This is a genomic window from Kribbella sp. NPDC050459, assembly GCF_040655315.1.
GTDB lineage: Bacteria > Actinomycetota > Actinomycetes > Propionibacteriales > Kribbellaceae > Kribbella.
The window spans coordinates 1-54,151 of record NZ_JBFAJQ010000009.1 but is presented as its reverse complement, the minus strand read 5'-3'; the positions used below and the strand labels follow the sequence as shown (position 1 = coordinate 54,151).

Sequence of the window (54,151 nt, the reverse complement as noted above, 5' to 3'; positions counted from 1 at the left end):
GCTCCAGCTTGTCTACCCGGTCGATGCGGACTCTCCACTGCCCGGGTCCTCACAACCCGGGCGGCGGTGTCCTCCGGGCCGTCCACATCGAAGGTGGCAGGCTCGGTCCGGCGGACAATCCGGGGTGGAGAACCGCGAACTGAGCCAACATTAGAACAGATGTTCGACGCGATGCAACGCATCCTGACAGGTCAGGAACCGGTCGGTCAGATCCGCTCGGCACTCAGCCGTGGCGCCACGCGAGCCAGCACGTAGAACGTCAGGCTCGCGACCAGTGCGAGCGCCGCCAGCACCACCCACGGCAGTTCGTGCTGCACCTCGAAGAGCTGCGCGAAGAACGCCGGCGCCAGCACGCTCGAGAACGTGAACGAGTATTGCCAGTACGACAGGTACTTGCCCCGACCGACGACCGGCGACACCGCGGCCGACAGGGCGTTGTTCGTCGCCGCGTGCAGTACGTCGGCGAACGCGTAGCAGGCCGTTGCGAGGACCAGCACCGGTACGACCCATCCGCCCGGGATGTGCACCTGCAGCGCCATCAGCAGCGCCCACGCGGCGTACGTGATCCCGGCGACCACCATGACGTTCGTACGACGCCGACGCTCGGTGTGCCGTACGACGAGCGTCTGCCCGGTCGCCAGCACGACCGCCGTCGCCGCGATCAGTACGCCGACCAGCCACTTCGGCACCGCCAGCGCCTCGGTGACGTACACGGGCACGCCTACTCCGAGCATCATCGTGCAGAGCGCCAGCAACGTGTTGGCCGCGATCAGCGCCAGGAACGTCTTGTCCTTGCGCAACTGCGGCGCCGGTCCGCTGTCCTGGTCTGCGCGCGCGTGGTGTGACGGGTGCAGCCGCAGGAGGAGCAGCCCGGCGACGTAGAACGTCACGGCGTTGAGAGCCATCGCGAACAGGAACGGTGCGTCACCGCCGATCGCCAGCAACCACCCAGCCACCAGCGCGCCCAGGGCGAGGCCGCCGGCCTGCATCATGCCGCCCAGGCCGAACCACTTGTCCCGCTCGCCCTTGTCGGCGACATCGTCGAGCAGGCTGAAGATCGCTGACCAGAAAACGCGCTGCCCGGTCGTCGTGACCAGCGCGCACAGGAACAGCAGCCACATCGACCGCCCGAAGAAGAAGCCGGTGAACGCCAGGCCCTGCGCGAACTGGGCGGCCACCACCAGGTTCCGCGGGCCGACCCGATCGATCACCACTCCGACCGCGGCCGGGGCCGCGATCGAGAACAGCGTCGCTACCGTCAGCATCACACCGGCGGTGCCGAGCGGGATGCCGGCGACCTTGTTGATGAACAGCAACAGCAGCGGTCCGGCGCAGCCGCCGCCGAACGAGTCGATCGCCAGACCGGCCAGCAACGGGACCCGGCCGCGAACGTTCGGCAGGCCGAGTGACGCGGCTGCGGGCATGGCGGAGCGCTCCCATCGGGTCGGTTTCGGCGGCTGGCGAACCGTAGCAAGCGCTCGCCAGCCCATTCCAACCCATTTCAGTCGGCCGCGGACACCTGTCGTACCGCAACGTTCCGTAGCGGGCGCCAAACCACCGCTGTCATCACCACCATCGCCACGAAAGCGAGCGCGAACGGTGCGGCCAGCCCGAACCGCTGCGCCAGTACGCCGCCCAGCGCGGAGCCGACCGCAGCACCGCCTACTGACGCCAGCAGGTACACGCTGTTCACCCGGCCCATCAGAGCGTCCGGTGTGGCGAGCTGACGCGTTGTGGTCGAGACGATGCCCCACACCACCGCGTGGACGCCGAACACAGCCATGGTCGCGCCGGCAACCCACGGGCTCCTGGTGAGCGCCAAGATGAGGTGGACCGTCGTCTCGATGACCAGCCCGGCGCGCAGCAGCGTCACAGAGCCCAGGCGCGGCTCCAGGAAGTGGTGCTCGGCATGCCGAGCACACCGCCCACTGCGCCGACTGACACGAGCAGGCCGAACTGTGTCTCGGTCAGACCGAGCCGCTCGCGCGCGAACAACACCCAGGTCGCGAACGCGGCGCAGAAGGTGATGTTCATGACCAGGATCGACAAGGCGAGCGTCCGTACGCCGGAGTGATGCCAGAGCCAGCGGACTCCCTCGCGGACCTCCTGCCAGATGGCTGTCCGCGCGGAGTCGTCCGGCAACGGCGGACGGACTGCGACGCGGGCGATCAGGGTCGCCGCGGCAGCGAAGGTGATCGCGTTGAACACCAGCGGGATACCGGCCCCCGCAGCGAACAGCAGCGCGCCCAGCGGCGGTCCGCCCAGTTGCTGGAGCACAGTGCCGCTGGCGAACAGCCGGGCGTTGGCCGTTCCGAGGTGATCCTTCGGTACGGCGCTGACCAGCAGCGCGCCGGATGCGTTGTCCGCAAGCGTTTCCGCCGTACCGAGGAGGAAGAGTGCGACGTACACCGCCCAGAGCGGAGCGGTGTCGAGCAGTACGGCGAGACCGAGCGCGGCCAGGACGATCGCACGAAAGGTGTCTGCGGCAACGATCATCAACCGGCGGTCGAGCCGGTCGACGAGGACGCCGCTGAACAACGCGAACAACAGCCAGGGCAGTTGCTGGACGAACGCGGCGGCACCGACCGCCGCGGGCTCACTGGTGATCGAGGCGACGAGCAACGGACCGGCGGCGATCAGCGCACCGTCGCCGAGGTTGGAGATGATCGCGGCCGGAAAGATCTTCCGGAAATCCGCTCCGAGCTCGGACGGAGCCAGGTAGGCACCGAGAGAACGCATATGAACTCCTGAGGGCATGACGAATCGATGGACCCCGGCCGAGCAGCCGGCCGGTCCCGCCCGGTCAGAACGTCAACGTGCCGACCGGCCGGTGTGTGCGATGCCCTCGAACGACCGAGACATTGCTCCCACCTCCGTCCATACCCACAGCGACGACCTCGCCGCTGCGCCGACCCTACCGGCCCCTCCCCACCCCCGCACTCCGTTTCCACCCGGTATCCTCAACCCTCGGCGGCAACGCCAGGAGGGTTCGCATAGCGGCCGAGTGCGCTGGTCTTGAAAACCGGTATGGCGGGTGACCGTCATCGTGGGTTCGAATCCCACACCCTCCGCTCCACACCCTCCGCTCAACCCACCCGAGAACCGGGCGCTGACCTGCAGAGACGCTCGCGGGCAGGTCGCGCAGGCCTGTCCGACTATTCCTCGTGCTGTCCGGCTGGCAAGAGCCGTATACGGCTCTCCGTGCCCGTATTGCGCCCGCATCGCAGCGGCGGCTACGCCCCGGTGTTCCAGCGGCTCAAGAAGCTGAAACACCTGGGCGGCTGCGCTACCGGCGTGGGATGACTGCCTGTGCTTGCCGACAGTCGGGCGCAATCTCCGGATTCACGTCCTTGCAGAACTCACCGAGGAAGGCGCGATAGCCGCGATCGAACCTGTCATAGTCCGCATCGGCCTCGAGCTTGACTTTTCCGTAGGCCGGTAGCAGCGAGGCAGACATGTCCACCTGCGCCGTCCAGGCCCGCTCGCTGCCGTACATCGCAAGCAACGTTCGCTGGTCTTGGTACGCCCGCCGAGCCTCCTCGAACGTCTTCAGCGCGGGGTAGAGGGACGCATAGGGTGCACCGGTCTGCCTTCGCAGTTCGACCGCTAACCACGTGCTGTGCATGGCATCGCGGTACGCTGCGGCAGCGTGCAGGTAGGCCGGATAGATCTGAGACCGCCTGTCACGGGCCTCTGCAGAGTGATCTTCCTGCACCGCCTGGGTCTGCTGCACCTTGTCGTCTCGATGCGTGACGAGAGTTCCCACCAGGACCACCGCGCCACCGATCAATGCCGCGCTCAGCGCCCCTCCGAGTGAAACCTTGGCCTCAAACCACCTGGCGTGGTCCCGCTTGCGCCTCTCCTGGCGCCCGAACAGACCCATCCTGCCCCCACGTACTAGCGACTCTCCGAATGCTCAGAGGACCGTATCGCCAACGCCGAGCTCAGGGCGAGGGCTTGATGTCGCTGGACGACGGAAGGCCGGAGATGAGCCTCGGGGGCCAGGTCGCCCGCAGTGCGCTCGTACCCGTTCATCAGGAAGGAGACGGCAATCGGTGTCGTAGGCTGCGGATGCGTCGGCGGCGTCAGCTGTCTAGCCACTCCGCCCCTGCCTCGTCTCGGTGGTAGCCCTGGTGGTGGCCGAGGATGCAGTTTCGGCCGGTCGTCGGGTTGTCGCCGTCGCGGTCGATGTCTTGAGCAGCCCGGAGGATCGGCCATCCTGCGGCGTCCCGCTCCGGTCCCCGCGTCGTTTCGGTCATGTCCGGATCATGGCCGATGCGTTGCGGCGGATCGATCGCTCCCGCGTATCCCTCGGCATCGGGAGACAGGGATACAGAGCGTGGGTGACACTGGGGTTATGTCGTTCGGGAGACGCCTTCGGGAGTACCGCGACCATCGTGGCTGGTCGCTGGCCGACCTGGCGCGGGCAACGCATTTCAGCCGGTCCTACCTGTCGAACGTGGAGAACGGCCGAAAGCCTGCGACGGAGGACATTGCACGGGCATGTGATGCGGCCCTGCGAGCGAAGGGGGAGCTGATCGCGGCGGCCCGTCAGGAGGCGACAGCAAAGCTCAATGACACGCCCTGGCAGACGGCCGAGCTTGTCTCACGCTTGCAGTCGTCGGATACGACGCCGAACACGATCGAGGCGCTTCACTCGACCGTTGAGGAGCTGTGCTGTCAGTACAACCGGAGGGACGCCCTGGAACTTCGTCAGGAGGCTCACGAGTGGCTTCAGTACGTCGGCACTCTGCTGCGCCGTCCTGTCGGGCTCAGGGCGCATACAGACCTGCTGGTGGCCGGCGGCTGGCTCGCACTGCTCGCCGGTTGCGTTGAGTACGACCTCGGGATGGGCACAGCCGCGGAGTCCACACGCGTTGCAGCGGCCCAGCTCGGTGCGGAGGCAGGGCACCCGGAGATCGTTGGGTGGGGGCACGAGATGACCGCTTGGTTCGCCTTGACACAAGGCCAGTTCCGTCGGGCTGTCGATGCATCACGACGCGGACAGGCAGTTGCGCAGGGCACCAGTGTTCAAGTCCAGCTCATCGCCCAGGAGGCGAAAGCGAGGGCGCGCCTCGGTGAGTCCGGGCTGACGACGGTGCTCGAGTCTGGTCGCCATCTACTCGCTGAGCTGCCGTATCCGGATCGGACGGACAACCACTTCAAGGTAGATCCGGCGAAGTGGGACTACTACGCGATGGACGTGCATCGCATGGCGCAAGACGACGCTCAGGCGAGCGAGTATGCGGCGTCAGTCATCAGCGACAACCTCGGGCCGGACGGCACTGAGCTGAGCCCGATGCGGATCGCTGAGTGCAGGCTGACACTCGCGTTCGTGGCTGGGCGAGACGGCGACCTGGAGCAAGCTGTCGGCCTTGGCGTTGAGGGACTGAAGGACGGGCGTCAGAGCAAGGTGCACTTGAGGATGATTGCGAGTGAGCTGGACCAGGAGCTGCGGCGTCGATTCCCAGGAGAGGGAACTGTGATCGGCCTGGCGGAGGCGCTCCGCGCGGTTTGAGATCACGACGGGTTGCCCGGCTGCTGGTCAGGCACCCCGAGCTTGATTCGCACTGCACTCCGCCAGGCCTCGCTGCCGGGGAAACTTGTCGTCCCTGCGCTCGTAGCTCTCGAGCGCATCACCCTGGTTCAGGACGCTACAAGGATCGCCATCGTCTCGGGGATGACGGTGTCGTACTTCATTGCTTCGGCGAGCTCGTCCGATGGGTTGGCCAGCACGGCGAAGAGGACGTCGAGGTCCGCGATGTCCATGACCAGTCCGACCTTGGTCCGGTCCTGAGGGTTCACGAACGTCCGGAGATTGCTGGCGCCCAACGAGGGCAGGAGCTCTTCACGCTTCGGTGATGTGAGCCAGTGGTCGGTGTCAGTGACATCGTGGGTCACGATGATCGTGGGCATAACTCCTCCTTGCGTGGTGTGTTCGGGACACCCGGCGGTGAGAGCCGGGTTGTGCTACGCCGGAGCGGCTGTGGGGACGACGCCGAGCTGTTGCATGAGCGACAGCATGTCCGCCACGCCCCAGTGCTCGCAGAGCAGGCCGGCGCCGTCGAATCGCATGATGTCGATGAGGTCCACTTCGACGCTCTTGCCGGATGGCGGCACACCCATGAAGTCGCCCTGGTGGGTCCCGGTGACTCTGACTCGGGCCACGGCTTTGTCGCCGTCGATGATCAGATCCTCGACGTTCATCCGAAAGTCGGGAAAGGAGGTCAGCAGCGCCCGGAAGAAGTCGAGCGTGCCCTCCTTCGTGGTCGGAAAGCCCGGCCCGCCCTGGTGCTCGACGAAGTCGTCCGCGACCAGGTCGCCGAACCCTGCGAGGTCTCCCGCGTTGATCAGCTCGTAGGTGGTCCGCATCGTCGTAGCGTGGTCCATCGTGGCACCCCCCTTTGTCTGTGGTTGCAGCGTGCGTTGCTGCCTGCGATCGATTCTTTGAGCCGCGAGCGGCGAAGACATCACTCGATCGTGTGATGTACGGCGGTGGCGAGCGCGACGCGGTTGGAGACGCCCAGCTTGGCGAACACGTGCCGGAGGTGGGTGTTGACGGTGTGCGGCGAGATGTAGAGCCGCCTGGCCACGGCACCGTTCGTGAGTCCTTCTGCCACCAGCCGCGAGACTGCCTGCTCCGTCGTGGTGAGGCTCTCCCAGCCGCCGGCCGGGCGGTGCCTCGACCCACGGGGGCCAGGCCGGATGCCGAGTTCGCGCAACCGCGCCCGGACGCGGCCCGCCCAGGCATCGGCCCCCGCGTGCTCGTAGCGCTCCAGTGCCTCGGTCAGCAGCGTCGCTGCTTCGTCCCGCCGCCCACCGTGGGCCAGTAGCCTTGCCGCGTCCTCGCAGGCGCCGGCGTGCTCGACCAGGAGCGGGGCCTGGCGGGCGAGTGTGACGGCATGGAGCATCGGCTCGACGTCGCCGTCGACCATGCCCTGGCAGCGCAGCGCCAGGGACTGAACGGTCGGCACCTCCGGAGCCAGGGTCGCTCCCTCCGCTACGGCGCCGGCCACCTCGGCCGCGAGGTCACGATGGCCCAGTTTCAGGCCCAGACGCACGAGATCGGGCGCGAGACAGCGATGGTAGAAACGGCTCTCTCGTGCCGCGTCGAACCGCCAGCACCGCAGCAGCAGGTCATAGGCAGCCTGATGATCGCCCTGGGCCACCCTGAGTCCCGCCACCGCGAAGGCGAGGACTCCGGCGTTGTAGCTGAGCTGGTCGCCGTCCAGCGAGGCGCCGATTCCGGCGGTCAGCTCGCCGGCGGTCCGATGATCCCCCACGCCCGTCGCGATGATGGCCCGGTAAGCGAGCGACTGAGACACCAGGAGCGGGTTGCCCTTCTCCAGCGCGGTCCGGCCGCCGGCGATCAGGCCGGGTACGGCGTCGTCCCATTCCCCGAGCGCGAAGGACGCCTGGGCGTCGGCCATGAGCGTCTCGGAGAGCCACCATCCCGCGCCGAACTCGTCGTCGAGAGCAGCCCGGTACGCCGCTCGCGCCTCGCCGACGAGGTCACAGTCGAACAGCGCCAGGCCGAGAAAGAATTGCGGCCGCAGCGGCAGCGACCTCGTGTCGGGCGAGTCCTCAGCCAGCAGAGATGCGCGCCGGGCGTGGACCAGCGCTTCACCGAAGCGGCCCTGCCGTCCCACCGCGACCATCAATGCCGTCAGAGCCCACACCGTCATCGCCGGATCGCTCGCCTGCTCGGCGATGGCCAGTCCATGTCCGGCGGACGCTTCGCCCGCCCTCGGATCGCCCGTATAGGTCAGGGCCCAGCTCTGCTGGGCCAGCATCAGCACCCGGTCGGAGGGCTGAAGCCGGACAGGGTCGGCGAAGCTGGCCTGGACGACGGCGGACAGCTCCGCGGCGCGGTTCTGGAGAGCCAACGCACCGACCAGCGCCACGCGCAACGGTGTGTGCACCTCGACGGCGTGCGGCCGCGCGAGCACCGCCTGTGCGCGGTCAGACGCCTCGGCTGGCTGCCCGGCGCGCAGCAGCGCCTGGACCAACTCCGCCGACACCAGATCCGCCTCGCGATGACCTCGGGGCAGCAGCGCGTCGGCGCGGCGCGTGAGCTCGAGGGCGACCGACGGCGACCGAGCCGAGGCTTCACGGGCGGCGTCTCGCAACCAGGCAACCGCCTGCTCGTCACCCCGCTCCGCGCCGAGGATCAGATGATCCGCCACGTCCAGTCGATCTGCGCCCCCGGCCATGAGTACGACCGCTGCCTCGCGGTGCAGAAGACGGCGGGCCGCGGGCGGCACGTGCTGGTAGATCGCGTCGTGCACGAGCTGGTGCCGGAACACGACGCGTTCGTCGGCCTCGTCCAGCAGCTGAGCGTCGAACGCGTGGCTGAGATGCCGGACCACCTGGGCCGGCGGTTGGCGGGTTACGGCTGCGACGTCGCGAAGTGAAACGGAATCGCCCAGAACAGCCGTGACCTGCAGCAGTTCCAGCGCTGCCGGGGGCAGGTCGCGAAGGCGCCGAACCACAAGGTCGCTCAGCGAGGCCGGCAGCTCCGACGTCGTGACGTCGACGATGTCCCCGATGCGGCGCAGCCGGCCGTCATCGACCAGTGAGCGCACCATGGCTACGGCCCACAGTGGGTTCCCACCGGCCTTGGTCAGCATCGCGGTCAAAGTGGGACCAGGAGAGGCCCCCAGCGCGTCGCGGGCGAGCGCGGCCACCTCGCCGGGCGACAGCGGCTGGAGCTGCAGGGTGTGCGCGCCCCCGGCCGCTAGATCGGTGAGCAGCAGTTCCAGCTGAGCCGACCGCGGCGAGGACCGGGCTGTCACCACGACAAGCAACGCCGCCAGGGGAAGCTGCCGTGCCACCGACAGGATCGTCAAGAGACTTGCGCTGTCGGCCCAATGGATGTCCTCGGCCACCAGCAGTACCGGGCTCTCCGAGCACATGCTGTCGACCAGGTCCACGATCTCCTCGACGACCCTGTACTGGATGTCGCCGGCGGGGGGCGCAGACATCCCCGCGCCCCGGCCGTCCAGCAGCTCGCCGATCGCAGCCCTGCGCGGGTCGGGCGACCGCCGGCTCAGACTCAGGGCCTCAGCAACCACACCGAACGGGCGGGTGCGCTCGAAGGGATGCGCCTGGCCGCCGTAGACGGCAATCCCACGAGAACGCGCGTCATCGACGATGCAGTCCACCAGCCGGGTCTTGCCGATGCCGGCTTCCCCCTCGATCACCAGCGTCGACGCCCTGCCCTCGCTGAGATCGCGCACGGCAGCCGCAGCCAAGGCAAGCTCGGCTTCCCGTCCGACTAGACCCCCCGGGGAAGGCATGTTCAAAGGCTCTCCCCAGGCCAGTACCAGAGTCCAGCCGTCGAAGCGGGCCAGCATTCAGAGTGGCTGCGCGGACACTCTGGGTCCATTGGAGTGCAGCTCTCGGCGCACTGGCACCTGGCCGTCGACCCCAAGGCCGACGTGGCCGTGCTGAGTCGGCGGCGGTGGTCGCGCTCTGCAAGGATTGCGGCCATGGTGAGCTTTCACGCGCGGTACGTGTCCGGTGATCCCGACGTCGTATGGCGCGACCTGCGCGGTCTCGGCCTTCAGGTCTTCGACGCTCCGTATCGTGAGGACGCCGAGGCGGTAGCGCGGGAGTTCGCCGGCCGGGCCCGCAGGAACGTCGAGATGGTCGTCGAGCGGCTGCAGGCGCAGGGGTTCCGGGCGGAGGTGAACGACGACGAGGGGACGCCGTGTCGTGCCCATGTTCCGCCGTCGCCGGGCGCGGACGCGCTGGCCGACTGGCTGGAGGCGACGTTCGCGCCGTTCCCGATGACGGTGAGCGCGTGGATCCGGCAGGTGGGCGACGTGTGGCTCGTCGGGGACTTGCCGAGTTGGCCGTCCAGCGTGCTCGCGGATCCGCTGGTGGTCCAGCTGGAATGGGCAGAGCACGGCGGCTCGCGCTCCTACTTCGAGGCCGAGCACGCCGCGTACCTGAAGGACACTCAGCGCCAGGACGCCGGTATCGCGTTCCAGCTCGACTACGCGCCCGACGAGCTCCACAAGGCGAACATCAGCGGAGACGCGCCGTACGGCATCGACCTGCCGGCTGCGGGAATCGACGGGAAGGTGGGGCCGACGATCTGGTTCGTCGACGACCTCAACACGGCCTTCGCGGCCGGCGGCTTTCCCGGTGCGCTGTTGGAAGAGGGCTACCAGGAGCCGCCCGCCGGATTGCGTGAATCGCTCGCCGCGGGACTGCTGCGGCTCTGACAGCGGCCGATCAGCTCGCGGCGATGGTGTCGAGGTCGCGGGTGGCGAAACGGTAGTGCTCCCAGGCCTCCTCGAGGATCACGTGCAGGCAGGATCTCGTGGTTTTGGGGTTCGCGTTGTGCGGGTTCTTACGGGCTGTGTCGAGCTCGGCCGGTGTCACCGTGGCGATGAAGTCGCGGACCAGGCCGAAGCGGCTCGCGTGGACTTCGAGCACCTCGGCGTACGGCGGGTGGTCGGGCGAGCCTTCCACGCCGTACCGCAGGCCGAGCGGGTGGAAGTCCTCGCGCTCGAGAACCGATCGGCCGATCCACAGGTCGATGGCGTGCACCAGGTGCCGCAGGGTCTGCGCGAACGACCACTCGCCGTCCACGGAACCGTCGGCCGTGCCCGAGGGCATGGTCGCCACGCGGTCGATCGCCGTCGCCCAGGTCCGCTCGACCGCGGCCCACGCGGCGCGGAGGCCGTCCGGGTCCTTGGCCCGGCGCTCCGCCCGGCCCGGGAACCGGCGGTTCAGCTCGTCCTCGACATACCCCGAGACCTCGACGCCGTTCACCTTCAGGCTGCCGCCCGGCTCGACGATCCAGGGCGCGTCGATGTCCGCGCCCTGCAAGTCGATGCCGCGCATCACCACACCGGACAGATCGGACTCGACGAACCGGGCGCCGCGCAGATTCGCCCCGACGAACTCCGCACCTGCCAGGTCGTCGGACTCCCCGAACTTGGCCATTCCCAACTCCCTCAATAGACGTTTCGGCGAGCCTAGCCGTGACCTAGGACACAAAAGTCGTGCGCGAGACCGACGGCCCGTGGTGAGGTCGAGGGACGGACCCGAAGGTGGGAGGACACGACTGTGGACGTTCTGAGCGCGGCAGAACGAGTGGGCTTCACGAAGCAGGCATTGACACGGTTCGAGGGCCTTGAGGTCGGCCCCGACCCAGAGGTGCCTGAGGACGCCGAGGAGTTGCTGGCGGACTGCGGTGTGCACCCGGCTGATCGTGCTGCGATGCTGGCGGCGCGCCCGGATCCCGACCGCGAGCCCGAGTGGTGGGCGATCACGTGGGCTCTCGCAGGAGAGGTCGAACGGGACCTGGATCTGGCCCTGCCGTCCACAGGGTTCAGAGGCTGGCCCGCAGTACCGCGGGACGCGTCGCCGACGGGCCTGTTCGCGCCGGCGTGGGCGCTGCTGGCCAACCTGCCGAGGCTGCGTGACCTCCATGAGCAGCGCGGCGTACCGGAGTCCGTGACGGTCGCAACAGTCTCGGCGCTCGGTGGGGTGATGGGCACGCACCGGCACATCTTCGGCTGTGCCGGCGTCGGGCTGATGCCGCTCTGGGGCCCGCCACTGAGGTTCCGCGGAGCCGACTACGAGATCGGCCGGCACGACTTCACCCGCACGCACATGGGTCTGGGCGACGGTGTGTCCGGCCATGTGCTCTCCATCCACATCCCGCCGATCGGCCCGCTCGACGCGCAGGAGTCGGAGGAGTCGATCGCGACCGCGGTCGCGTCGTTCGAACGCTGGTACCCGGAGGAGCCGATCGCCGGGCTCGTTTGCCACTCCTGGCTGCTGGACCCGCAGCTGGCCGAGTACCTGCGCCCGGAGTCGAACATCATCCGTTTCCAGAGCCGCTTCGACCTGCTGCCGCTGCTGCCGCCCGAGGAGCCCACCGAGGGCGACCGCGAGCTGATGCGGCTCGGTTTGCACCTGCAGGTCCCAGAACACCAACTGACTGACGAAGACCTCGCCAAGATCCCGCAGGAGACCACGCTGCAAAGAGCTTTCGTCAAGCACCTGCGAGCTGGCGGGCATTGGTACGCACGGACGGGCATGCTGAAGAGATGGAACTGACGATCCCGGTCGGGCAAGACACAGTCTGGACCGAGCATCTGGCCGGCGAGGGAGTGCCGATCGTGCTGCTGCACCCAGGCATCGGGGACTCGCGGTCGTGGGACCTCGTGATGCCAGGGCTCGACGGCAGACGAGTTGTCCGGTACGACGTCCGCGGGTACGGGCGCTCACCGCAACCGACAACTGAGTTCTCGTTGCTCGGCGACCTCGAGACAGTCCTCGACCAGCTGAACCTGGAACGGGTCCTGCTGGTCGGCTGCTCGATGGGCGGCAGTACTGCGCTCAGCTTCGCGCTGGCGCATCCGGAGCGGGTCCATGGGCTGGTGCTGCTCTGTCCAGGCATCCCCGGTTTCCCGATGCCGGAGGAGCCGGAGCTGGACGCGCAGTACGACGTACTGGCCGCGGACCGAGACGTGGAGGGGCTCGTACAGTTCGGTCTGCGGCACTGGGCTGCAGCGGGTGCTGACGACGCTGTGGTCGCGCAGCTCCGCGCCGCTGTCCCGGCGTGGTTCGACCAGGACGAGTACCTGAAACCGGATCCGCCCGTCTACGACCGGCTGCACGAGATCCAGGCCCCGACGGTCGTCATGGTCGGCGATAAAGACCGCCCGATCCTCGCAGCCGTGGCCGGCGCCACCGCCGCACGCATCCCCGGCTGCCAGTTCGTCTGGCTCCCCGGCACCGACCACTTCCCGAGCCTCCGCGAACCACAGCTGGTGACCGACACGATCCTGCGGTTCGCAGCCGGCTAGGACGCCGGATACGACAGGTGCTGGTGAATCAGTTGCCAGCCGGTGGCGGTTCGGCGGAAGACGCGGGTGGCGCGTGAGGTGGTTTCGGTTCCGTCGGCGGTGACGTGGTCGACGGACCAGGCGACGGCCAGGTTGTCGGCGGATTCGATGGTCGGGTCGGGGACGGTGAAGGTGATCGGGTCCGGGCTCGAGGCCAGGCCCGCGGCGCAGACCTCGCGGACGGCTTGTTTTCCGGTGTAGTTGCCGTCGATCTCGTAGGAGACGACGTTCTCGGCGAGAGGCTCCATCAGGGCGTCCAGGTTGCCCGCGGTCGTGTCCGCGCTCCAGCGGTCCAGCACCTCCGTGATCGCGGGAGCCGCCGAGTCGTCGTGCGGGAACGAATGGTGCTCGTGCGTGACAGTCCACTGGCCGTCGATCTTGCGGAGGCCGATCGTCAGCCGCAGCAACTGTCGCGGATCGTCGTCCGCGTTGCGGCAGTGCAGCAACGCGAAGGCGAACGCGACGTCGGCGCCCGCGGTCACGTCCAGCGACTCCAGTTCGAAGGAGGCACCGGACTTCTGCCACTCGAAGAAGCCGGGCCAGGTGTCGCGGTACGCGTCCAGGCCGCGCACACCGTCGTACGGCGGGGGCACGTCGAACATCACCAGGTCGGGTGCGTGCTGCGCCAGCACCGTGTCCAGGTCGCCGGCGTGCACGGCCGCGACCCAGGTCTCGATCAGGGTGCGGATCGCTTGCTCGTCAGTCATGTCTCTCCTCGGAAAGGTCGTCTTCACCCCTTACAACCCGCGACGTCCGGCAAACTCATCGCGGCAGGTCGGCGGGCAGTCCGAAGGCCGGGAAGTCCGCTTCCAGGTACGACACCACTTCGACGATCGCCGACCCTCGCAGGACGACGACGTCCAGTCCGCCGGGTACGTAGCGATCGCCCTGAAGCAGGTACGTGCCGAAGGCGAGCTGACCGTTCGCGCGAGCCGGGAGGAAGCGCCATTCCTCCCGCAGCGGCCCGTCGAGCAGGAACGCGCGGATCGCGTCCCGCCCGAAGAACCAGTCGGGCAGCGGCGGCATCGAGTACTTCGCGTCCGCCGCCAGCATGGCCACGATCGCGTCGACGTCACGTGCCTCCCAGGCCGCCACGTACCGCCGTACCAGGTCGCGCTCGCCCGACTCGCCCAACGCACGCAATGTCTGCTGCTGACTCGGTACGTCGCTCACGACAGCCCGTGCTCGCTGCAGCGCGCTGTTGACCGCAGCAACCGTCGTCTCCAGCAACTCAGCCACCTCGCGAGCACTGAAAGCCAGTACGTCTCGCAGTAACAGGACGGCACGTTGCAGAGCGGACAGGTGCTGCAGTGACGCGACGAAGGCGAGTTCAACGGACTCCAGCGCCAGAAGCTCAGCCTCTGGTGTCAGCGTGGACGTCCACGCGAGCCTGCTCTCCGGATACGGGTCCAGCGTCTCCACCTCACGCCGACCGCGCCGCTCGATCAGGGTCAGGCAGCGGTTCGTCGCGATCTTGTAGAGCCACGGACGGATCGACCCGCGGTCCTCGTACCCGTGCAGGCCGCTCCACGCGCGCAGCAACGTCTCCTGGACAGCGTCCTCGGCGTCGGCATCGGAGCCGAGCATCCGGTAGCAGTGCGCGTGGAGCTCACCACGCCACGGATCGATTAAGCGTCCGAAGGCGTGCTCGTCACCCGCGCGTGCGGCGTCCAGCAGGTCTTGCATCACCCGCACGCTAACGAGTGGTTGGCCCAGCGGTCCAGGGTCTCGGCTGCTCGTCCACTGTCCACGGCGTCCTGGCAGCGTTCGAAGCAGTCAGCCAAGTGCTCCAGGCCGAACTCCAGTGACAGCGTCGCCAGTGCGGCCGAGGCGTTTAGCAGTACGACGTCCCGCACCGGTCCGCGTTCTCCGTCGACCAGCCGGCGCAGCAGCTGTGCGTTGAAGGCCGCATCGCCGCCACGAAGCTCTGCCAAGGACGACGGCCGCAGCCCCAGCGAGCGTGGGTCGAAGACGACCTCCGACGCGGACCCACCATGCACGACCCACAGCCGTGAGTAGCCGGTCGTGGTGAGCTTGTCGAGCCCGTCGTCCCCACGGGCGACCAGTGCGGACGTGCCCCGCTCGGCGAGCGCACCTGCGAGCACGGGCAGCATGCGTGGGTTGGCCACGCCAACGAGCTGGTGCTGAGGGCGGGCCGGATTCAGCAACGGCGCCAGCACGTTGAACGCAGTCGGCACTGCCAACTCACGCCGTACGACGGCAACTTGCCGCAGGGCCGGGTTGAAGCGTGGAGCGAACAGGAAGGTCAGTCCGACCTCCGCAGCCATCCGAGCCGCGTCAGAGGCCGACAGGTCGAGTGGAACTCCAAGCTGCTCGACCAGGTCCCCGCTACCAGCAGCAGATGAGGACGCGGCCCGCCCACCGTGCTTCACGACGGTGACACCGGCCGCTGCCGCAACCACGGCCGCCATCGTGGAGATGTTGGCCGCACCGGTACGGTCGCCGCCCGTTCCGACGATGTCGACGAACGGTCCGTCGATCCGCACCGGCGTCGCGTGCGAGCGCAGTACCTCGGCCAGCCCGTTGAGCTCGTCCGCGGTCTCTCCCTTTGCCCGCAACGCGATCAAGAACCCGGAGATCTGCGCCGGAGACACGTCGCCCAGCACCAGTTGGTCCATCGCCCAGCCGGTGTCCGCCGCCGACAGGTCGGAGCCGGCCAGGAGCGCGGAAATCAGACCGGACCACGTCCGGAGTGTTGTTGCCATCGGCATTCCTCAGGGTGCTGGGCCGCCCACGAGGAGAACATGACAACGGCCGCCTCGCAGGAGACGGCCGGGTGGGTACGCGCGGATTCAGGCCGTCTGGTCGACGGCCCACCACATACTCGCGCGCTGGAACATGCCACCGACCTTAGCGCACGCGGTGCCGGACGTGGTCGACGGTGAAGGTGGGGACGTGGTCCCGCCCGGACTGCTCCGGGAAGTCGAACACCGCCAGCATCAGCTGCATCGGGTACGTCGGTGCGCCCTGGCAGCTGCGGATCGCAGTGCCGTCGACCGAGAACGTCGCCGTACCGCCGGACCACTCCACGGCGTACGTGTGGAACTCCCGGACGTCGATCGGCAACCGCACCGCCTCGAAGTCCTGAGGTACGACGGGGTCGCGGATGGTCTTGAGGCCCATGCCGACCGCGGCGGACTCACCGGGGACGACAGCGTCGCCGAACACCTCCATGACACAGATCTCCCCACAGCGGTCCGGCTGGTCCTCCAGACCGACCATCCAGAGCGACACCATGGAGCCCGGAGCGATGTCGGCCCTGGCGCGCAGCTCGACGTACCCGCCGTCCGCGGTCCAGCCCCAGAACGGCTCCTGCTCCTCCTGCACGAGCAGACCGTCACGGTACGGCTGCTGGCCGACCGTGCTGCCCACAGGACCCGAGTAGTTACCCGACTGGATGCCGGAGACCCGCAGGTCCGGTTTGTGCGAGCCGGCGCACCAGATGCCCTGCTCGACGGGGATGCTGAGCGTCAGACACGAGTCGGCCAGGCCGTACGTCGCGGCGGACGCACTACGCGAGCTCCACTGCGGTAGGTAGTACGGCGACCACACGGACAGATCCAGGGCCGACGCGTCGAAGTCGTCCGCGAACACCGGCTGAGTCATGCCCCCATGATCGGCCGATCCGGCCCTGTGTCACATCATGGTGGGCTGATCCGTCAGGGCACTGAGGAGGCAGCGGTGAACGAGCATGAGCAGCTGGCGCGGCGGTTCGAGGAGAACCGCGGACACTTACGTGCGGTCGCGTACCGGATGCTCGGGTCGGTGGCCGAGGCCGAGGACGCCGTACAGGAGGCCTGGCTGCGGCTGAGCCGGTCCGACGTGAGCGACGTCGGCAACCTGGCGGGCTGGTTGACCACGGTGGTGTCGCGGGTCTGTCTGGACATGCTGCGCAGCCGTAAGTCGCGGCGGGAGGATTCGCTCGACACCTATGTGCCCGACCCGGTGATCGGCTCCCCGGGACCGGAGGACGAGGCGGTCCAGGCGGATGCGATCGGGCTGGCGCTGCTCGTCGTACTGGAGACGTTGTCGCCGGCTGAGCGACTGGCGTTCGTGCTGCACGACATGTTCGGTGTCGGGTTCGACGAGATCGCCACGATTGTGGACAAGTCGCCGGCCGCGACGCGTCAGCTGGCCAGTCGTGCGCGGCGCCGGGTCCAGGGCGCGCCGGCGAGTGACGGGGACACGGGCCGGCAGCGGGTGATCGTGGAGGCGTTCCTGGCGGCCTCCCGCGGCGGTGACTTCGAGGCGTTGCTGTCGCTGCTGGATCCGGACGTGCTGCTCCGCGCGGACGCGGGTACGGCGAGCGCGGAGTTCGCCGGTCCTGCGGTGTCGAAGCTCGTCCGCGGCGCGAAGGCGGTGGTCGAGCAGGCGCTGATGTTCAGCCGGATGGCGCCGTACACGGAGCCGGCGCTGATCAACGGGCTGCCCGGCGCGATCACCGTCGTCAACGGGCGGCTGATGGGCGTGATGGCGCTGACCGTCACCGACGGCCGGATCACCGAGATCGACATCCTCGCCGATCTCGACCGCCTCGAAGTCATCCCGCTGCCAGCCTGAGGATTCGCCGCGCCTGAGCCTCCGCGGTCCCGGGTAGGTCGGGCGGCTCGTTGTCCAGCCAGGTACGGGCGGCTTGGCCGATCACGCCTGTCGTGTCGGCGAGTGCGGTCAGGCCGGTGCGGGTGCGGTCGACGAGTGCTTGGAGATCGATCTGCTGCAGGCCGTCGTACGGGGCTGACCAGAGCGTCTCGAGGGCGTCGCCGACGGCTGTGGTCTGGGTGAGGGGCGACTGAAGAGGGTGGCCGGGGACGAGCGTCATCGTGATCCACGGGGTGCCGCCTATCGACAAGGCGAGGGGGATCGGGGTCAGGCCGGGAGCTGTTCGGGAGAGGAGGGTCAGGGCGGTCCACTCGCGGGTGGGTTCGTCGCGGGACCACGAGGTGTAGTGCTTGGTGAGGGTGGCGCCGGAGATCTCGACTGAGTGGGTCATCGGGGAAAGTTTGGCGGACCGTGTCGATTCCCGGCGGTCTCCTTCGACGTATGGGCAGGAAGCGGATACGGCGAAGGGGCGGGACCAGATGTCTACGCAGGCGGTTGCAGCGGTTGCCGGCGACGTGGTGGCGGGGCTGTTGGGGGCGGGGTTCAACGGTGTCGTCCGGCTGCCGGGCGAGCCGGAGTACGACGAGCAGCGGCGGTCGGTGATCCCTTCGGTGGACTCCCGCCCGCTGGTGATCGCCGAGGCGTACGCGCGGACCGACGTCCAGGCGGCGGTACGGACCGCTCGCGAGTACGGCCTACCGATCGCCGTGCAGGCGACGGGACACGGCACGCGGGTGCCGGCCGACGGCGGCGTCCTGCTGAAGACGACCCGGATGACCGGCGTACTGATCGACCCGGAGCGCCGGATCGCGAAGGTGGCCCCGGGCGCGCGCTGGGGCGCGGTGCTCGATGCCGCGCGGCAGTTCGGGCTCGCGCCGCTGTCCGGCTCGCACCGTGACGTCGGCGTCACCGGGTACACGCTGGGAGGCGGCGTCGGCTGGCTGGCCCGCAAGTACGGGTTCGCGGCCGACAGTGTGATCCGCGCCGAGGTCGTCACCGCCGACGGCCGGGTGGTCACCGCGAGCGCCGAGCAGCACCCGGACCTGTTCTGGGCGATCCGCGGCGGCACCGGCAACTTCGGCGTCGTGACCTCGCTGGAGTTCCGCCTGTACCCGGTCCGCGAGGTGCACGCCGGCATCGTGTACTACGGCATCGACCGCGCCGCCGCGATCCTGCGCCGGTACCGCGACTGGACCGCCGCCGTCCCCAACGAGCTGAGCACCGCGGTCGTCCTGACCCGCGTCCCCGGCACCGAGCAGCGCGCGGTCGCGATCAAGGTCCTGTACGCCGGTGCCGCCGACCTGGCGGAGCACCTGCTGAAGCCGCTGTTCGAGGTCGCCGGCCCGCGGCTGGCCGGTGAACTGCGGACAATCGAGTACGCCGACGCCGCGATGGGCGGCACGCCCGCTCGGCACCTCGACTTCCTGGACACGCTGACCGACGAGGTGATCGACGAGGTCGCCGGCCTAGAGGACGCGACCGTCGAGATCCGCCACTGGGGCGGCGCGATGGCTCACCCGGGGCCGGGCGCCGGACCGGTCGGGCACCGCGAGGCGCAGTACTCCCTGATCATCGACCGCGAGGTCTCCCTGCCCACCTCGGGCCGGACGTTCGTGAACTTCCTCGGCGACCCGGGCCGCGCGGACACCGCGTACGGCGCGAAGGACCTGCAGCGGCTGCGGGAGGTCAAGCGAGCCTACGACCCGACGAACTTCTTCCACCTGAACGCCAACATCCGCCCATAGAAAAGCGGCCCAGGTCCCCGCCCTGGGCCGCTTTCCTGCGGTAGATCAGACCGTGCCCGTGTTCCCGTAGACGGTCACGTGCACGTGGTCGTAGTGGTTCGCGGTCGTGCTGCCGCGGTCCTCCATCGCGCGCCAGCCTTCGCTGCCGCGCTGGACCGTCCAGATGTGCTGCTGCCAGATCAGCTGGCTGACGCCGAGCTTCTTGTAGTTCGCCTTCAGCCAGTCTGCGACCTCCTGGCCCTCGGCGCCGCTGACCATGATGTCGAGCGCGTGGCCGGTCGAGTGCTCGGAGCCGCTGTCGCCGGACCGCAGACCGCCGTACGACGTGATGTCGGGGAACTTGGCGCAGATCGCGCGGTGCACCCGGATCGCGTCCTGGGTGAGGCCGTCCTCGACGCCGGAGCCGGACGCGCAGGCCGCCTGGGAGATCGAGCCGGAGGTGCTCGCGACCGGCTTCGTGGCGGACAGGTACTGCGCCTTGACCCAGCGGGACTTGCCGTCGCTGACGATCTCGGCGTACAGACCGTCGACCTTGCCGGTGACCGAGACCTTGGTGCCCTTCGGCAGCACGTCCAGCAGGACGCCGGTCAACGGCAGGGTCCAGAGGTTCACGTCGGTGGTGGTGTACTTCGTGCCGGTGATCTTCGGCGGCGCCGCGTTCAGCTCCTGGGCGGCGCGGGTCTTCGCGGCGGTCGGCTTCGGGATCGGCGCCTGCTTCTTCAGGTGCTTGGCCGTCGGGCTCGGCTTCGGCTTGGGCGCCGCGGTCGGAGTCGTCGACGTGATGCTGATCGGCGGCCGCAGGGCGTCCCGGCTGACCGTGGTGTCGCGCGACAGCTGCAGGGACGAGCTGGCGATCGACGGGTCGAGCTGAACGTGATGGCTGGGGAGCGCGGCGGCCGAACCGGTGGCAACCATCGCCACTGCCGCGCCGGGGATCGCAACCTTCGCAAGACCGGGCTGGATCACCTTGGGGCGCGACTGCCGGTGCCGCGCCTGTTTATGTCGTCCTGCAGCCACCTTGAACCCAATCTGCCGAGACCAAACCGTTATCGACCGGAGGAGTCAAGCACACATCGCCGCGCCGGTTCGAATCGGCCCCCACTCTTAACGCATTACGAACATCCACAGGCTGGGCCGCAGCGTGATCCGGCCGCTATCCGGATGTGACCCGTTCGAGATCAAACGCTTGGTGGACAGAACGCGGTGTGATCCATGGCGCGGCGGGGACACGAGGTCTGCGGTTGACTGCGGGCGTGGGATTTCGGATCGAAGGTGGAGCGGTCGCGCGGCTTGTGATCGATCGGGCGCCGAAGCGGAACGCGCTGACCCGGGAGATGTGGGCGGCGCTGCCGGGGCTGCTCGCCGGGCCGGCGGCCGACGACGAGGTCAAGGTGCTGCTGGTGACCGGCGAGGGCGCGAGTTTCTCCGCCGGCGCCGACATCCGCGAGCTGATCTCGGGCGCCGACCCGGCCGATCCGATGGCCGAGCTGCGGGCGTCCAACCTGCAGGCCCAGGCGGCGCTGCGGGAGTTCCCGAAGCCGACGATCGCGGTGATCCGGGGGCACTGCATCGGCGGCGGGCTGGAGATCGCGGTGAACTGCGACTTCCGGTTCGCCGCGCGGGACGCGAGCTTCGGTGTCACGCCGGCCCGGATCGGGGTCGTCTACCCGCCGGCCGCGATCAAGGTCCTGCTCGACCTGGTCGGTCCGGCGACCACGAAGTACCTGCTGTTCAGCGGTGACCTGCTGACCGCGGAACGGGCCGAGGCGAAGGGGCTGGTCGATCAGGTGGCCGACGACCCGATGGCCGCGGCCGAGGCTTTTGCGGACACGCTGGTGTCGCGGTCGCAGCTGACGATCCGCTCGGCGAAGGAGTCGGTCAACGCGCTGCTGGCCGGTCACACCGGGGACGCGGCAGCGGTACGGCGGTATCGCGAGACGATCGCCTGTGGTGAGCTCGCGGAAGGGATCGAGGCCTTCACGCAGAAGCGGTCACCGCAGTTCGTCTGGCATCCCCGCTGAGATCAAGGTGCCGCGCAGCTCGACCCGGTCACCCGCCGCGGCCGAGACCCGGCCGGCGATCCGCTGCGCGTGCGCGTCGTCGGCGGCGTCGATCATGAAGAACCCGGCCAGCTGTTCCTTGGCCTCACCGTACGGGCCGTCGGTGACGACCTGCGCGCCGTCGCGCAGTTGCACGATCCTCGCCTCCGTCGGCGGTCGCAGGCCCTCCGAGCTGACCAGCTCACCGGACTCGGCGAGCTCCCGCTCGAGCCGCATCAAGCGGCCGAGCGCCGCGTCGTCCTGCGCGGTCCAGACCCGGTCGACGTGCCGGAAGATCATCACGACGTACTTCATGAGCCTCACGGTAACCATCCGGACCGACAGAACCCCGCGGATGATCCGCGGGGTTCTGCTCGATCCGGCCTTGGGGTGCCGGATCAGTACCAGTGCCTTCGTCCGCCGACCGCGCGGCCGGTCGCTCCGAGGATCCAGAACACTGCGCCGATCAGCAGCAAGATGACGCCGATCGTCCACAGGATCGAGATGTTGAGGACGAACCCGAGAATCAACAGGATCAGTCCGAGGATGAGCATGGAGCCTCCTTCGCAGGGGGCCGCCGGGCGGAAGTGGCGACCACGGACGTCAGGTGCCCACTCTTCGCGCCGTGAACCTCCAACACTTGTTTGATCAGCGCGCATCCGGCGAAGCCGATCGCGAGGAACACCCACACGCCCGCGAACGCGACCCGGTAACCGTGGGTCAAGGCGATCGGCGTAGTCCCCGACGTACTCGCTGTAGCCACCGCGGAGACAGCCGCGACGCCGACCGCGCCGCCGATCTGGAAGCTGGCGTTCTGCAGACCGGAGGCGACTCCGGCGTCCTCGCCCGCCGCGTCGCTGAGCGAGGCGATCGAGCCGGCGACGGTCCCCGCGCCCAGTCCGGCGCCGAAGATCGTCAGACCCCAGAAGGCCAGCTCGAAGTACCCGGACGTCACCGTGAGCTGGGTCATCAACGTCGTCCCCACTCCCGCGACCACCAAGGAGACGAACGCGACGCGGCGCGGTCCGACGCGTGTGACGAGGTGCTGACCGATCATGGACGCCACGACCGCGGACGCGGCGAGTACGGCGGACATGAGGCCGTAGCGGATCGCAGACGCGCCCAGTGCGAGCTGTGCGTACTGCGTGTAGACGAAGTTGAGCCCGAATGCCGCCAGGCCCCAGCTGATCGTGATGAGGTTGCCGCCGACCAGTGCGCGGGAGCGGAAGATCCGGAGCGGTACGAGCGGTGCGGCAGAGCGCTTCTCGACGACGACGAACAGTACGAAGAGCGCCGCGGCCAGGAGCAGCAGCAGAACAGTCCGGGACACCGATGCCTCCGGCGCCTCGATAACGGCGTACACCAGCACGATGAGCGCGGCAGTGACTGTGACGGCACCGGCCACGTCGAAGCCGCGTCGGCCCGGTCCGCGGCTGTCCAGCAGCAGTATGGGCGCCAGTGCGACGACCAGGACGCAGACCGGCACGTTGATGAAGAAGATCCACTGCCAGCCCAGTCCGTCGGTGACAGGTCCGCCGACGAGCGACCCCGCCGTACCGCCGACGCCGCTGGTCGCGCCCCAGATGCCCAGCGCCTTGTTGCGATCCGGGCCGGACGGGAACGTCGTCATGACGATCGACAACGCGCTGGGTGCGAGTACGGCGGCCGCGGCGCCTTGCAGGCCACGGGCGAGGACCAGTGCGTCACCGCTCCACGCGAACCCGCACAGCAGCGAGGATCCGGCGAACAGCACCAGCCCGGTCATGAACACGCGCCGCCGGCCCAGCAGGTCGGAGATCCGGCCGCCGAGCAGCAGCAGGCCGCCGAACATCAGCGCGTACCCGCTGGGCACCCACTGCACGCCGCCGGTCGAGAAGGTCAGTTCCCGCTCGATCGACGGTACGGCGACGAGCACGATCGAGGCGTCCAGGATGATCATGAACCCGGTCAGACAGAGCAACGCCAGCGCGAACCAGCGCTTCGAATGCGAAACCATCAGCCATCTCCAGTACGGCGGGGACGCCCGGGCTGAGCGTCACTCGCCGGGGACGTCGGCGCCGGCCCGTCGTACTTCGACATTCCGGATCTGTCGAAGTTCGGCGTCGCTGTTTCGACGTACCTGTTGACTGGGGGTCACAGCGGCCCTCGCCGGGGACAGGATGGTGACTGTGAAGTACATGCTGCTGATCTACAGCAACGCCGAGAGCTGGGAGAGCCTGTCGGCCGAGCAGCGCGACGGTCTGAGCCGTGCGCACGAGTCGCTCACGCGGGAGCTGCTGGAGCAGGGCCTGCTGGTCAGTTCGGCCGGACTGGCGGATCCGATCACCACACGGACCGTGCAGGTGCGTGACGAGACCACGACCACCACGGACGGACCGTATGCCGAGGCGAAGGAGCACCTGGCCGGGTTATACCTGGTGGAGTGCGAGGACATCGACCAGGCGATCGGCTACGCGGCACGGATGCCGGACGCGGAGTACGTCGCTGTGGAGGTGCGGCCTGTGATGGACATGTCAGGACTGGAAATGTGAGCGACTTTGAACTGCTGCTGCGGGAGCAGGCGCCGCAGGTGCTCAGTGCGCTGGTCCGCCACTACGGCCACTTCGACCTGGCCGAGGAGGCGGTCCAGGAGGCGCTGCTCGCGGCCACGCAGCAGTGGCCGTCCGAGGGCGTGCCGGACAACCCGCGGGGCTGGCTGATCAGGGTCGGGTCGCGGCGGCTCACCGATCTGCTCCGGAGCGAGTCCGCCCGGCGGCGACGGGAGGAGAACGCGGCGCAGCTCTCGGCGCCGGAGGAGTTCGTCGCCTCCGGCCCGGAGATCGACGATCTGGGCGGCCGGGACGACACGTTGACGCTGCTGTTCCTCTGCTGCCATCCGGCGCTGTCGCCGGCGTCGCAGATCGCGCTGACGTTGCGTGCGGTCGGTGGTCTCACCACGGCGCAGATCGCGGCCGCGTTCCTGGTGCCGGAGGCAACCATGGCGCAGCGGATCAGCCGGGCGAAGCGGAGCATCAAGCAGGCCGGCAGCACGTTCGAGATGCCTCCGGAGGCCGAGCGGGACGAGCGGATGGTCGCCGTACTCCATGTGCTCTACCTGATCTTCAACGAGGGCTACACCGCCTCGTCCGGTACGTCGCTGCACAGCGCGGAGCTGACCACGGAGGCGATCCGGCTTGCCCGTGGCGTGCGGAAGCTGCTGCCGGACGACGGGGAGGTCGCCGGGCTGCTCGCCTTGATGTTGCTGACCGACGCGCGACGGCCGGCCCGGACCGGCGACGACGGGACACTGATCCCGCTGGCCGAGCAGGACCGCTCCCGGTGGAACCGCGCCGCCATCGTCGAGGGCGAGGCGATGGTGAGCGATGCCTTGTCCCGCAGCCAACTCGGCCCGTACCAGGTGCAGGCGGCGATCGCCGCGGTGCATGACACGGCGGAGCGTGCCGAGGACACGGACTGGCGCCAGATCGTCGCGCTGTACGACGTACTGGAGCAGCTGGTCGACAACCCGATGGTGAAGCTCAACCACGCGGTCGCTGTCGGCATGGCGGTCGGCCCGAAGGAGGGCCTCGCCGTACTCGAGCCGCTGGCGTCCGACGACCGCATGAACCACCGGCTGGAAGCCGTCCGCGCACACCTGCTCGAGATGGCTGGTGAGCTGGCCGCTGCGCGCGAGAGCTACCTGCTGGCGGCGCGCCGTACGACGAGCACGCCGGAGCGGAACTACCTGCAGTCGAAGGCGGACCGGCTGACCTGAGGTCGCGTAGGTTGGACGCGTGGACCTCACGAGGGCGTCACTCCTCCGGGAGATGCTGACCGGTACCGAGCTGGGCAGCCGGACCACACAGTTCGGCTATGCGCTGCGACGGTTCACAACCAGGCGCAGCGGGCTGATGCTGTTCGGCCCGGTCGACGAGGAGCCGTGGCACCTGACGGCGCACCTGGACGACGAGTTGCACCGTGCGGGGATCGAGGACATGCGGCCGTCACTGGTCCGCTGGACCCCTCCGCCCGACGCACCACCGCACCTGGCGATCGGACTGGACCGGCTGCGCGACGCAGGGCGTGGTGAGTCGCTCCTGGTGGTGGCCGAGGACTCGCCAGGGGAGACGTTGCTGGAACGGATCAGCGACGTCCGCCGGCGCGGTACGACGATCTTCAGCATCGGCAACGGGCACAGCGAGCTGACATCGCTCAGCCACGAGACGCTCGTACCGGAACTGCTGATCCCGGAGGGCTTCGGCTGGACGAGCCGCGAGCTCTACGACGAACCCCAGGCCGCGGTGACCGAGGTGGAGCCGCAGACCGCGGAGGGCTTCGAGACGGCCCAGCACCTGGTCAGCCTGGCAGCGGCGGACGTGGAGGCCGGACAACCCGGCTGGCGCCGCCGGCTCCGCAACGCCATCGAACGCCTCGGCGGCGAACCGACTTAGACGTTGAGGTACAGCGCGGCCAGCCGGGGCAGGTGAGCTTCCAGGTCGTCCTGGTCGTCGAAGTCGATCTCGGTCCCCGCCGGGACGTCCGGAGTGTCCGGGGCGTCGGCGTCGACCGCCTTCCAGTACGCCGCCTCGTCGCCGGTCACGTTCTTGTAGGCGTGGCTGGCGACGTGCAGCATCCCTTCACCGTCGAAACCCTCGAAGTCCTCCGGCCGGTCCTCGTCCACCACGTCCGCGAGCGAGTCCGGATCGGCCAGCGCGGCGTCCCAGACCTCCCGGCCCTGGGCGACCAGCCAGCCCCGGAACGAGTCGAACCCGTCCTCCGAGGCGCCGGAGTTGACCAGGTATGCCGCGGCCCACAGGTCCCACCGGTACGACTCGACCTGCAACCGTGCGAGCTCGGTCCCGAACCCGACGATCTCCTCGGCCTCCGCCGCACCCAGCACTTTGGTCAACGCGTCCGCAACCCCGTCCGGATCAGCCACGGTGTCATCCACCGAGGCCCGCGCATCCTCGACCAGACCCCAGAACCCATCCCTGTCCACCCTCAAACCATCTCACCGACCCCCGGTCCAGGGGGAGGGCGAGAACTACCAGACCTCGTCGAGTTGGCGGCGCTGGTCGGGGGTGAGGGTGAGGCGGGTGCCGGTCAGGGCGGTGGTCAGGTAGTCGGGGGTGCTGATGCCGACGATCGGGGTGACGGCGGGGGTGCCGCCGGCGAGCCAGGCCAGGACCACTGCGGAGCGGGTGGTGCCGAGGGACTCGGCCAGGTTGGTCAGTGCCTCCAGGCGGCGGGTCGTGCCGGGGTGGTCGAAGGCGGGGTCGATCGGGCGGTCGGTGCGGTTCTCGAAGCCGCCGGACATCAGCGGGCTGTAGGCGAACAGTTGCTGCTCCGGCTTGTTCTCCGCGTAGTCGAGGACCTCGTCGGTGATCCAGCCGAAGCGGTGGTCGTGGATATGGTCGCGGACGAACGGCCGCGGCTGCAGGTACGAGTAGCGCAGCTGCAGCGCGCTCGGCGCCATCACGCCCAGCTGGTTCGCGAGATCGCGCATCCGCTCCACCCGCCAGAGCGCCCAGTTCGACAGGCCGAGGCGGCCGATCGTGCCGGCCGCGGCGTGCTTGCCGAAGGCTGCGACGGTCTCTTCCAGCGGAGCGGTCCGGTCGTCGCGGTGCGCCCAGTACAAGTCGATGTGGTCGACTCCGAGACGACGCAGCGAGGTCTCGAGCGCCGCGTCGATCGCCTTGGCGCCCAAGCCTTCCGAGTGCTCCGGCCAGCTGCCCGGCCAGAGCGGTTCACACCCCACCTTGGTCGCCAGCTTGACCCGGTCCCGGACGCCGGGTCGCTGCGCCAACCATCTCCCGAGCAGCTCCTCACTCTGCCCGCCATGACCGCTCGGGTCCTGCCAGAACGCGTAGCAGTTCGCGGTGTCGATCCACTCACCTCCGGCGTCCACGTACTCGTCCAGCAACCGGAACGACGTCTGCTCGTCGATCCGCGTTCCGTACTCCATTGCTCCCAGTGCGAGATTCAGCATGTTCCAGATCAAACCGGCTGGAGCGCGCTCTAGGTCAAGCCCGCGAATTCCCGCAGCACCGGAGCCAGGGTCGACGCCTCGGTCGCGTGGTTCTCGCCCGGGATCGCCTGCAACGTGGCGGTCGGCAGATGCTCGGCCACGGCCCGGGCGCCGGCGGACAGCGCGGGCCAGGTCTGGTCGCCGTGCAGCACCAGGACCGGCACCTTCACGCCGGCCCACCGGTCGGCCGGCAGCGGGTTGCCCGACATGGTGGTCCCCATGATGCGGCCGTCGTACGAGATCGTGTGCGCGATCTCCTCGACCGGCGCCCAGTACGGCGACTGCTTCATCCCCGGGATCGCCTCGGCGGGCATCATCGCGGCCGCGGTCATGAAGAGCTCGGCGGCCTTGTCCCGCCGCCCCTCGGCGACGAACGCGTCGAGCTGCTCGACGTAGTCGGACGGCAGCGGCGGCCGGACGTCGTCGACGACGACCGGCGGCTCGAACAGCGCCAGCCCGGCGATCGGCAGCCCGGCGGCCGCGGCGTCCAGCGCCAGCAGGCTGCCCGACGACCAGCCGAACACGATGGCGGGCTGCCCCGCGTCCTCGATCAGCGCGGCGATGTCCTCGATCTCCCGCTGGATCGCGTACGGCGCGGTGTCGCCGCTCCCGCCGCGGCCGCGCCGGTCGTACACGTACGTCCGGAAGCTGTCGCTCAGCAGCTTCCCGACCTCGTCGTTGATCGGGTTCACGGCCCGGTGCGCCGTCGCGCCGTCGACCAGGATCAGCGGTCTGCCCTCGCCGTACGCCTCGAAGGCGATCGCGGTGCCGTCGGCCGATGTCACGGTGCTCATGGTGGTTCTCCTCGCTCTGCAGAAACTAGACCGTACAGTACTCTGCAGAGAACTGGACTGTCTAGTATGATTTCGGGATGGAACAGGTGGAGAGCGAAGGCCGGACGCCCCGCAAGCGCCGCGCGATCCTGGCCGCGGCGACCGAGGTGTTCCTGCAGCACGGGTACCTCGGCGCGAGCATGGACGAGGTCGCGGCGAAGGCCGGCGTCTCCAAACAGACCGTGTACAAGCAGTTCGAGAACAAGGAGCGCCTGTTCACCGAGATCGTCCTCGGCACCAGCGACCAGCTGATCGACGGCCTCCAGCAGGCGTACGCCGAGACGCTCGAAGGCGCCGCCGATGCCCGCGAGGCCCTGCGGGCGCTGGCGTATCGGCTGCTCCAGAGCCTCACGGCCGACGGCGTGCTCCAGCTCCGCCGGCTGGTGATCGCGGAGGCGGACCGCTTCCCCGAGGTGTGCGGCGCGTGGTTCACCAGCGGCTTCGAGAAGTCGCTCGAGGCGCTGGGGCAGGCGTTACACCGGCTGAGCGAGCGCGGTCTGCTGCGTGAGCTCGACGACCCGACGCTGGCGGCGTACCAGTTCGCCGGGCTGGTGATGTACAAGCCGATGAACCGAGCGATGTTCGCGGGCACCCGGCAACGGCCCAAGCCCGGTGAGCTGGAAGGTCTCGCCGACCGCGCGGTCGACGTCTTCCTGGCGGCCTACGGCGCCTGACCCTCCTCGTCTTCCGTGACGGGAGGCGGCGTCTGGGCTCTCGATGGATCGGTGACGTGCCGATGGATCCTCCAGCCCGTCCAGGCCAGCAGTCCCACCGGGATCGGCAGCCAGAAGGAGACGAGCCGGTACAGGAGCGTCCCGATGAGTGCGGTGTCCGCGCTGACCCCGATCAGGACCAGCAGCGCGGTGAGACCCGCGTCGACGAAGCCGAGACCGCCCGGCGTGATCGGGATCATGGCGAGGGCCTGGGCTACGACATAGGCCATCAGCACCTCGGACGGGCGGGCGTGCGCATCGAGGGCCACCAGCGCGGCCACGAGTGCGGCGTAGTCGAACATGCGGTTCGCGGCGGCCGCGAAGGCCGCGGCCCACCAGTGGCCGTCGAAGGCGGCGGCAACCCGGTTCCGCTGCGTGACCAGCAGAGCGGAGCAGCTGTCGGGGGTCACACTGCGCTTGACCACGTGGATGATGCGACCAGCCACACGACCGATCCACACGAGGAACCGGTGCCACTTGAGCGCGGTGAGCCCGAGGCCGACGATCACGATCGCCATGATCAGCGAGACCAGGAGGCCGAGCTCGAGCTGCCTGGCCGGCGGTGGACCGATCAGCAGGGCGGGGATCGTGAGGAGCGGTAACAGCAGCAGCACGGCGGTGGTGATCAGGCCCATCGCGGTCAGCGCGGAAGCGACGACGCCGGCCGGCTCACCGGCTTGGATCAGGAGTCTGGCTTGGAGGACTCCGCCGGTGGCAGGGCCGCCCGGGACGACCTTCGCGGCAGCGTTGCCCGCCAGTTGCGCTGTCGCGATCGTGCCCCAACCCACGGGGACCGGTGGTGGCTCCTGGTCCCCGGCAGGGCGGGCCATGGCCAGCCTGGCGAGCCACCACAAGGCGGCGAAACTGCAGGCCTCCAGTACTGCGAGGACCGGGAACCACCACGGTTCGATATCCGCCAGGCGCGGCCAGGTCCCGAAGAGGGACAGCAGGCTCGGTGCCACGATGTAGAGCCCGGCACCGGTGATCGCCAGGCCGACCGCGCGGCCGCCCCATCGCCGTACCAAGCCCCCAGCGAAGCGCATGTCTCACCCCGCACAAAGATCCCCTCGCCTCGCCACCATACCGCGAGGTGCTGAGCTCAGAGGGTGCCTCGGGTCGAGGTCCGGACGACGAGCTCGGGGGTGAAGGTGACCCGCTGGTGCTCGTGGTCCGGGTTCGACGACTCGTCCAGCAGCAGCTCGGCTGCCGTCCGGCCGAGCAGTTGCCGAGGCTGGCGCACCGATGTCAGCGGTACGGCGGCCGCCTCCGCGAACTCGATGTCGTCGTACCCGACGATCGCGAGGTCCTCGGGCACGCGCAGTCCCAGACTGACGCACTGCTGCAGCAATCCCAACGCCAGCAGGTCGTTCGCGCAGAACGCCGCGGTCGGGCGGCGATCCGCCGGGAGGCCGGCGAGTCGTTGCCCCGCGCCCCTGCCTTCGGCGACGGTGAGGGCGCCGGTGGTCAGCTCGATCAGGTTCGACAGCGGCTTGCCGGCGGTCCGCAGTGCGCGCCGCGCGCCCTCGCGGCGGTCGACGACCTGACCGATCGTGTTCGGCCCGCCGACGTACGCGATCCGCTCGTGGCCGAGCTCGAGCAGATGCGAGATCGCCAGCTCGCCGCCGAGGATGTCGTTCACCGCGACCGAGCAGTGCTCCGCGTCGTCGAGTGTCCGGTCGACCACGACCACCGGCGTACCGCGCGACGGCAGCTTGCGCAGGCGGGACGAGTTCTGGTCGATCGGCGTGATCAGGATGCCCTGGACGCGTTGCTGCTCGAGCAAGTCCAGGTACGCCGCCTCGCGGTCCGCGTCCTCGCTGCTGGTGCAGAGGAACACCGAGAGCCCGGCCGCCTGCGCCGCCTCCTCGACACCCTTCGCGACGTCGGTGAAGAACGGGTTGCCGGCGTCGAGCATCAGGTACGCCAGGATCCGGCTCGAACCGGCGCGCAACTGACGGGCCGACTCGTTGCGGACGAAACCGAGCGAGGCCATCGCCGCCTCGACCTTGGCCCGGGTGAGCGGGCTGACCACCTCGGGGCGGTTCAGCACGTTCGAGACGGTGCCGAGCGAGACCCCGGCGGCCGCCGCCACCGCTTTCACGCCGGCCGCGTGCGGCTTCGGGGCGCGCCGGCGGCGGGTGCGCTCGGGCAGGGCTTCCGCATCGTCCACGGACACGAAACCTCCCGGCGCACTTGAAACGTGTTAGCTGCCGAAGGATACCCGCTTCCCGCCGGATCTCCGTGGCGGCAGTCCGGGATCGGTCGCGAAAGCTGGTCAGACTCTTGACGCCCACCCGCACCCGCGCATAGCGTCGTGGGGCGCTCTTGAAACCTTTCATCCTCGTCTGCGCAGTCCCGACCGCCCTACGTACAGGTGCCGCCGTGAATCGTTACTGCTTCTGCCTGCAGGTCCGGCCCGACCGGCTCGACGAGTACGTCGAGCGGCACCGCGACGTCTGGCCCGACATGCAGGCCGCGCTCCGGGACTCCGGCTGGCACAACTACTCGCTGTTCCTCCGCGACGACGGTCTGCTGATCGGGTACGTCGAGTCCGAGGACCTGGACGCGGCGCAGAAGGCGATGGCGGCCACCGAGGTGAACGCCCGGTGGCAGGCGGAGATGACCGAATTCTTCACCGGGATCGACGGCCGGCCGCCCGACGAGTCCTTCCTGCTGCTCCCCGAGATCTTCCACTTGAAAGAAGAGGACTGACCATGACGACCGATGCCGTAAGGGCCGCCCTGAGCCGCCAGGAGATCGAACTGCCGTCGTGGGCGTTCGGCAACTCGGGCACCCGGTTCAAGGTCTTCACCCAGCCCGGCGTACCGCGGTCGCCGGAGGAGAAGATCGCGGACGCGGCCGTCGTCCACAAGTACACCGGGGTGGCGCCGAGCGTCGCGCTGCACATCCCCTGGGACAAGGTCGACGACTACGCCGAGCTGGCGGCGTACGCCAAGGAGCAGGGCGTCCGGCTCGGGGCGATCAACAGCAACGTGTTCCAGGACGACGACTACAAGCTCGGCAGCGTCACCAACCCGGACCCGGCGGTCCGCCGGAAGGCCACCGACCACCTGCTCGAGTGCGTCGACATCATGGATGCCACCGGGTCCCGCGACCTGAAGCTGTGGTTCTCCGACGGCACCAACTACCCGGGCCAGGACGACATCCAGGACCGCCAGGACCGGCTCGCCACCGCCTTGAAGGAGGTGTACGACCGGCTCGGCGACGACCAGCGGATGCTGCTCGAGTACAAGCTGTTCGAGCCGGCCTTCTACACCACGGACGTGCCGGACTGGGGTACGTCGTACGCGCACTGTCTCGAACTGGGGCCGAAGGCAACGGTCTGTATCGACACCGGGCACCACGCGCCGGGGACGAACATCGAGTTCATCGTGGCGTTCCTGCTCCGCACGAAGAAGCTCGGCGCGTTCGACTTCAACAGCCGGTTCTACGCCGACGACGACCTGATGGTCGGCGCCGCGGACCCGTTCCAGCTGTTCCGGATCATGAACGAGATCGTCCGCGGCGACGCGCTCGACCCGGACCGCGGGATCGCGTTCATGCTCGACCAGTGCCACAACATCGAGGAGAAGATCCCCGCGATCATCCGCTCGGTGATGAACGTCCAGGAAGCCACCGCGAAGGCGCTCCTGGTGGACCGCGACGTACTGCGCGCCGCCCAGCAGGCGGGCGACGTACTCGGTGCGAACGCGGCGCTGATGGACGCGTACAACACCGACGTCCGGCCGCTGCTCGCCGACCTGCGCGAGTCCCAGGGGCTGGATCCCGACCCGGTCGCGGCCTACAAGCGCAGCGGCTACTTCGAGCAGATCACCAAGGACCGCGTCGGCGGTCAGCAGGCCGGATGGGGAGCATGAGAGTGAGCGACACTGCAGCCGAACTCGTTGCGCGTAGCAACCGACTGGGTGCCGATCCGCGCAACACCAACTACGCGGGCGGAAACACGTCCGCCAAGGGGACGGCGACCGATCCGGTGACCCAGAACCCTGTCGACCTGGTGTGGGTCAAGGGTTCCGGTGGTGATCTCGGGACGTTGACGGCAGCAGGCCTCGCCGTGCTGCGGCTCGACCGGCTGAACGCGCTGGTCGACACCTATCCGGGTGTCGAGCGTGAGGACGAGATGGTCGCCGCGTTCGACTACTGCCTGCACGGCAAGGGCGGTGCGGCGCCGTCGATCGACACCGCGATGCACGGACTGGTCGATGCCCCTCATGTCGACCACCTGCACCCGGACTCCGGGATCGCGCTGGCGACCGCGGCCGACGGCGAGAAGCTCACCGCGGAGTGCTTCGGCGATCGCGTCGTGTGGGTGCCGTGGCGGCGGCCCGGCTTCCAGCTCGGGCTGGACATCGCCGCGGTCAAGCGCGACAACCCGCAGGCGATCGGCTGCGTCCTGGGCGGCCACGGCATCACGGCGTGGGGCAACACGTCCGAGGAGTGCGAGGCCAACTCCCTCGACATCATCCGTACGGCGGAGCGCTTCCTCGCCGACCGTGGCGCCGCTGAGCCGTTCGGCGCCGTGGTCGCCGGATTCGAGCCGCTCGACCCGGCGGAGCGGCAGCTGAAGGCAGCCGCGCTGGCACCGGTGATCCGCGGGCTGGCGTCGACGGACAAACCGCAGGTCGGCCACTTCAACGACTCCGACGTCGTGCTCGAGTTCACCGCCCGCGAGAAGCTGGCCGAGCTGGCCGCGCTCGGGACGTCCTGCCCGGACCACTTCCTGCGGACGAAGGTACGCCCGCTGGTGCTGGACCTGCCGGCGAATGCGCCGCTCGAGGACGCGGTCGCGCGGCTGAAGGAGCTGCACGCGGCGTACCGCGAGGACTATGCGGCGTACTACGACCGGCACGCCGAGGCGGACAGCCCGGCGATGCGCGGTGCGGATCCGGCGATCGTGCTGGTGCCGGGGGTCGGGATGTTCAGCTTCGGCAAGGACAAGCAGACCGCGCGGGTGGCCGGCGAGTTCTACGTGAACGCGATCAACGTGATGCGCGGTGCCGAGGCAGTGTCGACGTACGCGCCGATCGACGAGCGGGAGAAGTTCCGGATCGAGTACTGGGCGCTCGAAGAGGCGAAGCTGCAGCGGATGCCGAAGCCGAAGCCGCTGGCCACCCGGGTCGCCTTCGTCACCGGGGGCGGCTCGGGGATCGGCAAGGCGATCGCCCAGCGGCTCGCCGCGGAAGGCGCCTGCGTCGTGGTCGCGGACCTGGATCTCGCGGCCGCCGAGGCGGTGGCGAAGGAGATCGGGTCGTCCGACGTGGCGGTTGCGGTCGGTGCGGACGTGTCGTCGGCGGACGCGGTCGAGGCGGCGTTGCGGCAGGCGGTGCTGGCCTTCGGCGGCGTCGACCTGATCGTCAACAACGCGGGTCTGTCGATCTCGAAGTCGCTGCTGGACACCACCGAACGGGACTGGGACCTGCAGCACGACGTGATGGCCAAGGGCTCGTTCCTGGTGTCGCGGGCCGCCGCAAAGGTGCTGATCGACCAGGGCATGGGCGGCGACATCGTCTACATCTCCAGCAAGAACTCGGTGTTCGCCGGGCCGAACAACGTCGCCTACGGATCGGCCAAGGCGGATCAGGCGCATCAGGTCCGGCTGCTCGCGGCCGAGCTCGGCGAGTACGGGGTCAGGGTCAACGGCGTGAACCCCGACGGCGTCGTCCGCGGCTCCGGGATCTTCGCGGGCGGCTGGGGCGCGAAGCGGGCCGCGGTGTACGGCGTACCGGAGGAGGAGCTCGGTGCGTACTACGCGCAGCGGACCCTGCTCAAGCGGGAGGTGCTGCCGGAGAACGTCGCGGCCGCGGTGTTCGCGCTGACCGGCGGCGACCTGACGCACACGACCGGTCTGCATGTGCCCGTCGACGCCGGCGTGGCTGCCGCCTTCCTGCGTTAGGAGTTGCCGGATGACCGAGCCCGCCGCCCACCAAGGTCTGCAACGGATCACGCCACGCCGGACCCGGATCGGTCTGGTCGCCGGCGGGCTGGGCGCGTACTGGCCGCAGTTCCCGGACCTGCTGCCACAGTTGCAGGCGTCCGCGCGGCGGGTGTCCGAGCGGTTGGCGGCGCTCGACTGCGAGGTGGTCGACGTCGGGTTCATCTCCGACGCGCAGGAGGGCGCGGCGGCCGCCGAGAAGCTGCGGGTGGCCGACTGCGACCTGATCGTCGGCTTCCTCACGACGTACATGACGGCGTCGATGCTGGTGCCGGTCGCGCAGCGCAGCGGCGCGCCGGTGTTGCTGCTGAACTTGCAGCCGACGGAGGCGATGGATCATGCCTCGTTCGACACCGGCGCCTGGCTGGCGTACTGCGGGGCGTGCCCGCTGCCCGAGATGGCGAACGCGTTCGAGCGGTGCGGGATCGACTTCCGCTCGGTCTCGGGATACCTCGAGGACGAGCGGGCCTGGGTGCGGATCGACCGGTGGATCCGCGCCGCCGGTGTGCGGGCGGCGTTGCGGCACGGACGGCACGGCCTGCTCGGCCACCTGTATCCGGGCATGATGGACGTCGTCACCGACCCGACCCTGGTGTCCGCGCAGCTCGGCGGGCATGTGGAGATCCTGGAGATCGACGACCTGCGGGTGCGAGTCGAGCAGGTTACGGAGACGGAGACGTCCGCCCGGATGGGGCTGGCGGGTGAGCTCTTCGAGCTCGACGACTCGGTGAAGCTCGAGGACTTCCGGTGGGGCGCGACGGTGTCGGTCGCGCTGGACCGGCTGGTCGAGGACTTCGCCCTCGACTCGCTGGCCTACTACCACCGCGGGCTGGACGGCGAGACGCACGAGCGGATCGCGGCCGGGATGATCCTCGGCGCCTCGTTGCTGACGGCAAGGGGTGTGCCGGCGGCCGGCGAGTACGAGCTGCGGACGTCGCTGGCGATGCTCGTGATGGACCGGCTCGGCGCGGGCGGGTCGTTCACCGAACTGCAGGCGCTGAACTTCCGCGACAACGTGGTCGAGATGGGCCACGACGGGCCTGCGCACCTGGCGATCTCGGCGCGGAAGCCGTTGCTGCGCGGGCTCGGCGTGTACCACGGGAAGCGCGGGTGGGGCGTGTCGGTGGAGTTCGACGTACAGCAGGGTCCGGTGACGTTGTGCGGGCTGGGCCAGCGGCGGGACGGGTCGTTCAACCTGATCGCTTCCGAGGGCACCGTCGTACCGGGACCGCTGCTGCAGATCGGGAACACGACGTCGCGGGTCGACTTCGGGTGCGATCCCGGCGAATGGACCGACGCGTGGTCGGCGTCCGGGGTCGCGCACCACTGGGCGCTCGGGACGGGCCACCGCGCCGCGGATCTGGCCGCGGTCGCCGATCTCCTGCACCTCGACCTCACGGTGGTCGCGCCGTGAAGCGGGTCGCCGCGGTGGACCTGGGCGCGTCGAGCGGGCGGGTGATGCTCGGCTCGGTCGGTCCTGAGGTGCTCGAGTTACGCGAGCTGAACCGCTTCTGGAACGGCCCGGTGCGCGTCCACGGCACCCTCCACTGGGACCTCCTTCACCTGTACCGCTCCGTACTGGACGGCCTCCACCTCGCCGGCCGGATCGACAGCGTCGGCATCGATTCCTGGGCCGTGGACTACGGCCTGCTCGACGCCTCCGGTCGCCTGTTGGGCAACCCCGTCCACTACCGCGACTCCCGCACCGACGGCGTGCTGGAGCAAGTCCTCTCGACGATCTCCGCCGCTGAGTTGTACGCCGTGACCGGGCTGCAGCAGCTGCCCTTCAACACCATCTACCAACTCGCTGCCGAGGAACTGCCGGCCGACGCTGCCACCTTGCTGATGATCCCGGACCTGCTGGCGTACTGGCTGACCGGAGAGATCGGGGTCGAGCGGACCAACGCATCAACTACCCAGCTGTACGACGTGTCGGGCCGGGACTGGAGCGATGAGCTGATCTCGCGGGTGCCTGCTCGGGTCGGGGGTGCGCGTTCGGGTGGCGGCTTGCCGCGGCGGGTGTTTCCGCGGCTGTGGGAGCCCGGTGACGTGATCGGGACCGCGTTGCCGGACGAAACTGGGCTGGCGCCGGGGATTCCGGTGGTTGCCGTGGGATCGCATGACACGGCATCTGCTGTGGTCGCGGTGCCTGCCGCGGACGATCGGTTCGCGTACATCTCGTCCGGGACGTGGTCGCTCGTCGGGCTCGAGCTCGACGCGCCGGTGCTGACGGATGCGGCGCGGGAGGCCAACTTCACCAACGAAGGCGGCGTGGACGGGCGGATCCGGTTCCTGCGCAACGTGATGGGGCTGTGGATCCTGCAGGAATGCCAGCGGGTCTGGGGTGACGACGACCTCGCCGGTCTGCTGCGGGACGCCGCCGACGCGCCGCCGTTCGCCGTACTGATCGATCCGGACGCGCCCGAGTTCCTTGCCCCGGGCAACATGCCGGCGCGGATCGAGGAGCACTGCCGGGCCACTGGGCAGGACGCGCCGCGGTCCCGCGGGGCGGTGGTCCGCTGCATCCTGGAGAGCCTCGCCCTCGCGTATCGCCGTACCCTGCGGTCCGCGCTGACGATCGCGGACCGGGACGTCGACGTCCTGCACGTGATCGGCGGCGGATCGCAGAACGAACTGCTCTGCCAGCTCACCGCCGACGCCTGCGGCGTCCCCGTGCTCGCCGGACCGGTCGAGGCCTCCGCGCTGGGCAACGTCCTCGTCCAAGCTCGCGCCCTCGGCGAGCCCTTCCCGGACCTGCGCGCGATGCGCGCCCTGGTCCGGTCCACCCATTCTCTGCGGCGCTACGCCCCGCAGGGCAAACCGGCCGACTGGGACGCCGCCGAGTCCCGGCTTTTCGGAACCAGGTGATCAGTATGACCGTCCTCTCCCAGGAATTCCGACCGCTCGCCCGGAGGGTGCCGCCGCGCGAGATCAGTCATGACGACCTGCAACTGCTGCGGCTGCTGGCCACCGGGCTGCCGGTGGACGGCGTCGCCCGCCGGCTCGAGTTGTCCGAGCGGACCGTGCGCCGGCGGACCCGCTTGATCTGCGACCGGCTCGGCTTCAGCACCGCGATCGAAGCCATCGTCTGGGCGGCGCGCCGCGGCCTGGTCTGAGTACACACGGCGTTAGGCGGCGACGGCTCCGGGTACCGGAGGTTCTGATCATCGAGCCTAGGGAGGACCGATGGACGGAATGACTGTTGTCTGGATCGTCGTCGCAGCCGCCGTGCTGGTCATCGTGATCGCACTGATCGCGGGTGCGATGTCGAAGCGCCGCAGTGAACGTCAGCGGCAGGAGGCCTACGAGCACGAGCAGCAGGCCAGGTCGAGCGCGATGCACGCCGAGCGGCAGCAGGCCGCGGCCGACGAGGTCGACGCCAGGGCGCGTAAGGCGCAGGCGATCGCCGACGAGAAGGCCGCCGAGGCACGCCGCCTGTCCGCCGGGGCGAGCGAGCGGCGCGACGCAGCCGCCGGTGCCCGCAGGGAGGCCGACGAGCACCGCGACGAGGCCCAGAACCTGTGGCCGGACGACAACACCGACGGCACCATGAGCCGCGACGGCAAGGCCGGTGCCATGGACGAGCAGCCGGTTCGCGACGAGAGCTGGGACGACGGGACGCATCCGCACGATCCGCGGCATCCGAAGCACTCCGAGCACTGACGCTCAGATCAGGTACCGGAACTCGGGGGAGTTCGGGTTGATGCGCTCGATGTCGAGTGGGGCGGCCTCCATCCGCGACAGCAGCAGCGGGAGGTCGTCCCGGCTGCTGATCTCGATGCCCACCAGGGCGACACCGGTCTCGCGGTTGTTGCGCTTCACGTACTCGAACAGCGTGATGTCGTCGTCCGGCCCGAGCGTCTCGTCGAGGAACGCCCGCAGCGCACCCGGCTCCTGTGGGAACGTCACCAGGAAGTAGTGCTTCAGCCCTTCGTACACGAGCGATCGCTCGAGGATCTCGCCGTACCGGCTGACATCGTTGTTCCCGCCGGACAGCAGACACACCACGGTCTCGCCCGGGCGGACGTCGAGACCGTTGCCCAGGGCACTTGTCGACAAAGCGCCCGCGGGCTCGGCGATCAGTCCGTCGGTCTGGTAGAGCGCGAGCATCTCCGAGCAGACGAGCCCCTCGGGCACCGACAGCAGCTCCACACCGGCGTCTCGCACCAGCGGGAGCGTCACGTCGCCGACGCGGCGCACGGCGGCGCCGTCGACGAAACTGTCCAAGTGCGGCAACGTGACAGGCTTGCCGGCCGCGAGCGCCGCCGCCATACTCGCCGCACCACCCGGCTCCACGCCGACGATGCGTACGCCGGGATGCCGCTCGGCGATCCACGTTGCAACCCCTGCAACGAGACCGCCGCCACCGACCGGGACCACGAGCACGTCGGGGGCGTGGCCGAGCTGCTCCACCAGCTCGACGGCGACAGTCCCTTGTCCCGCAACGGTTCTCGGGTCGTCGAACGCCGGCACCATCGTCGCGCCGGTCGCCGACGCCTCCGCGATCGCCGCGGCCGCCGCGTCGTCGTACGTGTCGCCGGTGACGATCACCTGGATCTGCTTGCCGCCGAGCGCCGCGATCCGGTCCCGCTTCTGGCGCGGCGTCGTCCGCGGCACGTACACCTTGCCGTGCACGCCGAGGATGTGGCACGAATACGCCAGCCCCTGACCATGATTGCCTGCACTCGCACACACCACGCCCGCGGCCTTGGCGGTGTCGTCGAGTTGCGCGATCAGGTTGTACGCACCGCGAAGCTTGTAGGAACGCCCGATCTGCAGGTCCTCCCGCTTCAGCCAGACCTGCGCCCCGGTGCGCTCGGAGAGGCGGAGGTTGCGCTGCAACGGTGTACGGACGGCGACGCCGTCCAAGCGCTTGATGGCGGCCTCGATCGCTTCGGCGTCAACAGTCGATACTGTCGATCGAGCCACTGAACTACTGCCCTGCATGGTGTTCCTTCCCGTGCATTTGCACGATCTTCGCCGATTCGCTCGCTGCACAAGACGATTCGCGTCCACAGTCCGGACCGGCGGATACCTTTGCGTATCAGACTCTTGCACCATGCGTGAAACGGCTCTTCACTGGGCATCTTAGTTTTCATACGCTCACTGGGTGTAACGGCCAGGCCCCTGAGAGAGATGAGCAGGGTAGAAGCCGGTCAGTGAGGACTGGAGGGCACATGGAACTGATTCCGTTCAGTCTGTGGGGCGACGCTTTGTGGTGCGGTCAGGAAGTCGTGCGGGAGGCCCCGCACGAGCAGGCGATCCGTAGCCTGTTCCCGGATCCCATCCCGGCGCGCGGCGCAGATCTGGACACCGAGGCGGATCTCGTCCCGGAACCGCACAACCGTTTCGACCCGCGGTCGATCGCCGTCCGGGTGCAGGGCAAGGTTGTCGGCTATCTGCCGAGGGACGACGCGCACCGGTACCACCCGGTGCTGTCAGAACTGGTGGCGCAAGGCCTGCAACCGCAGGTGCCGTGCCACCTGTGGGTCAGCGAGTGGACGGCGGCGAACTGGGAGGGAGCGGACGCCGGCGGCAACGGACCCCAGGGCACCGAGTTCCACGCCAGCGTCGCGGTCGCGCTCGGGCAGCCGCACATGCTGGTGCCGGTGAACCTGCCTCCGCCGGGCAGTTTCCACCTGCTACCGGCCGGGAGCGGCATCGTGGTGCCGGGCAGCGAGGTGCATCCCGACATCCTGGCGCCGTTCTTCCGCGCGGAAGGCGAGTGCTGGGCGTACGCCACCATGCACGCGATCGAGGAGGAGGACACCATCCAGGACCGGCACCGGATCGTGGTCGAGGTCCGGCTCGACGACGAACCCGTCGGCCGGCTGAGCGCACGGCTGAGCGCCGAGTTCCTGCCGGCGATCCACTATCTCACCGACATGCGCGCCGAGACCGCCGCCCGGGTCACCGTCCGCGGGGATCGGACCGCATCGGAGGTGATTCTCTACGCGGCGCGGAGTCACGACCTCCCGGCCACCTGGCCGGACGGGCTGACTCGCTCCCCAGTCGCGTCCCCGCAATGGCACTACTGGGCGACGAAAGAAGCCAACTAGGCGGCTGCGCAGTACTGACCATGCCTCACCAGGCCGGCACTGCGGAGCTACTTCAACAACTCGGAAACAGCGGCCGCGTTCGCCGCGCACCAGGACTCGAAGGTGCGTGGCGCGCGGCCGGTCAGCCGGCGTAGGGCGTCGGTGCGTAGTCCGACGGTGTCGGCGCGCATCAGCTGGAGACCTTCGACGATCGCGGTGGCCAACTCCGGCGGCGCGCCGTCGGGATAGCGGAACCGGACCGCCTCTTCCGGAGTCTTTATGGCACGTACGTCGAGTGCCCGGCCGAGCGCGGCGCCGAGGATCGAGACCTGCTCGGCAAGAGTGAACGCCTCGGGCCCGGTCAACGTGTAGGCCTGCTTCTCGTGGCCGTCTTCGAGGAGCACCACCGCTGCTGCCGCCGCGATGTCCGCGGGGTCGATCGGCGCCGCCCGTCCCGGTCCGATCGGGTCGAGGACGTACCCGCCGGCGCGGATCGTCGGCAGCCAGTCGAACACGTTCGTCATGAACCCGGTCGGCCGCAGGAACGTTGCCGCGATCCCCGAATCCGCGATCAGCCGCTCCCGCTCGTGATGCCACCGGCCCATCGCGGGGACCGGGTCGCCGAGTACGGCGTACGACGACAAGTAGCTGATCCGGCGGACCCCTGCGTGACGTGCCGCCGCGAGGACGTTGGCGGTGTGCTCGAGGCCGGTCCCGGGCACGAGCAGGAACAGCGTGTCGACGCCACGCAGGTCGAGCGGTCCGCCGAGGTCGCCCACGACCTGCTCGGCGGGTAGGTCCGCCCGCGGGCTGCGGACCAGCGCGCGGAACTCGGCGCCGCGTCCGTCGAGCTCGTCGACGAGAGCGCGACCGACGTGTCCGGTGGCGCCGGTGATGAGCAGCATGGCAAACTCCTTTACCGGTTAACGATTCGCCGAGAACGTTAACCGGTAAACGATTCAATCGTCAAGGAGTGCCGTCGTGCCCGAATTCCTCGAGCTGCACAGCAAGACGTCCAAGTTGCTGCGCGCCGCGGCCGACGCGGCCGTACAGCGGCACGGGTTGCGTCTCGGGCAAGACCATCTGCTCGCGGCGCTGTGGGCGGAGGACGGCCGGACGCCGGGGGAGATCGCCGCCGCGGTCAACGTCACCACGCCCGCGGTCACCAAACTCGCCACCCGGATGGCGGAGGCCGGACTGCTCGAACGGCGGCCGGATCCGCGCGACAACCGGCTCGTGCGGCTCTGGCTCACGCCGGCTGGGCGCGCACTGCAGGCGCCGATCGAGGCCGAGCGTCAGGCGCTCGAGGACCGCATCACCGCGACGCTCACCAAGACCGAGCGTGCGCAGTTGCTGAAGGCGCTCACGAAAATCCATCAGGCGTTGGTGGACGGGTCGTGACGTACCTTGGGCGTATGGCGAACGCACCTGCCTGCCCGGTCTGTGGGCAACGAGGAGTGCCGATCCTGTACGGGCTGCCGACCCCGGTCGCGCGGGAGGCGGCGGCAGCCGGCAAGGTGCGGCTGTTCGGGTGCGTGATCCCGCCGGAGCCGGACAACTGGACGTGCCCGCAGGACCACACCTGGCAGGCCGACGACGACCAGGCGCTGACGGCCGCGATCGACGCGGCACTCGGCCGGAAGTGAGCCGGATGCGGGAGCCGTGGAACCACAACATTCACTACCACCCGCAGATCCTCCAGGCCGTTCCGCCCGGCGCCGAACGCGCGCTGGATGTCGGCTGCGGCGAGGGCATGCTGGCCCGGAAGCTGCGCGGCGTCGTACCCCAGGTGACCGGGATCGACCTGCACACGCCGAGCTTGGAGTTGGCGCGCAGCCACGGCGACGACATCGAGTACATCCACGGAGACTTCCTGGAGTACCCGCTCGAGTCGGTGTCGTACGACGTGATCGGATCCGTCGCCACCATCCACCACGTCGACGCCCGCACCGCCCTGCTCCGCCTGCGCGACCTGCTTCGCCCCGGCGGCGCTCTGGTGGTGATCGGCGTCGCACGGTCGAACCTCCCGCGCGATCTCCCGCGTGAATTGGCCGGAGTCGCCGCCAGTTGGGCACATCGCGCCGTCAAGGGCCACTGGGAACACCCGTCCCCGACAGTGTGGCCCCCACCCGTCACCTTCCCGGAAATGCAGTCCCTGGCCGCAGACCTCCTACCAGGCGCGACCTTCCGTCGCCATCTCCTCTTCCGCTACTCAATCACCTGGAGAAAGTGACGAGGCCGTTGCGGCTTCGGTGTCCCACGTGGACAGGCAGAACGGGTGGCCGGCTGGGTCGGTGTAGACGTAGCAGTGGTCGGAGTTCGGCTGGTAGTCGTGGAGTTTGGCGCCCGCGGCAAGGACTCGGGCGCCGGTTGCGGCGAGGTCGTCGACGTAGAAGTCGAGGTGCATTCGCATGTCGCTGCCGGGCCATTGTGGTGGCTCGAAGTCGTCGACCTGTTGGAAGCCGAGGGAACCGTTCGGGCCCGTCACGGCGGCCCAATGCGTCGTACCGCTGGCGGTTCCGCCGGTGATCTCGGCGTAGAACCGGGCGAGGGCGAGCGCGTCGGGCGCGTTCAGCGTGGTGCCTTCCAGCCGGATCGTGTCAGACATCACTACCTCGGTACGCCGGGGTGAGCTCGGTCCAGCGGGCGTGCCACTCCGGCGCCGGCTTTTCCTCCGACCAGCCGTCGGCGTGGGCCGGGCCGTCGAGCGCGAGCGCACGGCCGAGGTCCTCCAGGTGGACCTGCCAACCGGCGCCGTGGAAGTGCATCGATCCGATCGGCAGGCCGCGCTCCTCCAGCACCAGCTTGGTCTGTGACCCGACCGGAGCGAGCCAGGCCTCGAGTTGGCCCTCGTCGTCGGTGCCGGGCTCGGTGGTGAGCAGCAGATGGTGCGGAGCCTCGCAGCTGTCGATCCGCACCGCGCCGCTCCACGTGCTCGTGAAGACGGCCTGGATCGTCCCACCCTCGTGCAAGCCGCCCGACACCTTGGCGATCCAGCGCGCCAGTCGCTCCGGCGTCGTACACGCCGCCCACAGGTCGTCGATATCCGTGTCGTAGACGTCCTCGACGCGCACCGCGCCGCGGGTTTCGTCCAGAGCCCGCATCGTCCCGGTCATCCTCACTGCGACGCCTTCTTTCCTCGTGCGATCTCGGTGTGCAGTGCGTCGAGCCGGTTCCGCCACAGCGCCCGGTATCCCTCCAGCCACTCGTCCACCTCGACGAGCGCTTCCGGCCGCAAGCTGTAGATCCGCCGCTGCGCCTCCTGCCGTACGTCGACCAGCCCGGCCTCCCGCAGCACCCGCAGGTGCCGGGACACGCCGGGCCGGGCGATCGGCAGCGCGTCGGCCAGCTCACCGGCCGTCGCCGGATGATCCCGCAGGATCTCCAGCACCGTGCGCCGGCTCTGATCCGCCAACGCCTGCAACACCATGTCCATGGCGCGAATGTACCCAAGTAGTTACGTAACCACAAGGGTACATTCAGAGCTTGGCGCCGATCAGCTGGAAGATGTCGTCGTGCGCGCCCGGGAGGTCGTCGTGCCCGAAGTCGGGGTAGCTGCGGACCTCCTTCGGCGAGGTGATCTTGTTGTACGCCGCGAACTGCGTGGACGGCGGGCAGATCTGGTCCTCGAGCCCGGTGAACAGCGTGACCTCGGCCCGGATCCGCGGTGCGAGATGCTGGACGTCGATGTAGCCGAGGGTGGTGAAGACCTCCTCCTGCCGGAGGTGCCGCGGGTCGCGCTTGCGGAACCAGGTGACGATCTCGTCGTACGGCGAGGTCTCCAGGTTCAGGTCCCACGTCCGCTCGTAGTCGGACAGGAACGGGAACACGCTCGCGGTGTACTTGATCGTCGGCGTCAGCGCGGCCGCCACCAGCGACAGCCCGCCGCCCTGGCTCCACCCGGTCGTCGCGATCCGGGCCGCGTCGACCTCCGGCAGGCCGCCGATGATGTCGGCCAGCCGCCGCGTGTCCAGGAAGACGTGCTTGTACAGCAGCCCGTCCGGCCCGGCGTCCAGCCCGTGCACGAGGTGGTGCTGCAGCGAGAAGGCGTTGGCTTCCTGCGACGGCGTACGGAACCCGACCTGCTCGCGGACGTCGAGCGCCGCGACCGTGAAGCCGCGCGCGGCGTACGGCAGTAGCTCGACCCACTTCGGCTGCTCACCGCCGTACCCGTGGAACAGCAGCACGGCCGGCCCGGACGGCTCGGCGGGACGCAGCACCTTCGCGTGCACGCGGTAGCCGCCGGTCCCGGTGAAGTACAGGTGCTGCGCCGTCGCGGTCGTCAGCGGGAAGTCGGCGGCGTCGACGAACTCGGCGTCGGCCGCGACCTCGTCCAGTGAGAGCAGCGCCTTGTCCCAGAATGCGTCGAAGTCCGCGGGACGCGGATTCGTGCCCTGGTAGGTCAGGAGTTCGTCGTACGACAGGTCGAAGGAAAGCACTGCATCATTCTGCGTCGCCGGCGTCCTCGGGGGCAGTCCCGTCCCAGATCGTGTACCCGTGTGCGGCGTTCAGCTTGTCCCGCAGCGCGGTCTCCAGTTCCTCGACCCGCCCGGGGGCCAGCCACGAGACCGGCAGCAGGATCGGGTGGTCGGGGTTCTTGGTCCGCAGCACGATGGCCTCGCCGTGCGTGGTCTCGACCCGGCCGACCTCGGTGATGTCGGTCCAGGGCGTGCGCAGGCCGCGGACCTCGATGTCGCGGTCGCGGAGCCGTGCGACCTTGGGCGGCCGGGCCAGGATCCACAGGCCGGCGATCGCGATCAGGCCGCCGAGGGTGACGAACACCGACACCGCGACGCTCGGCAGCCCCAGCGCCCAGAGCACCGCGGCCACCCCGAGAATGATCAGCCCGGCGGCCAGGATCCCGAGGAACCGTCCCGACCGCATCCGGTACGTCGTCCGCATCGGCACAGGATCTCATCCGCCCGGGGTGACCGGATCAGAAGGCTTCTGTCTCGGACTCCGTGGTGTTGCCGGCTGGGGCAGCTTGGCCGGCACCGACAGCGCGACCGGAATCGGTTTCGGGGTCGGCTCGGGCGGGTCAGTTGCCGGTCTGGCTCGGGTTGTAGGCGCAGGCGTCGTTGAGGTTCTGGGCCTCGCCCGGGGTGACCGTCGGCTTCGGCGGCGTCGTCGGGCGCTTCGTGGTGGTGCTGCTGGTCGGCTTCTTGGTCGGCTTCGCGCTCGGGGTCGAGGCGACCGGGTTCGTCTTCGGCGCGATCGCCTTCTGGATGATCTCCTGCATCGCCGTGTAGTCCGGGTTCTTGCCGGTCGGGAAGTTCTTGTTCTTGTCCAGGTCGATGTTGGTGACCTTGGCGTTCTTCACCTTCAGCGCGAGCTGGATGAACGCCGCCAGGATGTCCTGCGGGATGTCGGTGCGCAGCAGCTGCTTCCCGGCCTTCGCGATCTGCTGGTACGACGTCACCAGGGTCTGCGGGTTCGCGCTGCTCACCAGCGCGTGGATCGTGCAGCGCTGGCGCTCCTGACGCGACGGGTCGCTGAGGCCGTAGCGGCCGCGCGCGAACCACAGCGCGTGGTAGCCGTCGAGCTTCTGCTCCGGGCCCGGCTCGATGTACCCGCTGGGCTTCTTCTCGCTGTTCGACCCGGGGCCGGCACCGTAGTCGCCGCCGATCGGCACCCGGTAGTTCACGTTCACCGTGATGCCGCCGAGCGCGTCGATGATCTGCCGGAAGCCGGCCAGGTTGACCTGCATGTAGTAGTCGATGTCCAGGCCGAGCGCGGCGCTCGCGGCCAGCTTGACCACGTCCGCGCCCTCGTTGTCGGTCTGGCCGAGGATCCCCGGGTGCGCCTTCGGGACGTTCTCGTACATCGCGTCGAGGTAGTACTCCGGCTGCTCGACGTTGCCCAGGTTCGGGTCCCAGAAGCCGTCCGGGTACGCCTTGTGCAGCGGCGAGTCCTGCGGGAACGGCATCCGCATCCAGTTCCGGCTGAGCGAGATCAGCGCGGTGTCACCGGTCTTGGTGTCGATGCTGGCCACGATCACCGTGTCGGTCCGGACGCCGGTCCGGCCGACGCCGTCGTCGGCGCCGAGCAGCAGCAGGTTCAGCCGCGGGATCTTTGCCCACGGGTCGCTCTTGTTCACCTTCGGCCGGGTCGCGCTCTTGGAGTTGCCCTCGGACTGGAACACGCTGCCGACCAGGTCGCGCTGGGCCATCACGGTCTGCGCCGCGACGGTCGTCGGGACCGCGATCGCGAAACAGAGCAGCCCGACGAACATCGAGCCGGCCAGCCGGCCGGTGTAGGTCATGCTGACCGGGCGGAGCAGCTTGTGCGACGCCACCACGGTCCAGATCCAGCCGGCGCCGAGCAGCACGACCGCGCCGGTCGCGATCAGCAGCTGGCGCGGGGAGACGAGCAGGGCCAGCACCGAGTCTCGGTGCGTGAGGCCGACGTACGCGGCGATCAGCAGCAGGCCGATGCTGATCGTCAGGACGAAGGCGCCGAGCTTCTTCCGGCCGCCCATCAGCAGTCCAGTGCCGGGGACCAGGGCGCTGAGCAGGGTCAGGCCGATCGCCTTCGACGCCGTGCGGGCGCGGTGCGAACGGGCACGGGACCGGCTGGCCCGCGGCGCTGCCCTCCGACCGGCTGCGCGAGTGCTTCGCGACATGGCTCCGTTCCCTGATCGACGACGTGACGACCCCTCCGTCGGCCGCGCGCAGCGGCCCACGGTACATCAGACGCCCACGCCGCCCACTTGGTTGACGTGATGCTGTCGACCCCCGTCGATGCCCGCCAGCGTACACATCCACCGGCCGACACACCGAAGGTCCCACCCCGAACACTCAGAGTCGCCATCAACCACCCAGCCGAGCACCACCCACGCCGAGCACTTCCCAAGCCAAGCGAAGGTGAGTCGCCCTGCCGAGGCGAGCGCGCACCCAACCCGGCGCGGGGGGTCCGGGGGGCGAAGCCCCGCCGGGCGGGGTCTGGGGGTCGCACCCCCAGAAAACACAACCGGAGCGCCTCGCCTGCGCATTCTGCAGGCAAGGCGCTCCCAAAGCGGAGGCGGCGGGATTTGAACCCGCGAGAGGGGATTACCCTCAACCCGCTTAGCAGGCGGGCGCCATCGACCGGACTAGGCGACGCCTCCTCCGACGATCCCCACGCGGGGGACACGACGACGGCCAAGACTATCCGGTGGACCCGCCCGGCAGCAAAAGCGGGGTCAGCTGCTCAGCGATTGCTTCGCTTCGGCGACCAGTTCGACCGTCCGCGGCGTCATCGGCTCGGGCGAGACGATCAGGTGCTGGACGCCGAGCTTGCGGTACCCCGCGGCCGCCTCGGGCAGCTCCTGGACGGCGATCGCCTTCGGACTGGGATCCGGTACGGACTGGTCCGGGTCGCGCACGATGATCCCGGCCGTCGCGGTCACCGACCCCGCCGGCTTGCCGGCCGTCTCGACTGCCTGGCGGAGGGTCTCGAGGCGCTCTTCCACCTGCAGGTCGGGGGCGCCGTACCAGGCGGTGTTCCAGGCGTCGGCCCACTGGGCGGTCAGCCGCATCATGCGCGGGCGGTGGCCGGCGACCAGGATCGGGATCCGGTGCGGCGGCGCCGGGTCCAGGTCGGCGTCGTGGACGGAGTAGTACGTGCCGTCGTACGTGACCGTCTCGCCGTGGATCAGCCGCGCGACGATCTCCAGCCACTCGGCGAACCGTCCGACGCGGTGGTCGGTCGGCAGCCCGAAGGCCTCGTACTCCGGGTCGTGCCAGCCGGCGCCGACACCGAGCGTCAGCCGGCCGCCGGAGACCTCGTCCAGCGTCACGGCCATCTTCGCGGTCAGGCCGGGATCGCGGAACGATGCGCAGAGCACCATGTTCCCGAGCTCGACCCGCTCGGTGACCGCGGCGACTGCGCTCAGCAGGGTCCAGCTGTCGTGCATCCCGAAGACCTGACCCTCCGGGTCCCGGTAGAGGAAGTGGTCGGCCAGCCAGACCGAGTCCAGGCCGCCCTGGTCGGCCGCCTCCGCGACGGCCCGCACGTCCTTCCAGCCCGGCATCCCGCCGCCCGGCCCGTCCCCGGCGCCGAGCGGAAGCATCACACCGATCTTCAGGTCCACGGTCCGACACCGCCGATCTTCTCGACACTGATGTGTGTGATGTACCCGGCCGGCAGGTCGTCACCCGGCAGGAACTCCGCGTCCGGACCGAGGTAGGTCTTCGCGAGCTCCCGCAGGACGCCGACCGCGCCGCCCTCGGTGATCCGGGCGGTGCCGGTGACGATCAGGTACTCCGCCAGGCCCATCTCGTTGACCCGGTCGGTCTCGATCGACAACGCGACCCGGCCGTCCCGGCGGATGTTCTTCACCTTGCGGTTGTTCGGCACGTGCGCGGCGATGATCTCGTCGCCGTCCAGGCCGACCCAGACCACCGAGACCTGCGGGCTGCCGTCGGGGTTGAGGGTGACCAAGTGGCCGAGGGCATCGGATTCGAGTACGGCTCGCGCGCTCTCAGGGATTCGCATGCGGTCAACGTACGTGGATCATGGGCGCTATGAGGAGGCCGTACCCGGATCGGGCGGCCGCGGGCCGCACGCTGGCCGACGAGCTCGGATCGGTCGGCGGCTCCGTTCTGGTCCTTGGGCTGGCGCGCGGCGGCGTACCTGTCGCGGCCCCGGTCGCGGACGCCCTGGACGCGGAGCTCGACGTCCTGATCGTGCGCAAGCTCGGCCTCCCGGGGCAGCCGGAGCTGGCGATGGGCGCGATCGCCGGCGTCGGCGAGGAGTTGCACGTGGTCCGCAACGAGCCGATCGCGGCGGAGGTCGCCCCGGAGACGCTGGAGGCGGTCCGGCAGCAGGAGGTCCTGGAGCTGCGCCGCCGCGAGCACGCCTACCGCGGCGACCGCCCGCCGATCGACGTCCGGGATCGCGTGGTGATCCTGGTCGACGACGGCCTCGCGACCGGCGCGACCATGCGCGCGGCCGTGGAGGCCGTACGGCGCCAGGGCCCGGCGCGGATCGTCGTCGCCGTACCCGTCGGCGGGATCGACAGCTGCCGGCGGCTGTCCCAGGTCGCGGACCAGGTGGTGTGCGCGTGGATCCCGCAGTACTTCACCGCGGTCGGTCAGGCGTACCGGGACTTCTCGCCGGTCGGCGACGAGGAGGTCCGCCGGGTGCTCGCGGAAAGCACGGCGCGGCGCCCCGGAGGATGATCCGGGGCGCCGCGCCGTGGTGGCCCGGCCGCCGGCTTCCGACTCGGCGGCCGGTGCTCTGGGGCCGCGCTGTCAGCCCAGCCGGGCCTTCAGGTGGTCGAGCTCGACCTTCAGCGACGTCGGCACCGTGTCGCCGAGCTTCGCGAACCACTCCTCGATCAGCGGGATCTCGGCCTTCCACTCGTCAGGGTCGACGTGGGACGCGAGCTCCAGGTCCTGTGCGGTCACGTCGAGCCCGCTGACGTCCAGCGCGCCCGGGGCGGGCACCCGGCCGATCGGGGTCTCGACCGCCTCGGCCTTGCCCTCGATCCGCTCGATCATCCACTTCAGCACCCGGCCGTTCTCACCGAAGCCCGGCCAGACGAACTTGCCCGCCTCGTCCTTGCGGAACCAGTTCACGTAGAAGATCTTCGGCAGCTGCGCCGCGTCGTGCTGCTTGCCCACGGTCAGCCAGTGGTCGAAGTACTGCCCGGCGTCGTAGCCGAGGAACGGCAGCATCGCCATCGGGTCGCGCCGGACGACGCCGACCTGGCCGACCGCCGCCGCGGTGGTCTCCGACGACAGCGTGGCGCCCATGAAGACACCGTGCGCCCAGTCGCGCGATTCGGTCACCAGCGGCACCGTCGTGGCCCGGCGGCCGCCGAAGATGATCGCGGAGATCGGCACGCCGTTCGGGTCGTCGTACTCGTCGGCGATGATCGGGCACTGTTTGATCGGCGTGCAGAACCGGCTGTTCGGGTGGCTGGACAGCTCGCCCGAGGCCGGCGTCCACTCGCGGCCCTTCCAGTCGGTCAGGTGGTCCGGCGGGGTCGGCGAGTAGCCCTCCCACCAGACGTCGCCGTCGTCGGTGAGCGCGACGTTGGTGAAGACCGAGTTGCCCTTCTCGATGGTGCGCATCGCGTTCGGGTTGGTCTTCCAGCCGGTGCCGGGGGCGACGCCGAACAGGCCGAACTCCGGGTTCACGGCGTACAGCCGGCCGTCCTTGCCGAACCGCATCCAGGCGATGTCGTCGCCGAGCGTCTCGACCTCCCAGCCCTCGAGGGTCGGGTCGAGCATCGCCAGGTTCGTCTTGCCGCAGGCGCTCGGGAACGCGGCCGCGACGTAGTGCACCTTCTTCTCCGGCGAGATCAGCTTCAGGATCAGCATGTGCTCGGCGAGCCAGCCCTCGTCGCGGGCCATCGCCGACGCGATCCGCAGCGAGTAGCACTTCTTGCCGAGCAGCGAGTTGCCGCCGTACCCGGAACCGTACGACCAGATCGCCCGCTCCTCGGGGAACTGGACGATGTACTTCTCGTCGTTGCACGGCCACGGCACGTCGTCCTCGCCGGGCTGCAGCGGGGCGCCGACCGAGTGCAGGCAGGGGACGTAGGACGCCTCGGTGCCGAGCCTCGCGAGCACCTCGGCGCCGGTGCGGCACATGATCCGCATCGAGGCGACGACGTACGCCGAGTCGGTGATCTCGACGCCGAACATTGGCTTCTCGGCGGTCAGCGGGCCCATGCAGAACGGGACGACGTACATTGTCCGGCCGCGCATGCTGCCGCGGTACAGCCCGGTCATCAGCGCCTTCATCTGCGCCGGGTCCATCCAGTTGTTGGTCGGACCCGCGTCCTTCTCCTCGACCGAGCAGATGAACGTCCGCTGCTCGACCCGGGCCACGTCCGACGGGTCGGTGCGGACCCAGAACGAGTTCGGCTTCTTCTCGTCGTTCAGCCGGACCATGGTGCCGGCCGCGATCAGTTCGTCGGTGAGCGTCGCATACTCCGCGTCCGAGCCGTCGACCCAGTGGATCCGGTCCGGCTGGGTGAGCTCGGCGACCTCGGCGACCCAGGCCAGCAGGCCGGCGTGCCGGGTCGGTGCGTCGGTCAGGTCGTACGTCGTGGCTGGTGCGGCCGGGAGGTCCGGTGCGGCTGCTGGGGCGGCGGTCTCGGTATGGGTCGGGCTGGCGGTGGTCGTCATCGGCGGCTCATTCCCTCTCGGCTGTCGGGCCCGGCAAACCGCGCGGCCCCCTCGACGCTGAGGAGGTACGGCTCCGGCCGCCGGGGTCTCCGGCGGTTCGATCCAGCTGGCTGGCGGTGTGATCTCTCGCAGACCAGTGCGTCCAGTGGACGTATACCAGTGTGCAAGTGGTACTACCGTACGGGATCGGCGCGAGTGCTGAGAACCCCTAGAACGTGAACCCGGTCACAAAGTTTTCGCGACAATCGCTTTCCGTCGAACCTTGTGAAAAAGAGAACGACCCGCGCTGTTTCGCGCGGGCCGTTCAGGAGATTTTGCGGCGGATCAGCTGGTCTGCCGCCAGATGTCGTTGACGACCCTCTGGATGTCCGGCGCCTCGCCGGTCTGGCCGACGACCATCGCGCCGACCAGCCACCACTGTCCGCCGCTCTGGAAGGCGCGCGTCATCGTGATCGTGTACGGCGCCTTCGCCGACACCGTCAGCCAGGTCCGTGAGTCCTTCGCGGCCGCCGGCGCCGTGGTCTTGTAGATCTTCGTCCACTGCTGGTCGAAGGCCGGCCGGTCCGCCACGCAGCCGGCCAGGCTCGCGCACGGGTGCAGCGCGAACTGCGCCTTCATCGCGTTCTTCAGGCCGCCCGGCTCGTAGTCGTTCTTGGTCACGATCCGCCGCAGGATCAGCTGCGACGACTCGCCCAGGAAGGCCACCTCCGGCGGCCGCGGCCAGCCGAGCGCGAACGGCAGCTCGGCGTTCGCGACCACCTGGACGTCGGCGCCGGCCGCGTAGGTGGCGCCGAAGATCCCGGCCGCTCCGTCGGGGCGTTTGTACGGCGCGGTCGTGACGCGGTTGATCGGCGGGATCAGGACGGTGGACGGGATCGGCTCCGGGCTGACCGCGGCCGCCGGGGCCGCCTCGCCCGGCTCGTCCTTCACGGCGCCGCCGATCGCGGTGCCGATCGAGTACGCGATGCTGAACACGATCAGCACCGCGACCGCGACGACGGCGTAGACCCAGGCGCCGATCTTGCGCCGGTACTGCCGGGCGATCTCGATCTTCGACTGCGGTGGCTCCTCCTGCCGTGTCGCCTGCTGGGGGCGGTCGACGTACGACGGGATGTCGCCCTGCGGGGAGCTGGTGTCGCCGGGCAGCAGCGTCGGCGGCGTCGCGCCGTACCCGGCGAGCTGGTTGCGGACCGCCTGCAGCGACTCGTCGTCGTTGCCGAGCACCCCGTCGAGCGGGTCGACCAGGCGCTCGGCGCCGGTCTGCCCGTGGACGAGCTGCGTGATCGCGTACGGGCGGCCGGCGCTGAAGTTCGCCGCCCACAGCGGGGTCTCCTGCCGACCGGGCACCAGCGCGGCGTCGCGGCTCGCCCGGGTCAGCCGGTCGACGACCGTCGGGTTCCGGGCGCCTTCGTCGCTGAGGACGAGCGCGACGACGTCCATCCCGGTGAACGTCCGGCCGTGCCACAACTCCGCCAGCGGGTGCAGCAGGATCCGCTGGTCGAACTGGTAGCCCGGGATCTCCGGCGCGCTGTTGCTCACTTGCTCTCCCAGATCGCTCGGTCCGCCAGCGCCAGCGCCGCCTTCTGCGCGGCGTCCGCGTCGATCGGGTTGGCCGTGTAGTCCACCAGGACGACGACGTCGGCGCGCTGCACCATCGTGTGGACGGCCCAGGTCTCACCGGCCAGTCCGCTCGCGGTCCGGCTCGCCTTCGTCGGGTACGGGCGGTTCTCGTCGTACGCCTTCAGCGGCGACCGGGTGAACGTCCGGCTCGCCACCTGGTCCGGCGTGAACGGCGCGTTCCCCGCGCCGGCGTCCTTCCCGCCGTACGCCGTGATCGTGACCTCCACGCTCGCCGACGTGTACGCCCGGACCTTCGCGCGGGAGCTGCCCGCCGCGCAGGTGACGGTCGTGGTCCCGCCCTGGGTCATCGTCACCGGCCCGTCCGATGCCTTCGGCAACAGGTTCGCCACGTCGCCGATCCGTGCGCACAGATCGGCCGGCAGCACCCGCGCCGGGAGGATGTCCTCCGGCGTCACCGGCTCGCCGACCGCGAAACCGACCCCTCCGCCCACCAGCGCGGCCACCCCACACCCGATCGCGGTCCCCCGCACCAGTCGACTAGGGCGTGTCTGCTAAATCGTCGGGGTTGGGTGGTTGATGCTTGTTCGGTGCTGCGTTCGGGTGTGATTTCTGATGAGTTGTGGGCGGTGA

Annotated in this window: 59 protein-coding genes and 2 tRNA genes; 24 read left to right on the top strand and 37 right to left on the bottom strand. The window is 69.4% G+C overall.

Annotated features, from left to right (window positions below):
- Positions 1-206: 206 nt before the first annotated feature.
- From AB0I12_RS26650 to AB0I12_RS26640, 3 genes are all read right to left on the bottom strand, one after another.
- Positions 207-1,424 carry an MFS transporter gene (locus AB0I12_RS26650; RefSeq protein WP_359934529.1) on the bottom strand — a complete coding sequence of 406 codons (1,218 nt, stop codon included), beginning with the start codon at positions 1,422-1,424 and terminating at the stop codon, positions 207-209.
- A gap of 77 nt (positions 1,425-1,501) precedes the next feature.
- On the bottom strand, positions 1,502-1,873 hold the full coding sequence (locus AB0I12_RS26645; RefSeq protein ID WP_359934527.1) for an MFS transporter: 372 nt from the start codon (positions 1,871-1,873) through the stop codon (positions 1,502-1,504).
- Complete coding sequence (locus tag AB0I12_RS26640) at positions 1,870-2,739, bottom strand: MFS transporter (RefSeq protein WP_359934525.1); 870 nt, start codon at positions 2,737-2,739, stop codon at positions 1,870-1,872. The genes AB0I12_RS26645 and AB0I12_RS26640 overlap by 4 nt, the downstream gene beginning before the upstream one ends.
- A 243-nt stretch (positions 2,740-2,982) precedes the next feature.
- On the opposite strand from AB0I12_RS26640, the gene AB0I12_RS26635 reads away from it, so the two are divergent.
- Positions 2,983-3,071 (top strand) — tRNA-Ser (locus AB0I12_RS26635).
- Positions 3,072-3,286: 215 nt separating this feature from the next.
- Here AB0I12_RS26635 and AB0I12_RS26630 read toward each other — a convergent pair.
- Positions 3,287-3,883 (bottom strand): hypothetical protein, encoded by a 597-nt coding sequence (locus tag AB0I12_RS26630; RefSeq protein WP_359934523.1) that lies wholly within the window; start codon positions 3,881-3,883, stop codon positions 3,287-3,289.
- Positions 3,884-4,085: 202 nt separating this feature from the next.
- Positions 4,086-4,259: a hypothetical protein gene (locus AB0I12_RS26625; RefSeq protein WP_359934521.1), complete on the bottom strand. Its 174-nt coding sequence runs from the start codon at positions 4,257-4,259 to the stop codon at positions 4,086-4,088.
- Between the two features lie 98 nt (positions 4,260-4,357).
- Here AB0I12_RS26625 and AB0I12_RS26620 point away from each other — a divergent pair, with 98 nt between their 5' ends.
- On the top strand, positions 4,358-5,518 hold the full coding sequence (locus AB0I12_RS26620) for a helix-turn-helix transcriptional regulator (RefSeq protein ID WP_359934519.1): 1,161 nt from the start codon (positions 4,358-4,360) through the stop codon (positions 5,516-5,518).
- A 128-nt stretch (positions 5,519-5,646) separates the two neighbouring features.
- Here AB0I12_RS26620 and AB0I12_RS26615 read toward each other — a convergent pair whose 3' ends face one another.
- The 3 genes from AB0I12_RS26615 to AB0I12_RS26605 form a co-directional block, all read right to left on the bottom strand.
- Positions 5,647-5,916, bottom strand: coding sequence for a hypothetical protein (locus AB0I12_RS26615; RefSeq protein ID WP_359934517.1), 270 nt, complete (start codon positions 5,914-5,916; stop codon positions 5,647-5,649).
- Positions 5,917-5,970: 54 nt separating this feature from the next.
- Entirely contained in the window at positions 5,971-6,390 is a 420-nt protein-coding gene (locus AB0I12_RS26610; RefSeq protein WP_359934515.1) for an ester cyclase, read from the bottom strand.
- Positions 6,391-6,470: 80 nt separating this feature from the next.
- The gene (locus tag AB0I12_RS26605) at positions 6,471-9,356 is read right to left on the bottom strand and encodes an AAA family ATPase (protein WP_359934513.1); all 2,886 of its coding nucleotides are present in this window, start codon (positions 9,354-9,356) and stop codon (positions 6,471-6,473) included.
- A gap of 135 nt (positions 9,357-9,491) precedes the next feature.
- On the opposite strand from AB0I12_RS26605, the gene AB0I12_RS26600 reads away from it, so the two are divergent.
- On the top strand, positions 9,492-10,232 hold the full coding sequence (locus AB0I12_RS26600; RefSeq protein WP_359934511.1) for a hypothetical protein: 741 nt from the start codon (positions 9,492-9,494) through the stop codon (positions 10,230-10,232).
- Between the two features lie 10 nt (positions 10,233-10,242).
- On the opposite strand, the gene AB0I12_RS26595 is transcribed toward AB0I12_RS26600, so the two are convergent.
- A complete protein-coding gene (locus AB0I12_RS26595; RefSeq protein ID WP_359934509.1) occupies positions 10,243-10,959 on the bottom strand; it encodes a DinB family protein in 717 nt (238 codons plus the stop codon).
- 123 nt (positions 10,960-11,082) lie between these two features.
- On the opposite strand from AB0I12_RS26595, the gene AB0I12_RS26590 reads away from it, so the two are divergent.
- Entirely contained in the window at positions 11,083-12,081 is a 999-nt protein-coding gene (locus tag AB0I12_RS26590; protein WP_359934507.1) for an acyltransferase domain-containing protein, read from the top strand.
- Positions 12,072-12,833, top strand: a complete 762-nt coding sequence (locus AB0I12_RS26585) for an alpha/beta hydrolase (RefSeq protein ID WP_359934505.1) — start codon at positions 12,072-12,074, stop codon at positions 12,831-12,833. The genes AB0I12_RS26590 and AB0I12_RS26585 overlap by 10 nt, the downstream gene beginning before the upstream one ends.
- Here the strand turns inward: AB0I12_RS26585 and AB0I12_RS26580 are convergent.
- The 4 genes from AB0I12_RS26580 to AB0I12_RS26565 all read right to left on the bottom strand — a co-directional run bounded on the left by AB0I12_RS26580 (position 12,830) and on the right by AB0I12_RS26565 (position 16,499).
- Entirely contained in the window at positions 12,830-13,579 is a 750-nt protein-coding gene (locus tag AB0I12_RS26580; protein ID WP_359934503.1) for a nuclear transport factor 2 family protein, read from the bottom strand. The two genes, AB0I12_RS26585 and AB0I12_RS26580, sit on opposite strands and share 4 nt — an antisense overlap.
- Before the next feature lie 55 nt (positions 13,580-13,634).
- Positions 13,635-14,558, bottom strand: coding sequence for an RNA polymerase subunit sigma-70 (locus AB0I12_RS26575; RefSeq protein ID WP_359934501.1), 924 nt, complete (start codon positions 14,556-14,558; stop codon positions 13,635-13,637).
- Positions 14,558-15,598, bottom strand: coding sequence for an anthranilate phosphoribosyltransferase (gene trpD / locus AB0I12_RS26570; protein WP_359934499.1), 1,041 nt, complete (start codon positions 15,596-15,598; stop codon positions 14,558-14,560). Before trpD ends, AB0I12_RS26575 begins: the two co-directional genes overlap by 1 nt.
- Before the next feature lie 145 nt (positions 15,599-15,743).
- A complete protein-coding gene (locus AB0I12_RS26565) occupies positions 15,744-16,499 on the bottom strand; it encodes a glycoside hydrolase family 16 protein (protein ID WP_359934497.1) in 756 nt (251 codons plus the stop codon).
- Between the two features lie 75 nt (positions 16,500-16,574).
- Here AB0I12_RS26565 and sigJ point away from each other — a divergent pair, with 75 nt between their 5' ends.
- The gene (gene sigJ / locus AB0I12_RS26560; RefSeq protein WP_359934495.1) at positions 16,575-17,453 is read left to right on the top strand and encodes an RNA polymerase sigma factor SigJ; all 879 of its coding nucleotides are present in this window, start codon (positions 16,575-16,577) and stop codon (positions 17,451-17,453) included.
- Here sigJ and AB0I12_RS26555 read toward each other — a convergent pair.
- A complete protein-coding gene (locus AB0I12_RS26555; RefSeq protein ID WP_359934493.1) occupies positions 17,434-17,883 on the bottom strand; it encodes a hypothetical protein in 450 nt (149 codons plus the stop codon). The two genes, sigJ and AB0I12_RS26555, sit on opposite strands and share 20 nt — an antisense overlap.
- 88 nt (positions 17,884-17,971) lie before the next feature.
- Here AB0I12_RS26555 and AB0I12_RS26550 point away from each other — a divergent pair, with 88 nt between their 5' ends.
- Complete coding sequence (locus AB0I12_RS26550; RefSeq protein WP_359934491.1) at positions 17,972-19,237, top strand: FAD-binding protein; 1,266 nt, start codon at positions 17,972-17,974, stop codon at positions 19,235-19,237.
- Between the two features lie 45 nt (positions 19,238-19,282).
- On the opposite strand, the gene AB0I12_RS26545 is transcribed toward AB0I12_RS26550, so the two are convergent.
- Entirely contained in the window at positions 19,283-20,152 is an 870-nt protein-coding gene (locus AB0I12_RS26545; RefSeq protein ID WP_359934489.1) for an SH3 domain-containing protein, read from the bottom strand.
- A 338-nt stretch (positions 20,153-20,490) separates the two neighbouring features.
- On the opposite strand from AB0I12_RS26545, the gene AB0I12_RS26540 reads away from it, so the two are divergent.
- Positions 20,491-21,258 (top strand): enoyl-CoA hydratase/isomerase family protein, encoded by a 768-nt coding sequence (locus AB0I12_RS26540; protein ID WP_359934487.1) that lies wholly within the window; start codon positions 20,491-20,493, stop codon positions 21,256-21,258.
- Here the strand turns inward: AB0I12_RS26540 and AB0I12_RS26535 are convergent.
- The 3 genes from AB0I12_RS26535 to AB0I12_RS26525 all read right to left on the bottom strand — a co-directional run bounded on the left by AB0I12_RS26535 (position 21,229) and on the right by AB0I12_RS26525 (position 23,272).
- Positions 21,229-21,591, bottom strand: coding sequence for a YciI family protein (locus tag AB0I12_RS26535; protein WP_359934485.1), 363 nt, complete (start codon positions 21,589-21,591; stop codon positions 21,229-21,231). The two genes, AB0I12_RS26540 and AB0I12_RS26535, sit on opposite strands and share 30 nt — an antisense overlap.
- Before the next feature lie 83 nt (positions 21,592-21,674).
- Positions 21,675-21,830 carry a DUF6131 family protein gene (locus AB0I12_RS26530; RefSeq protein WP_355693235.1) on the bottom strand — a complete coding sequence of 52 codons (156 nt, stop codon included), beginning with the start codon at positions 21,828-21,830 and terminating at the stop codon, positions 21,675-21,677.
- Positions 21,812-23,272 carry an MFS transporter gene (locus AB0I12_RS26525; protein WP_359934483.1) on the bottom strand — a complete coding sequence of 487 codons (1,461 nt, stop codon included), beginning with the start codon at positions 23,270-23,272 and terminating at the stop codon, positions 21,812-21,814. The genes AB0I12_RS26530 and AB0I12_RS26525 overlap by 19 nt, the downstream gene beginning before the upstream one ends.
- Before the next feature lie 181 nt (positions 23,273-23,453).
- Between AB0I12_RS26525 and AB0I12_RS26520 the strand changes: the two genes are divergently transcribed.
- Genes AB0I12_RS26520 through AB0I12_RS26510 form a run of 3 tightly spaced genes read left to right on the top strand, consistent with a single transcriptional unit; the run spans position 23,454 to position 25,706 of the window.
- Positions 23,454-23,807 (top strand): YciI family protein, encoded by a 354-nt coding sequence (locus AB0I12_RS26520; RefSeq protein WP_359935048.1) that lies wholly within the window; start codon positions 23,454-23,456, stop codon positions 23,805-23,807.
- Entirely contained in the window at positions 23,804-25,030 is a 1,227-nt protein-coding gene (locus AB0I12_RS26515) for a DUF6596 domain-containing protein (RefSeq protein WP_359934481.1), read from the top strand. The genes AB0I12_RS26520 and AB0I12_RS26515 overlap by 4 nt, the downstream gene beginning before the upstream one ends.
- Positions 25,031-25,049: 19 nt before the next feature.
- Positions 25,050-25,706 (top strand): hypothetical protein, encoded by a 657-nt coding sequence (locus AB0I12_RS26510; RefSeq protein ID WP_359934479.1) that lies wholly within the window; start codon positions 25,050-25,052, stop codon positions 25,704-25,706.
- Here AB0I12_RS26510 and AB0I12_RS26505 read toward each other — a convergent pair.
- From AB0I12_RS26505 to AB0I12_RS26495, 3 genes are read right to left on the bottom strand one after another with little or no spacing between them, the layout of a single operon-like run.
- On the bottom strand, positions 25,703-26,254 hold the full coding sequence (locus tag AB0I12_RS26505; protein WP_359934477.1) for a DUF4240 domain-containing protein: 552 nt from the start codon (positions 26,252-26,254) through the stop codon (positions 25,703-25,705). The two genes, AB0I12_RS26510 and AB0I12_RS26505, sit on opposite strands and share 4 nt — an antisense overlap.
- A 45-nt stretch (positions 26,255-26,299) precedes the next feature.
- A complete protein-coding gene (locus AB0I12_RS26500) occupies positions 26,300-27,244 on the bottom strand; it encodes an aldo/keto reductase (RefSeq protein ID WP_359934475.1) in 945 nt (314 codons plus the stop codon).
- A 29-nt stretch (positions 27,245-27,273) separates the two neighbouring features.
- A complete protein-coding gene (locus AB0I12_RS26495) occupies positions 27,274-28,077 on the bottom strand; it encodes an alpha/beta hydrolase (protein ID WP_359934473.1) in 804 nt (267 codons plus the stop codon).
- Between the two features lie 77 nt (positions 28,078-28,154).
- On the opposite strand from AB0I12_RS26495, the gene AB0I12_RS26490 reads away from it, so the two are divergent.
- On the top strand, positions 28,155-28,790 hold the full coding sequence (locus tag AB0I12_RS26490; protein WP_359934471.1) for a TetR/AcrR family transcriptional regulator: 636 nt from the start codon (positions 28,155-28,157) through the stop codon (positions 28,788-28,790).
- Here the strand turns inward: AB0I12_RS26490 and AB0I12_RS26485 are convergent.
- Complete coding sequence (locus tag AB0I12_RS26485) at positions 28,778-29,872, bottom strand: lysylphosphatidylglycerol synthase transmembrane domain-containing protein (RefSeq protein ID WP_359934469.1); 1,095 nt, start codon at positions 29,870-29,872, stop codon at positions 28,778-28,780. The genes AB0I12_RS26490 and AB0I12_RS26485 overlap by 13 nt on opposite strands.
- A gap of 56 nt (positions 29,873-29,928) precedes the next feature.
- On the bottom strand, positions 29,929-31,005 hold the full coding sequence (locus AB0I12_RS26480; RefSeq protein WP_359934467.1) for a LacI family DNA-binding transcriptional regulator: 1,077 nt from the start codon (positions 31,003-31,005) through the stop codon (positions 29,929-29,931).
- Between the two features lie 206 nt (positions 31,006-31,211).
- On the opposite strand from AB0I12_RS26480, the gene AB0I12_RS26475 reads away from it, so the two are divergent.
- The 7 genes from AB0I12_RS26475 to AB0I12_RS26445 all read left to right on the top strand — a co-directional run bounded on the left by AB0I12_RS26475 (position 31,212) and on the right by AB0I12_RS26445 (position 38,445).
- A complete protein-coding gene (locus AB0I12_RS26475) occupies positions 31,212-31,541 on the top strand; it encodes an L-rhamnose mutarotase (RefSeq protein ID WP_359934465.1) in 330 nt (109 codons plus the stop codon).
- A 2-nt stretch (positions 31,542-31,543) separates the two neighbouring features.
- Positions 31,544-32,707: an L-rhamnose isomerase gene (gene rhaI, locus AB0I12_RS26470; RefSeq protein WP_359934463.1), complete on the top strand. Its 1,164-nt coding sequence runs from the start codon at positions 31,544-31,546 to the stop codon at positions 32,705-32,707.
- The gene (locus AB0I12_RS26465; RefSeq protein ID WP_359934461.1) at positions 32,704-34,743 is read left to right on the top strand and encodes a bifunctional aldolase/short-chain dehydrogenase; all 2,040 of its coding nucleotides are present in this window, start codon (positions 32,704-32,706) and stop codon (positions 34,741-34,743) included. Before rhaI ends, AB0I12_RS26465 begins: the two co-directional genes overlap by 4 nt.
- A gap of 10 nt (positions 34,744-34,753) precedes the next feature.
- Complete coding sequence (locus AB0I12_RS26460; protein WP_359934459.1) at positions 34,754-36,196, top strand: L-fucose/L-arabinose isomerase family protein; 1,443 nt, start codon at positions 34,754-34,756, stop codon at positions 36,194-36,196.
- Positions 36,193-37,650, top strand: a complete 1,458-nt coding sequence (locus AB0I12_RS26455; protein WP_359934458.1) for a rhamnulokinase family protein — start codon at positions 36,193-36,195, stop codon at positions 37,648-37,650. Before AB0I12_RS26460 ends, AB0I12_RS26455 begins: the two co-directional genes overlap by 4 nt.
- 5 nt (positions 37,651-37,655) lie before the next feature.
- Positions 37,656-37,898 carry a LuxR C-terminal-related transcriptional regulator gene (locus AB0I12_RS26450; RefSeq protein ID WP_355693208.1) on the top strand — a complete coding sequence of 81 codons (243 nt, stop codon included), beginning with the start codon at positions 37,656-37,658 and terminating at the stop codon, positions 37,896-37,898.
- Between the two features lie 70 nt (positions 37,899-37,968).
- The gene (locus AB0I12_RS26445) at positions 37,969-38,445 is read left to right on the top strand and encodes a hypothetical protein (protein ID WP_359934455.1); all 477 of its coding nucleotides are present in this window, start codon (positions 37,969-37,971) and stop codon (positions 38,443-38,445) included.
- A 3-nt stretch (positions 38,446-38,448) separates the two neighbouring features.
- On the opposite strand, the gene ilvA is transcribed toward AB0I12_RS26445, so the two are convergent.
- Positions 38,449-39,729, bottom strand: a complete 1,281-nt coding sequence (gene ilvA, locus AB0I12_RS26440) for a threonine ammonia-lyase IlvA (RefSeq protein ID WP_359934453.1) — start codon at positions 39,727-39,729, stop codon at positions 38,449-38,451.
- A gap of 230 nt (positions 39,730-39,959) precedes the next feature.
- On the opposite strand from ilvA, the gene AB0I12_RS26435 reads away from it, so the two are divergent.
- The gene (locus AB0I12_RS26435; protein ID WP_359934451.1) at positions 39,960-40,841 is read left to right on the top strand and encodes an HIRAN domain-containing protein; all 882 of its coding nucleotides are present in this window, start codon (positions 39,960-39,962) and stop codon (positions 40,839-40,841) included.
- Positions 40,842-40,888: 47 nt separating this feature from the next.
- Here AB0I12_RS26435 and AB0I12_RS26430 read toward each other — a convergent pair whose 3' ends face one another.
- Complete coding sequence (locus tag AB0I12_RS26430) at positions 40,889-41,725, bottom strand: NAD(P)H-binding protein (protein ID WP_359934449.1); 837 nt, start codon at positions 41,723-41,725, stop codon at positions 40,889-40,891.
- 76 nt (positions 41,726-41,801) lie between these two features.
- Here AB0I12_RS26430 and AB0I12_RS26425 point away from each other — a divergent pair, with 76 nt between their 5' ends.
- The 3 genes from AB0I12_RS26425 to AB0I12_RS26415 are packed head-to-tail and all read left to right on the top strand — an operon-like array spanning position 41,802 to position 43,053.
- Positions 41,802-42,221, top strand: a complete 420-nt coding sequence (locus AB0I12_RS26425; RefSeq protein WP_359934447.1) for a MarR family transcriptional regulator — start codon at positions 41,802-41,804, stop codon at positions 42,219-42,221.
- Between the two features lie 14 nt (positions 42,222-42,235).
- The gene (locus AB0I12_RS26420) at positions 42,236-42,466 is read left to right on the top strand and encodes a hypothetical protein (RefSeq protein WP_359934445.1); all 231 of its coding nucleotides are present in this window, start codon (positions 42,236-42,238) and stop codon (positions 42,464-42,466) included.
- A gap of 5 nt (positions 42,467-42,471) precedes the next feature.
- A complete protein-coding gene (locus AB0I12_RS26415) occupies positions 42,472-43,053 on the top strand; it encodes a class I SAM-dependent methyltransferase (protein WP_359934443.1) in 582 nt (193 codons plus the stop codon).
- On the opposite strand, the gene AB0I12_RS26410 is transcribed toward AB0I12_RS26415, so the two are convergent.
- The 9 genes from AB0I12_RS26410 to AB0I12_RS26370 form a co-directional block, all read right to left on the bottom strand.
- Positions 43,033-43,428, bottom strand: coding sequence for a VOC family protein (locus AB0I12_RS26410; RefSeq protein WP_359934441.1), 396 nt, complete (start codon positions 43,426-43,428; stop codon positions 43,033-43,035). The two genes, AB0I12_RS26415 and AB0I12_RS26410, sit on opposite strands and share 21 nt — an antisense overlap.
- On the bottom strand, positions 43,421-43,936 hold the full coding sequence (locus AB0I12_RS26405) for an SRPBCC domain-containing protein (RefSeq protein WP_359935046.1): 516 nt from the start codon (positions 43,934-43,936) through the stop codon (positions 43,421-43,423). Before AB0I12_RS26405 ends, AB0I12_RS26410 begins: the two co-directional genes overlap by 8 nt.
- Before the next feature lie 2 nt (positions 43,937-43,938).
- Positions 43,939-44,256 carry a metalloregulator ArsR/SmtB family transcription factor gene (locus tag AB0I12_RS26400; RefSeq protein ID WP_355475352.1) on the bottom strand — a complete coding sequence of 106 codons (318 nt, stop codon included), beginning with the start codon at positions 44,254-44,256 and terminating at the stop codon, positions 43,939-43,941.
- A gap of 43 nt (positions 44,257-44,299) precedes the next feature.
- A complete protein-coding gene (locus AB0I12_RS26395) occupies positions 44,300-45,259 on the bottom strand; it encodes an alpha/beta fold hydrolase (protein ID WP_359934439.1) in 960 nt (319 codons plus the stop codon).
- A gap of 4 nt (positions 45,260-45,263) precedes the next feature.
- Complete coding sequence (locus AB0I12_RS26390) at positions 45,264-45,722, bottom strand: hypothetical protein (protein WP_359934437.1); 459 nt, start codon at positions 45,720-45,722, stop codon at positions 45,264-45,266.
- A 136-nt stretch (positions 45,723-45,858) separates the two neighbouring features.
- The gene (locus tag AB0I12_RS26385) at positions 45,859-47,442 is read right to left on the bottom strand and encodes an LCP family protein (RefSeq protein ID WP_359934435.1); all 1,584 of its coding nucleotides are present in this window, start codon (positions 47,440-47,442) and stop codon (positions 45,859-45,861) included.
- Positions 47,443-47,835: 393 nt separating this feature from the next.
- Positions 47,836-47,925 (bottom strand) — tRNA-Ser (locus AB0I12_RS26380).
- Positions 47,926-48,000: 75 nt separating this feature from the next.
- Complete coding sequence (locus AB0I12_RS26375) at positions 48,001-48,891, bottom strand: LLM class flavin-dependent oxidoreductase (RefSeq protein WP_359934433.1); 891 nt, start codon at positions 48,889-48,891, stop codon at positions 48,001-48,003.
- Positions 48,882-49,295 carry a TIGR03618 family F420-dependent PPOX class oxidoreductase gene (locus AB0I12_RS26370; protein WP_359934431.1) on the bottom strand — a complete coding sequence of 138 codons (414 nt, stop codon included), beginning with the start codon at positions 49,293-49,295 and terminating at the stop codon, positions 48,882-48,884. The genes AB0I12_RS26375 and AB0I12_RS26370 overlap by 10 nt, the downstream gene beginning before the upstream one ends.
- Before the next feature lie 29 nt (positions 49,296-49,324).
- On the opposite strand from AB0I12_RS26370, the gene AB0I12_RS26365 reads away from it, so the two are divergent.
- Complete coding sequence (locus tag AB0I12_RS26365; RefSeq protein WP_359934429.1) at positions 49,325-49,981, top strand: phosphoribosyltransferase family protein; 657 nt, start codon at positions 49,325-49,327, stop codon at positions 49,979-49,981.
- A gap of 72 nt (positions 49,982-50,053) precedes the next feature.
- Here AB0I12_RS26365 and AB0I12_RS26360 read toward each other — a convergent pair whose 3' ends face one another.
- The 3 genes from AB0I12_RS26360 to AB0I12_RS26350 form a co-directional block, all read right to left on the bottom strand.
- Entirely contained in the window at positions 50,054-51,940 is a 1,887-nt protein-coding gene (locus tag AB0I12_RS26360) for a phosphoenolpyruvate carboxykinase (GTP) (RefSeq protein WP_359934427.1), read from the bottom strand.
- Positions 51,941-52,264: 324 nt separating this feature from the next.
- The gene (locus AB0I12_RS26355) at positions 52,265-53,479 is read right to left on the bottom strand and encodes a hypothetical protein (RefSeq protein ID WP_359934425.1); all 1,215 of its coding nucleotides are present in this window, start codon (positions 53,477-53,479) and stop codon (positions 52,265-52,267) included.
- Positions 53,476-54,024 (bottom strand): hypothetical protein, encoded by a 549-nt coding sequence (locus tag AB0I12_RS26350; RefSeq protein WP_359934423.1) that lies wholly within the window; start codon positions 54,022-54,024, stop codon positions 53,476-53,478. Before AB0I12_RS26350 ends, AB0I12_RS26355 begins: the two co-directional genes overlap by 4 nt.
- Between the last annotated feature and the right edge of the window lie 127 nt (positions 54,025-54,151).

Bases quoted from the DNA above. Each gene is read 5' to 3' on its own strand.
- AB0I12_RS26650 (WP_359934529.1), bottom strand. From the start codon at position 1,424: ATGCCCGCAGCCGCGTCACTCGGCCTGCCGAACGTTCGCGGCCGGGTC.
- AB0I12_RS26640 (WP_359934525.1), bottom strand. From the start codon at position 2,739: ATGCGTTCTCTCGGTGCCTACCTGGCTCCGTCCGAGCTCGGAGCGGAT.
- AB0I12_RS26630 (WP_359934523.1), bottom strand. From the start codon at position 3,883: ATGGGTCTGTTCGGGCGCCAGGAGAGGCGCAAGCGGGACCACGCCAGG.
- AB0I12_RS26625 (WP_359934521.1), bottom strand. From the start codon at position 4,259: ATGACCGAAACGACGCGGGGACCGGAGCGGGACGCCGCAGGATGGCCG.
- AB0I12_RS26620 (WP_359934519.1), top strand. From the start codon at position 4,358: ATGTCGTTCGGGAGACGCCTTCGGGAGTACCGCGACCATCGTGGCTGG.
- AB0I12_RS26615 (WP_359934517.1), bottom strand. From the start codon at position 5,916: ATGCCCACGATCATCGTGACCCACGATGTCACTGACACCGACCACTGG.
- AB0I12_RS26610 (WP_359934515.1), bottom strand. From the start codon at position 6,390: ATGGACCACGCTACGACGATGCGGACCACCTACGAGCTGATCAACGCG.
- AB0I12_RS26605 (WP_359934513.1), bottom strand. From the start codon at position 9,356: ATGCTGGCCCGCTTCGACGGCTGGACTCTGGTACTGGCCTGGGGAGAG.
- AB0I12_RS26600 (WP_359934511.1), top strand. From the start codon at position 9,492: ATGGTGAGCTTTCACGCGCGGTACGTGTCCGGTGATCCCGACGTCGTA.
- AB0I12_RS26595 (WP_359934509.1), bottom strand. From the start codon at position 10,959: ATGGCCAAGTTCGGGGAGTCCGACGACCTGGCAGGTGCGGAGTTCGTC.
- AB0I12_RS26585 (WP_359934505.1), top strand. From the start codon at position 12,072: ATGGAACTGACGATCCCGGTCGGGCAAGACACAGTCTGGACCGAGCAT.
- AB0I12_RS26580 (WP_359934503.1), bottom strand. From the start codon at position 13,579: ATGACTGACGAGCAAGCGATCCGCACCCTGATCGAGACCTGGGTCGCG.
- AB0I12_RS26575 (WP_359934501.1), bottom strand. From the start codon at position 14,558: ATGCAAGACCTGCTGGACGCCGCACGCGCGGGTGACGAGCACGCCTTC.
- trpD (WP_359934499.1), bottom strand. From the start codon at position 15,598: ATGGCAACAACACTCCGGACGTGGTCCGGTCTGATTTCCGCGCTCCTG.
- AB0I12_RS26565 (WP_359934497.1), bottom strand. From the start codon at position 16,499: ATGACTCAGCCGGTGTTCGCGGACGACTTCGACGCGTCGGCCCTGGAT.
- AB0I12_RS26555 (WP_359934493.1), bottom strand. From the start codon at position 17,883: ATGACCCACTCAGTCGAGATCTCCGGCGCCACCCTCACCAAGCACTAC.
- AB0I12_RS26550 (WP_359934491.1), top strand. From the start codon at position 17,972: ATGTCTACGCAGGCGGTTGCAGCGGTTGCCGGCGACGTGGTGGCGGGG.
- AB0I12_RS26545 (WP_359934489.1), bottom strand. From the start codon at position 20,152: ATGGTTGCCACCGGTTCGGCCGCCGCGCTCCCCAGCCATCACGTTCAG.
- AB0I12_RS26535 (WP_359934485.1), bottom strand. From the start codon at position 21,591: ATGAAGTACGTCGTGATGATCTTCCGGCACGTCGACCGGGTCTGGACC.
- AB0I12_RS26530 (WP_355693235.1), bottom strand. From the start codon at position 21,830: ATGCTCATCCTCGGACTGATCCTGTTGATTCTCGGGTTCGTCCTCAAC.
- AB0I12_RS26525 (WP_359934483.1), bottom strand. From the start codon at position 23,272: ATGGTTTCGCATTCGAAGCGCTGGTTCGCGCTGGCGTTGCTCTGTCTG.
- AB0I12_RS26520 (WP_359935048.1), top strand. From the start codon at position 23,454: ATGCTGCTGATCTACAGCAACGCCGAGAGCTGGGAGAGCCTGTCGGCC.
- AB0I12_RS26500 (WP_359934475.1), bottom strand. From the start codon at position 27,244: ATGCTGAATCTCGCACTGGGAGCAATGGAGTACGGAACGCGGATCGAC.
- AB0I12_RS26495 (WP_359934473.1), bottom strand. From the start codon at position 28,077: ATGAGCACCGTGACATCGGCCGACGGCACCGCGATCGCCTTCGAGGCG.
- AB0I12_RS26490 (WP_359934471.1), top strand. From the start codon at position 28,155: ATGGAACAGGTGGAGAGCGAAGGCCGGACGCCCCGCAAGCGCCGCGCG.
- AB0I12_RS26485 (WP_359934469.1), bottom strand. From the start codon at position 29,872: ATGCGCTTCGCTGGGGGCTTGGTACGGCGATGGGGCGGCCGCGCGGTC.
- rhaI (WP_359934463.1), top strand. From the start codon at position 31,544: ATGACGACCGATGCCGTAAGGGCCGCCCTGAGCCGCCAGGAGATCGAA.
- AB0I12_RS26465 (WP_359934461.1), top strand. From the start codon at position 32,704: ATGAGAGTGAGCGACACTGCAGCCGAACTCGTTGCGCGTAGCAACCGA.
- AB0I12_RS26460 (WP_359934459.1), top strand. From the start codon at position 34,754: ATGACCGAGCCCGCCGCCCACCAAGGTCTGCAACGGATCACGCCACGC.
- AB0I12_RS26450 (WP_355693208.1), top strand. From the start codon at position 37,656: ATGACCGTCCTCTCCCAGGAATTCCGACCGCTCGCCCGGAGGGTGCCG.
- AB0I12_RS26445 (WP_359934455.1), top strand. From the start codon at position 37,969: ATGGACGGAATGACTGTTGTCTGGATCGTCGTCGCAGCCGCCGTGCTG.
- ilvA (WP_359934453.1), bottom strand. From the start codon at position 39,729: ATGCAGGGCAGTAGTTCAGTGGCTCGATCGACAGTATCGACTGTTGAC.
- AB0I12_RS26435 (WP_359934451.1), top strand. From the start codon at position 39,960: ATGGAACTGATTCCGTTCAGTCTGTGGGGCGACGCTTTGTGGTGCGGT.
- AB0I12_RS26430 (WP_359934449.1), bottom strand. From the start codon at position 41,725: ATGCTGCTCATCACCGGCGCCACCGGACACGTCGGTCGCGCTCTCGTC.
- AB0I12_RS26420 (WP_359934445.1), top strand. From the start codon at position 42,236: ATGGCGAACGCACCTGCCTGCCCGGTCTGTGGGCAACGAGGAGTGCCG.
- AB0I12_RS26415 (WP_359934443.1), top strand. From the start codon at position 42,472: ATGCGGGAGCCGTGGAACCACAACATTCACTACCACCCGCAGATCCTC.
- AB0I12_RS26410 (WP_359934441.1), bottom strand. From the start codon at position 43,428: ATGTCTGACACGATCCGGCTGGAAGGCACCACGCTGAACGCGCCCGAC.
- AB0I12_RS26405 (WP_359935046.1), bottom strand. From the start codon at position 43,936: ATGACCGGGACGATGCGGGCTCTGGACGAAACCCGCGGCGCGGTGCGC.
- AB0I12_RS26400 (WP_355475352.1), bottom strand. From the start codon at position 44,256: ATGGACATGGTGTTGCAGGCGTTGGCGGATCAGAGCCGGCGCACGGTG.
- AB0I12_RS26390 (WP_359934437.1), bottom strand. From the start codon at position 45,722: ATGCGGACGACGTACCGGATGCGGTCGGGACGGTTCCTCGGGATCCTG.
- AB0I12_RS26385 (WP_359934435.1), bottom strand. From the start codon at position 47,442: ATGTCGCGAAGCACTCGCGCAGCCGGTCGGAGGGCAGCGCCGCGGGCC.
- AB0I12_RS26370 (WP_359934431.1), bottom strand. From the start codon at position 49,295: ATGCGAATCCCTGAGAGCGCGCGAGCCGTACTCGAATCCGATGCCCTC.
- AB0I12_RS26365 (WP_359934429.1), top strand. From the start codon at position 49,325: ATGAGGAGGCCGTACCCGGATCGGGCGGCCGCGGGCCGCACGCTGGCC.
- AB0I12_RS26360 (WP_359934427.1), bottom strand. From the start codon at position 51,940: ATGACGACCACCGCCAGCCCGACCCATACCGAGACCGCCGCCCCAGCA.